Source organism: Corynebacterium gallinarum (assembly GCF_014837045.1).
Lineage (GTDB): Bacteria > Actinomycetota > Actinomycetes > Mycobacteriales > Mycobacteriaceae > Corynebacterium > Corynebacterium gallinarum.
In genome coordinates, this window is sequence record NZ_JACSPR010000006.1 from 173,015 (window position 1) to 227,483 (window position 54,469).

At 61.5% G+C, this 54,469-nt stretch carries 51 protein-coding genes, 3 pseudogenes and 2 CRISPR repeat arrays (1 of these 56 only partly in view); of the genes and pseudogenes, 19 read left to right on the plus strand and 35 right to left on the minus strand.

The window, feature by feature from the left end; translation table 11 throughout:
- Window positions 1-543: direct repeats of the CRISPR family, unit length 36 nt; unit sequence CCTGCCGTCGTTAGTTCGACGGCCTTTCATTGAGGA; it begins 1,814 nt to the left of the window's first position.
- Between the two features lie 202 nt (window positions 544-745).
- Both istA and H9627_RS09830 read left to right on the plus strand, forming a co-directional pair.
- Window positions 746-2,305 carry an IS21 family transposase gene (istA, locus tag H9627_RS09825; RefSeq protein ID WP_191733854.1) on the plus strand — a complete coding sequence of 520 codons (1,560 nt, stop codon included), beginning with the start codon at window positions 746-748 and terminating at the stop codon, window positions 2,303-2,305.
- Window positions 2,302-3,054: an ATP-binding protein gene (locus tag H9627_RS09830; protein WP_191733855.1), complete on the plus strand. Its 753-nt coding sequence runs from the start codon at window positions 2,302-2,304 to the stop codon at window positions 3,052-3,054. The genes istA and H9627_RS09830 overlap by 4 nt, the downstream gene beginning before the upstream one ends.
- A gap of 123 nt (window positions 3,055-3,177) precedes the next feature.
- Window positions 3,178-3,571: a CRISPR direct-repeat array (repeat unit 36 nt; unit sequence CCTGCCGTCGTTAGTTCGACGGCCTTTCATTGAGGA).
- Between the two features lie 159 nt (window positions 3,572-3,730).
- Here H9627_RS09830 and H9627_RS09835 read toward each other — a convergent pair.
- The 12 genes and pseudogenes from H9627_RS09835 to H9627_RS09885 form a co-directional block, all read right to left on the minus strand.
- Window positions 3,731-4,786: a hypothetical protein gene (locus H9627_RS09835; RefSeq protein ID WP_191733856.1), complete on the minus strand. Its 1,056-nt coding sequence runs from the start codon at window positions 4,784-4,786 to the stop codon at window positions 3,731-3,733.
- On the minus strand, window positions 4,783-7,479 hold the full coding sequence (gene cas3g, locus H9627_RS09840; RefSeq protein WP_191733857.1) for a type I-G CRISPR-associated helicase/endonuclease Cas3g: 2,697 nt from the start codon (window positions 7,477-7,479) through the stop codon (window positions 4,783-4,785). Before cas3g ends, H9627_RS09835 begins: the two co-directional genes overlap by 4 nt.
- Window positions 7,472-9,040 (minus strand): type I-G CRISPR-associated protein Csb2, encoded by a 1,569-nt coding sequence (csb2, locus tag H9627_RS09845; protein WP_191733858.1) that lies wholly within the window; start codon window positions 9,038-9,040, stop codon window positions 7,472-7,474. The genes cas3g and csb2 overlap by 8 nt, the downstream gene beginning before the upstream one ends.
- Window positions 9,041-9,042: 2 nt before the next feature.
- Window positions 9,043-10,242, minus strand: coding sequence for a type I-G CRISPR-associated RAMP protein Csb1/Cas7g (gene cas7g, locus H9627_RS09850; RefSeq protein ID WP_225213721.1), 1,200 nt, complete (start codon window positions 10,240-10,242; stop codon window positions 9,043-9,045).
- Window positions 10,243-10,939: 697 nt separating this feature from the next.
- Entirely contained in the window at window positions 10,940-11,947 is a 1,008-nt protein-coding gene (locus tag H9627_RS14215; RefSeq protein WP_225213741.1) for an alpha/beta-hydrolase family protein, read from the minus strand.
- 12 nt (window positions 11,948-11,959) lie between these two features.
- Window positions 11,960-12,691 (minus strand): annotated as a pseudogene (locus H9627_RS14220) (alpha/beta-hydrolase N-terminal domain-containing protein); the annotation flags it as partial.
- A 35-nt stretch (window positions 12,692-12,726) separates the two neighbouring features.
- The gene (locus tag H9627_RS09860; RefSeq protein ID WP_225213722.1) at window positions 12,727-13,347 is read right to left on the minus strand and encodes a signal peptidase I; all 621 of its coding nucleotides are present in this window, start codon (window positions 13,345-13,347) and stop codon (window positions 12,727-12,729) included.
- Between the two features lie 116 nt (window positions 13,348-13,463).
- Window positions 13,464-14,048 (minus strand): alternate-type signal peptide domain-containing protein, encoded by a 585-nt coding sequence (locus H9627_RS09865; protein WP_191733861.1) that lies wholly within the window; start codon window positions 14,046-14,048, stop codon window positions 13,464-13,466.
- A 294-nt stretch (window positions 14,049-14,342) separates the two neighbouring features.
- A complete protein-coding gene (locus H9627_RS09870; protein WP_191733862.1) occupies window positions 14,343-15,056 on the minus strand; it encodes a TSUP family transporter in 714 nt (237 codons plus the stop codon).
- A 249-nt stretch (window positions 15,057-15,305) separates the two neighbouring features.
- Window positions 15,306-15,830 (minus strand): hypothetical protein, encoded by a 525-nt coding sequence (locus tag H9627_RS09875; RefSeq protein WP_191733863.1) that lies wholly within the window; start codon window positions 15,828-15,830, stop codon window positions 15,306-15,308.
- 224 nt (window positions 15,831-16,054) lie between these two features.
- Window positions 16,055-16,750: a hypothetical protein gene (locus H9627_RS09880; protein ID WP_191733864.1), complete on the minus strand. Its 696-nt coding sequence runs from the start codon at window positions 16,748-16,750 to the stop codon at window positions 16,055-16,057.
- A gap of 22 nt (window positions 16,751-16,772) precedes the next feature.
- A complete protein-coding gene (locus H9627_RS09885) occupies window positions 16,773-17,291 on the minus strand; it encodes a magnesium transporter (RefSeq protein ID WP_191733865.1) in 519 nt (172 codons plus the stop codon).
- 139 nt (window positions 17,292-17,430) lie between these two features.
- Between H9627_RS09885 and H9627_RS09890 the strand changes: the two genes are divergently transcribed.
- From H9627_RS09890 to H9627_RS09905, 4 genes are read left to right on the plus strand one after another with little or no spacing between them, the layout of a single operon-like run.
- Window positions 17,431-18,726 (plus strand): magnesium transporter MgtE N-terminal domain-containing protein, encoded by a 1,296-nt coding sequence (locus H9627_RS09890; protein WP_191733866.1) that lies wholly within the window; start codon window positions 17,431-17,433, stop codon window positions 18,724-18,726.
- Window positions 18,719-19,273 (plus strand): DUF1003 domain-containing protein, encoded by a 555-nt coding sequence (locus tag H9627_RS09895; RefSeq protein WP_191733867.1) that lies wholly within the window; start codon window positions 18,719-18,721, stop codon window positions 19,271-19,273. The genes H9627_RS09890 and H9627_RS09895 overlap by 8 nt, the downstream gene beginning before the upstream one ends.
- Window positions 19,274-19,283: 10 nt before the next feature.
- Window positions 19,284-20,042: a DUF6308 family protein gene (locus tag H9627_RS09900; protein WP_191733868.1), complete on the plus strand. Its 759-nt coding sequence runs from the start codon at window positions 19,284-19,286 to the stop codon at window positions 20,040-20,042.
- A 35-nt stretch (window positions 20,043-20,077) separates the two neighbouring features.
- The gene (locus H9627_RS09905) at window positions 20,078-21,202 is read left to right on the plus strand and encodes an Mrp/NBP35 family ATP-binding protein (protein ID WP_191733869.1); all 1,125 of its coding nucleotides are present in this window, start codon (window positions 20,078-20,080) and stop codon (window positions 21,200-21,202) included.
- A gap of 97 nt (window positions 21,203-21,299) precedes the next feature.
- Here H9627_RS09905 and tatB read toward each other — a convergent pair whose 3' ends face one another.
- The 3 genes from tatB to sigE form a co-directional block, all read right to left on the minus strand.
- Window positions 21,300-21,797 carry a Sec-independent protein translocase subunit TatB gene (gene tatB, locus H9627_RS09910; RefSeq protein WP_191733870.1) on the minus strand — a complete coding sequence of 166 codons (498 nt, stop codon included), beginning with the start codon at window positions 21,795-21,797 and terminating at the stop codon, window positions 21,300-21,302.
- Between the two features lie 31 nt (window positions 21,798-21,828).
- Window positions 21,829-22,434, minus strand: a complete 606-nt coding sequence (locus H9627_RS14225; protein WP_225213723.1) for an anti-sigma factor family protein — start codon at window positions 22,432-22,434, stop codon at window positions 21,829-21,831.
- 167 nt (window positions 22,435-22,601) lie between these two features.
- Window positions 22,602-23,243 carry an RNA polymerase sigma factor SigE gene (gene sigE / locus H9627_RS09920; protein ID WP_191733871.1) on the minus strand — a complete coding sequence of 214 codons (642 nt, stop codon included), beginning with the start codon at window positions 23,241-23,243 and terminating at the stop codon, window positions 22,602-22,604.
- 164 nt (window positions 23,244-23,407) lie between these two features.
- Here sigE and H9627_RS09925 point away from each other — a divergent pair, with 164 nt between their 5' ends.
- Window positions 23,408-24,052, plus strand: a complete 645-nt coding sequence (locus H9627_RS09925; protein WP_191733872.1) for an O-methyltransferase — start codon at window positions 23,408-23,410, stop codon at window positions 24,050-24,052.
- 102 nt (window positions 24,053-24,154) lie between these two features.
- Here the strand turns inward: H9627_RS09925 and glgC are convergent, their stop codons facing one another.
- The gene (gene glgC, locus H9627_RS09930; RefSeq protein WP_191733873.1) at window positions 24,155-25,384 is read right to left on the minus strand and encodes a glucose-1-phosphate adenylyltransferase; all 1,230 of its coding nucleotides are present in this window, start codon (window positions 25,382-25,384) and stop codon (window positions 24,155-24,157) included.
- Between the two features lie 225 nt (window positions 25,385-25,609).
- Here glgC and glgA point away from each other — a divergent pair, with 225 nt between their 5' ends.
- Together glgA and H9627_RS09940 are read left to right on the plus strand one after the other, a co-directional pair.
- Window positions 25,610-26,782 carry a glycogen synthase gene (glgA, locus tag H9627_RS09935; protein WP_191733874.1) on the plus strand — a complete coding sequence of 391 codons (1,173 nt, stop codon included), beginning with the start codon at window positions 25,610-25,612 and terminating at the stop codon, window positions 26,780-26,782.
- A gap of 181 nt (window positions 26,783-26,963) precedes the next feature.
- Complete coding sequence (locus H9627_RS09940) at window positions 26,964-28,472, plus strand: GH32 C-terminal domain-containing protein (protein WP_191733875.1); 1,509 nt, start codon at window positions 26,964-26,966, stop codon at window positions 28,470-28,472.
- 91 nt (window positions 28,473-28,563) lie between these two features.
- Here H9627_RS09940 and H9627_RS09945 read toward each other — a convergent pair whose 3' ends face one another.
- The 7 genes from H9627_RS09945 to dapE form a co-directional block, all read right to left on the minus strand.
- Entirely contained in the window at window positions 28,564-29,433 is an 870-nt protein-coding gene (locus tag H9627_RS09945; protein ID WP_191733876.1) for a methyltransferase domain-containing protein, read from the minus strand.
- A gap of 101 nt (window positions 29,434-29,534) precedes the next feature.
- Complete coding sequence (locus H9627_RS09950; RefSeq protein ID WP_003855015.1) at window positions 29,535-29,702, minus strand: DUF3117 domain-containing protein; 168 nt, start codon at window positions 29,700-29,702, stop codon at window positions 29,535-29,537.
- Between the two features lie 59 nt (window positions 29,703-29,761).
- On the minus strand, window positions 29,762-30,139 hold the full coding sequence (locus H9627_RS09955) for a DivIVA domain-containing protein (RefSeq protein WP_191733877.1): 378 nt from the start codon (window positions 30,137-30,139) through the stop codon (window positions 29,762-29,764).
- A complete protein-coding gene (locus H9627_RS09960; protein WP_318247777.1) occupies window positions 30,133-30,873 on the minus strand; it encodes a glucosyl-3-phosphoglycerate synthase in 741 nt (246 codons plus the stop codon). Before H9627_RS09960 ends, H9627_RS09955 begins: the two co-directional genes overlap by 7 nt.
- Window positions 30,870-31,727 (minus strand): dihydropteroate synthase, encoded by an 858-nt coding sequence (folP, locus tag H9627_RS09965; protein ID WP_191733878.1) that lies wholly within the window; start codon window positions 31,725-31,727, stop codon window positions 30,870-30,872. The genes H9627_RS09960 and folP overlap by 4 nt, the downstream gene beginning before the upstream one ends.
- A gap of 19 nt (window positions 31,728-31,746) precedes the next feature.
- Window positions 31,747-32,529, minus strand: coding sequence for an LOG family protein (locus H9627_RS09970; RefSeq protein ID WP_191733879.1), 783 nt, complete (start codon window positions 32,527-32,529; stop codon window positions 31,747-31,749).
- 67 nt (window positions 32,530-32,596) lie between these two features.
- Window positions 32,597-33,754, minus strand: coding sequence for a succinyl-diaminopimelate desuccinylase (gene dapE, locus H9627_RS09975; RefSeq protein WP_191733880.1), 1,158 nt, complete (start codon window positions 33,752-33,754; stop codon window positions 32,597-32,599).
- Between the two features lie 65 nt (window positions 33,755-33,819).
- Between dapE and H9627_RS09980 the strand changes: the two genes are divergently transcribed.
- The 3 genes from H9627_RS09980 (at window position 33,820) to dapD (ending at window position 37,356) form a co-directional block, all read left to right on the plus strand.
- The gene (locus tag H9627_RS09980; protein WP_191733916.1) at window positions 33,820-34,893 is read left to right on the plus strand and encodes a DapH/DapD/GlmU-related protein; all 1,074 of its coding nucleotides are present in this window, start codon (window positions 33,820-33,822) and stop codon (window positions 34,891-34,893) included.
- A gap of 71 nt (window positions 34,894-34,964) precedes the next feature.
- Window positions 34,965-36,425, plus strand: coding sequence for an aromatic amino acid transport protein AroP (gene aroP / locus H9627_RS09985; protein ID WP_263599143.1), 1,461 nt, complete (start codon window positions 34,965-34,967; stop codon window positions 36,423-36,425).
- 16 nt (window positions 36,426-36,441) lie between these two features.
- Window positions 36,442-37,356 carry a 2,3,4,5-tetrahydropyridine-2,6-dicarboxylate N-succinyltransferase gene (gene dapD, locus H9627_RS09990; RefSeq protein ID WP_191733881.1) on the plus strand — a complete coding sequence of 305 codons (915 nt, stop codon included), beginning with the start codon at window positions 36,442-36,444 and terminating at the stop codon, window positions 37,354-37,356.
- A 21-nt stretch (window positions 37,357-37,377) separates the two neighbouring features.
- On the opposite strand, the gene H9627_RS09995 is transcribed toward dapD, so the two are convergent.
- From H9627_RS09995 to typA, 7 genes are all read right to left on the minus strand, one after another.
- Window positions 37,378-37,911 carry a GtrA family protein gene (locus H9627_RS09995; RefSeq protein ID WP_404826206.1) on the minus strand — a complete coding sequence of 178 codons (534 nt, stop codon included), beginning with the start codon at window positions 37,909-37,911 and terminating at the stop codon, window positions 37,378-37,380.
- A 109-nt stretch (window positions 37,912-38,020) separates the two neighbouring features.
- Window positions 38,021-39,133, minus strand: a complete 1,113-nt coding sequence (gene dapC / locus H9627_RS10000) for a succinyldiaminopimelate transaminase (protein WP_191733883.1) — start codon at window positions 39,131-39,133, stop codon at window positions 38,021-38,023.
- A gap of 11 nt (window positions 39,134-39,144) precedes the next feature.
- Window positions 39,145-39,462: a ferredoxin gene (fdxA, locus tag H9627_RS10005; protein WP_191733884.1), complete on the minus strand. Its 318-nt coding sequence runs from the start codon at window positions 39,460-39,462 to the stop codon at window positions 39,145-39,147.
- A 66-nt stretch (window positions 39,463-39,528) separates the two neighbouring features.
- On the minus strand, window positions 39,529-39,939 hold the full coding sequence (locus tag H9627_RS10010) for a hypothetical protein (RefSeq protein ID WP_191733885.1): 411 nt from the start codon (window positions 39,937-39,939) through the stop codon (window positions 39,529-39,531).
- Entirely contained in the window at window positions 39,933-40,835 is a 903-nt protein-coding gene (mshB, locus tag H9627_RS10015) for an N-acetyl-1-D-myo-inositol-2-amino-2-deoxy-alpha-D-glucopyranoside deacetylase (RefSeq protein WP_191733886.1), read from the minus strand. Before mshB ends, H9627_RS10010 begins: the two co-directional genes overlap by 7 nt.
- Window positions 40,819-42,465 carry an ABC transporter family substrate-binding protein gene (locus H9627_RS10020; protein ID WP_191733887.1) on the minus strand — a complete coding sequence of 549 codons (1,647 nt, stop codon included), beginning with the start codon at window positions 42,463-42,465 and terminating at the stop codon, window positions 40,819-40,821. Before H9627_RS10020 ends, mshB begins: the two co-directional genes overlap by 17 nt.
- Window positions 42,466-42,574: 109 nt before the next feature.
- Window positions 42,575-44,488 carry a translational GTPase TypA gene (gene typA, locus H9627_RS10025; RefSeq protein ID WP_191733888.1) on the minus strand — a complete coding sequence of 638 codons (1,914 nt, stop codon included), beginning with the start codon at window positions 44,486-44,488 and terminating at the stop codon, window positions 42,575-42,577.
- Between the two features lie 516 nt (window positions 44,489-45,004).
- Here typA and H9627_RS10030 point away from each other — a divergent pair.
- Both H9627_RS10030 and H9627_RS10035 read left to right on the plus strand, forming a co-directional pair.
- Complete coding sequence (locus H9627_RS10030; protein WP_404826207.1) at window positions 45,005-45,715, plus strand: Rv1157c family protein; 711 nt, start codon at window positions 45,005-45,007, stop codon at window positions 45,713-45,715.
- Window positions 45,716-45,722: 7 nt separating this feature from the next.
- Window positions 45,723-46,262 carry a DUF402 domain-containing protein gene (locus tag H9627_RS10035; RefSeq protein WP_191733890.1) on the plus strand — a complete coding sequence of 180 codons (540 nt, stop codon included), beginning with the start codon at window positions 45,723-45,725 and terminating at the stop codon, window positions 46,260-46,262.
- 452 nt (window positions 46,263-46,714) lie between these two features.
- Here the strand turns inward: H9627_RS10035 and H9627_RS10040 are convergent, their stop codons facing one another.
- On the minus strand, window positions 46,715-47,941 hold the full coding sequence (locus H9627_RS10040) for a YkvI family membrane protein (RefSeq protein ID WP_191733891.1): 1,227 nt from the start codon (window positions 47,939-47,941) through the stop codon (window positions 46,715-46,717).
- 179 nt (window positions 47,942-48,120) lie between these two features.
- On the opposite strand from H9627_RS10040, the gene arsC reads away from it, so the two are divergent.
- The 3 genes from arsC to H9627_RS10055 are packed head-to-tail and all read left to right on the plus strand — an operon-like array spanning window position 48,121 to window position 49,819.
- Window positions 48,121-48,468 carry an arsenate reductase (glutaredoxin) gene (gene arsC / locus H9627_RS10045; protein WP_191733892.1) on the plus strand — a complete coding sequence of 116 codons (348 nt, stop codon included), beginning with the start codon at window positions 48,121-48,123 and terminating at the stop codon, window positions 48,466-48,468.
- A gap of 47 nt (window positions 48,469-48,515) precedes the next feature.
- Entirely contained in the window at window positions 48,516-49,376 is an 861-nt protein-coding gene (locus tag H9627_RS10050) for a S1 family peptidase (RefSeq protein ID WP_191733893.1), read from the plus strand.
- A gap of 47 nt (window positions 49,377-49,423) precedes the next feature.
- Window positions 49,424-49,819 (plus strand): DUF3592 domain-containing protein, encoded by a 396-nt coding sequence (locus H9627_RS10055; protein WP_191733894.1) that lies wholly within the window; start codon window positions 49,424-49,426, stop codon window positions 49,817-49,819.
- Here the strand turns inward: H9627_RS10055 and H9627_RS10060 are convergent.
- The 3 genes from H9627_RS10060 to H9627_RS10070 are packed head-to-tail and all read right to left on the minus strand — an operon-like array spanning window position 49,796 to window position 51,563.
- Entirely contained in the window at window positions 49,796-50,251 is a 456-nt protein-coding gene (locus tag H9627_RS10060; RefSeq protein WP_225213725.1) for an NUDIX hydrolase, read from the minus strand. The genes H9627_RS10055 and H9627_RS10060 overlap by 24 nt on opposite strands.
- Complete coding sequence (locus tag H9627_RS10065) at window positions 50,244-50,615, minus strand: DUF2218 domain-containing protein (RefSeq protein ID WP_191733896.1); 372 nt, start codon at window positions 50,613-50,615, stop codon at window positions 50,244-50,246. The genes H9627_RS10060 and H9627_RS10065 overlap by 8 nt, the downstream gene beginning before the upstream one ends.
- A 27-nt stretch (window positions 50,616-50,642) precedes the next feature.
- Entirely contained in the window at window positions 50,643-51,563 is a 921-nt protein-coding gene (locus tag H9627_RS10070) for a 2-dehydropantoate 2-reductase (RefSeq protein ID WP_191733897.1), read from the minus strand.
- A 93-nt stretch (window positions 51,564-51,656) separates the two neighbouring features.
- Between H9627_RS10070 and H9627_RS10075 the strand changes: the two genes are divergently transcribed.
- On the plus strand, window positions 51,657-52,625 hold the full coding sequence (locus H9627_RS10075; protein ID WP_191733898.1) for a DUF808 domain-containing protein: 969 nt from the start codon (window positions 51,657-51,659) through the stop codon (window positions 52,623-52,625).
- A 181-nt stretch (window positions 52,626-52,806) separates the two neighbouring features.
- Here the strand turns inward: H9627_RS10075 and H9627_RS10080 are convergent.
- Window positions 52,807-53,714, minus strand: a pseudogene (locus H9627_RS10080) (IS982 family transposase).
- Between the two features lie 125 nt (window positions 53,715-53,839).
- Between H9627_RS10080 and H9627_RS10085 the strand changes: the two are divergent.
- Window positions 53,840-54,469, plus strand: a pseudogene (locus H9627_RS10085) (transposase); the annotation flags it as partial.

The window sequence follows — 54,469 nt, forward strand, 5'->3', positions numbered from 1 at the left end:
CCTGCCGTCGTTAGTTCGACGGCCTTTCATTGAGGACCAGCGACGACCGCACTACCGTCAGCACCGAATGTCCTGCCGTCGTTAGTTCGACGGCCTTTCATTGAGGACCGCAGACACAGCCGGATCGCTAGAGGTCATTTCCACCTGCCGTCGTTAGTTCGACGGCCTTTCATTGAGGATTTCCGTTCTCTGAATCTGTGGGGTGGCGCGGTTGTCCTGCCGTCGTTAGTTCGACGGCCTTTCATTGAGGAGACCTCATCGGCCTGGCACGCTGCCACCCGGACTCTGCACCTGCCGTCGTTAGTTCGACGGCCTTTCATTGAGGAATGCCGGCGGCGTAGGTGCGCGGACTGACGCTGCATGTCCTGCCGTCGTTAGTTCGACGGCCTTTCATTGAGGAGCCGAGACACCACAGTCGGCACCCGCATCTTCGCCCCTGCCGTCGTTAGTTCGACGGCCTTTCATTGAGGATCACTGCAGGAGGGTGACTGGTGGGCGAATCTCGGGCCTGCCGTCGTTAGTTCGACGGCCTTTCATTGAGGATACAAGTGCTGTGGGATGCCGCTGACCAAGAGGCGACCTGAATATTCGCGGTTAGAAGAACCGGTGATGGTGTGCTTGAGAACCACTTGCCATTGAGTGCTGTTGGTCTCGGACAGAGCCATTCCTGGTGCCTGAGAGAGCCACTATCTTTAGGCTCCTTTAAGTCATATGAGAGGCATATGACTTAAAGGAGTTACCTCTGATGGTAAATCGAATACCGGCGAAGCGTGTGCTTCGCCTCCGCGCAGAAGGATTGTCACAGCGAACAATCGCCGCGTCACAGCGGATCTCGCGTAACAGCATCACCGCGGTTTATGATGCCGCGGACACACTCGACATTGATTTCGACGACATCGCTGATATGGACGACGCCGATGTTTACGCCCTGCTCTTTCCAGGACGCGGTGAACACCGAAGCATCTTCGTTCAACCAGACTGGAAGCAGGTACATAAGGAACTCGCCAAAGTCGGAGTGACCCTGAAACTCCTCCACGGTGAATACACCGATCAGGTCTCCGCCACGGCCGGAGTACCGATGAGCTACGACCGATTCTGCCGTGGCTATGAACGCCACGTCATGATCACCGGGGTTGATTCCCGGGTCGGACATAAAGCCGCACGCACCGTCGAAGTTGACTGGTCAGGCCCGACAATGAGGCTGCTGGACCCGGTCACCGGTGAAACACGAAAAGTCTATCTCTTTGTCGCCTGCCTGGCGTTTAGCCGTCTGGCGTTCGTCGAACCCACCCTAAATATGGAACAAGCAACCTGGTTGCGTGCGCATGTGTCCATGTTTGAGTTCTTCGGGGGATCAGTCCCGCGGATTGTGTGTGACAACCTGAAAACCGGGGTTATCTCCCATCCCCGGGACGGCGAGATCGTCCTTAATGACGCCTACCGGGAACTGGCTGCCCATTACTCGGCTGCAGTCCTACCGGGCAGGGTCAAAGCACCCAAAGATAAACCCTCTGTGGAAAACACCGTCGGGCATGTCGCCACCGTAGTCATCGCAGCCCTGCGTAACCGCACGTTTGCCAGCCTGGCGGAGTTGAAAGCAGCCATCACCGAGCAGATCACGACGTATAACGCCAACGCCTTCCAGAAACGCCCGGGTAGCCGTGTCAGCGTGTTCCAGGAGGAAGAACAAGCCCTCCTGCGGCCCCTGCCGGTGGTGGCCTACGAGATCAGCACCTGGGCCAGGCGCCGACAGGTGGCACGCAATGGGCACGTGACCTGGGCGAAGAACTACTATTCGGTGCCGTATATCCATGTCGGTGAACACGTGGATCTAAGGATCACCGCCCAACTGGTGGAAATCTGGCAGCATGATCGGCGCCTGGCATCGCATGTGCTCCTGCCGGCGACTGCGGTCAACCAGTACGCCACCCGGGAAGCAGACCTTCCAGAAGGAAAGGCATGGCGGGAATGGGATCGTGAACGCTTAACTGACTGGGCCAGGAGAATCGGGCCGCGCACCGCGCAGGTGGTGGAGCGGATCTTTGAATCGGTACCGGTCGATGACCAGGGCATCAATCCTGCTGTGGCGGTGTTGCGCCTATCGCGGCGTTATTCCCCTGCCCGGTTGGAAACCGCTGCCGGCATCGGATTGGCCAGCGGGATCTACTCACCACGCTACGGCCACCTTCACCCGATCCTGGCCACCAACAGGGATAAGGCCGGCACCACTGAAGTATCAGAGCCTGACCACGAACCTGCTGGTTATGTCCGCGGGGCGTCTTACTATGCAGGAGGAGAGAAATGAGCATCATTGATATTTCCACCAAGGCGAAACTCCGGGAAATGGGGGCCGCGGAACTACTTATGGCCCTGGAAACCCAGGATGATCACCTCACCATGGATCTGCCGTTTACTGAGCGGATCCGCTTGGCAGTCGATGATGCCTACACTGCATTTACCGACACAAAAGTCACCGGGTTGATCAAACGTGCTGGTCTGCGCTACCCGAATGCGGACCTGCGTACCATTGATCTGATCGAGCAACGTGGCTTGGACCGGTCCGTCATCGCGGAACTGGGGACCTGCAGTTTTGTGGGAAACCACCGCAATATTGTGTTGCAGGGGTTCACCGGGTCCGGCAAGTCTTATTTGGCATCAGCGATTGCGAAAGCGGCGTGTCATCACCGGTACCGGGCGCATGTGATTCGGATGCCTGATCTGGCGGAGGCGTGGCGAATGGCTGCGGATCAACCCCAGGGGGCAACGAAGTTCATCCGGAAGTACACGGCATTTACCGTGCTGGTGCTGGATGAATGGCTCTTGGAGAAACCCGATGATCACATCCTGGCGATGTTGTTGGAGTTGATGGAACGCCGGTATGACACCACGTCGACGATCTTTGCTACCCAGTACGCGAAGAAGGATTGGCATGCCCGTCTTGGTGGTGGGGTTCATGCGGATGCGATCATGGATCGGATCGTGCATAACGCCACCTGGATTAATACGGGTGAGGTTAATATGAGGGAACACACCGCGGCCAGAACCCGGGAGTAAGTAGTTGTAGTGCGTGGGGAGCGGTAGTGGTTCTGGTCAACACCACTACTGGCTCCCATTCACACCATCGTCGGGTCTGAAAGGCACGAACGGGTGGCTCCTATAAGAGCGAATATTCAGCGACCTGCCGTCGTTAGTTCGACGGCCTTTCATTGAGGATGACGTGCTGGGCACGATCCCCGAGCTAATCGTGCCTGCCGTCGTTAGTTCGACGGCCTTTCATTGAGGAAGTGGGTTTCCTGCGCCATCGGTCCACGCCGATCCTCCTGCCGTCGTTAGTTCGACGGCCTTTCATTGAGGATGGTCATTGTGGATGGTTACGCTTTTCCACTCCCCGCCTGCCGTCGTTAGTTCGACGACCTTTCATTGAGGACCAGGGTCGGCTGAGCTGATCTATGATAGCCCTGGCCTGCCGTCGTTAGTTCGACGGCCTTTCATTGAGGAACCGACGAGGAACTAGCCCGGATCGAGGCTGAGCACGCCTGCCGTCGTTAGTTCGACGGCCTTTCATTGAGGGATCCACCCCGCCTCAGCCGGCCATGGCCTCAACCTCCCCTGCCGTCGTTAGTTCGATGGTTCTTATTCTAGGTGTCAGTCTTTTCGCCATTGACTTCCAACCAGGTGCGCCGCGGACAGAACACCGTATGAAGAACCAAGCTTATCGGCAATGATTCGGTCATAGGACCACAACCTCCCCCTTCAGTATCTGGCGTTCTGGGGCTGAAGAGCTCCCAGTTTTCAATACCGGGTACTTGGCAAGCGCCACGATGCCTCGTTGTCTGAGCCAAGTTGATGCCGCAAGCCCATCGAGAAGGAGCCTAGAATCTCCCTTCTCCGCTTCAGGTTCCATGAGTTCATGGGATGACACCACATGCAACTCGTGGGAAAGAATGATCGTCTTCAGGCGCGCTAGAGTCACGGGAACTACGGGGATTGGCAAGACTGCATACCTGGTATGCAAGATATCTGAAGGGAATGCTGCTGGTGTAATGCTCAGGGTATGGCTCTGATGACTAAGGGGAAATATGCTGATACCAATGATGGCAGCGAAAGCTAAAGCAACATCTGTCGGACCCGGCGAGGTAAACCCGGTGGAGGTACGAGAGTCAGAAGCGTTCTTTCCCAATGGATCATTCACCTGTGAACCATCCAGGCCAGCCAGAATTTGCTCGGTTGACCAGTCTGAAAGTTCAACACACATCAACGCTAAGCGATCTTTGATGAACTCCTGACCCTTGTTGCGAGTTTTCATTTCCCAGCGGGAAGCACCATGGTCCGGACGGCGGTCTTTGCCCTGGAACCGCCAATACGCAGGTTCACCCAGCCCACCTATCAACTCTAAAGCCGTCAAATCAGCTTCGACGAGGAGTTTATCTAAATGGGACAGCCGGAATCTCTGGTGTCGTTGCCATGTATCCAGGTCGTTGATGACTTTCACCCGGGGGGAAAAAGGCGATCGTTCGACAACAGACTGCCCCTCGGGATAAGGCATGGTTTGCACGACCCAAGAGCCCGGTTGCGTCCATCGTTGAGCTACGAATCGAAGAGCATCAGCAACTTGAGCCGGAGTAACTTCATCAAAATGAAGCTCGGCCTTGGGGAAAGGATCCGACGAGTAGACAATACTCGCCCGATCGCTGATTTCGACTTCAGCAATCTGTGCGATTCCCATAGTTGCGAAATAGGTCAGTGCCGACGTGACATCACCGGCAACAGTCAGTGAACTTTTCATCGTCCCTCCCTGGATACCTGAGCATCAGCAGCTCTTTCAAAGGCTTCGAACATCGCCATTGTGTAGTAGCCGATATCACGATGAGTAGTGGTGATAATCGAATCCCACTTCCCGGTCGTGAAAAGTTCCGCTGCTAAATCTCGAAGTGAATGTTCTGGGTTATCGAGCAAATCATCCCCTACATGGGGAAAATCAGGTCGTCCGTGCCCATGGCTGGTACCGATAATCCTCAAGGGGATCAGAGCATCTGAGCGCGTGGCGAAAAACAGAGCGGATAATTGCTCATGCCTCCAGCTCGAAGGCAATCCACTCTCCGATCGAGCCTTTCGCACTTGGCTGACGGTGCGGGATTCACTCTTGGCGAGCACTTCATCGATACCTGATGCACCAAGCATCCGCTGGAAGCGTGGGTCTCTTTTTCCTTCGTCGTGATGTTCTGCCGCGAGCGTTACTGCGTCGATAAGCTCCGGCTTCAAGTCGAGTAAACTGCACATCTTTCTCGCCCGCAGGCCGACGGCCTGCTGATGATCACTCAGCAGGACCCGCCTCTTTGATGTAGTCCACTCTTGAAGTGCTTCTTCATCAGGAGACGCAACGTCTTTCTTAATGACGAAGAACCATGGAACGACCTCCCGGCCCCCGGTTTCGATGATTGTTGCTGATATTGTAACTTCAACCTCTTCTATACCGTCTGAGTAAAGTTCAGCCACTTCGTCGGAAGTCATTCCGACTAGTTTCTCGAATGCCTGTTGATCCAAGCGTGAGAGGTGTGGATTAAAAACCCGCAGTTCTCCTTTCAGAGGAACCTCGGTGGGAGGTGGATCTTGAGGTTTCATCGTCGCGACGTTTTCGGTGGTAAAAGGCAAACCCCTATCAATGACAAGGATGTCCCCAGGGCGAAGCGTGTCCTCAGTTGTCATTAGGGAGACTTCGTTTTCCCGGAAGAGAAAAACACGCCTCAAGAGTGGGGTCTTTCGGCGGCCCTGCGACTTCAGTTCCATTTTGAACCGATGGGCTGGTGTGACCACTAATTCCTCACTGATCATCTGTAGAATTGAAAGGCTCGCGGGAAATGCTTCCTCGTCACGTGGCGGTAGGGCTTTAAGGAGTTCTAGCGCTGTGGGGTCGTCCTGGGGTAGATTTTCCCGCACCACCACGCCACCCATGGTCACATCCTGCTCAAAGGAATCGCGAAGCCAAAGACCCAGGTCTGGTTCTGCGAATAGTTTCTGCGAAGTTTTGGAGAAGAGGTCCAGGTCTGTTAGTTCCACTCTCTGGAAGAGATCTCTACGTGGGCTTTCCGCAGGGGCAGCAATCTTGTTAATTGTCGCAGGGTTGAGGCTTCCTTCCTCTGCCACTTGATGCAGCCAGTGGAGTGCTGCGGCAAGATCATCACCACGATAGGGTGGATGTTCCGTTTTGATCACGTCAGGTGACGGCGGAGTGAGAATGACAGCCTCGCTCTGTTCGAAATCTCCGAGCCGGTTCAGACGCCCGAGTCGTTGCGCTAGTGCTGCTCCAGGAGCAAGCTCTGTGACCAGCCCACGAAAGTTCGCGTCAATACCCACTTCTAGAGTTTGTGTAGCTACTACGATATCGACCGAATCATCCCCTCTGGGGGTAAGAAGGTCTGGATGCGTTTGTCGTAGTTGTTCAACGTCGTAGGGACGCATTCGACCCACGAGTAACTTAACCGCTAATCCACGCTTCCTCAGAGCCCTTGCGATATTCGTTGCTGTATCAACATGGTTGACCATGCACCCCGTTGTGGCGCCATACGTCGAATGCAGTCGGGTTGCTTCATCGACAGCCGCATTCACCACCATTGAGTTCGCGGGACGTCCATTCCACCCTTGAAGCGGTTTGAGCACTAGTTTCTTATGGGCATTCAACCGCTTTCTCAGAAGCACGTCTGGTCCACTGGGAGAAAGCTCATCAGGAGAAACCCCCACTGTTACTAGTTCCCCGGTTTCTTCTTGGGGTGAAGTAGCCGTCGTTTCCACCACTTGCAAGCTGGGGATCCCCGTAGGCATTTCACGTCGCTGTAGCTTAGCCACCGTTCGGGCGGTGAACAGCAACTGTCGGTTGAGATGGGCCTCATCCAAAATCAATACAGAATCCATCGCCACGAGAGTGGTTTCCCGCGGGCGAGCGAACCTCGAGGAACCATAGCCTCGGAACAGCAGACGCGAGCCCCACATATCTGGAGTCGCCGCAATCACCGCACAAGCTGAAAGATCATCAACGGGTAGAGTCCGGTTGCTTAACTCACCACGAAGGTGTCCAAGCTCAAACGGGCCCGAATCCGGCGCTACCCGGAGTGTCTTCAATGATTCACTGACGCGCCAAAGAAGTTCATCACTCTCAGGCGTCGACGCCTTCAGACGACTGAGAATCATTTCCGCTCTTACAGCCTGACCATCAACAAGAGCACGTCTGTTCACCACGAGGTGCAATCTGCGCGGAATACGGATACCTAAGCCCTGGGCGCAGGCATTCGCAAAAAGATGGATATCCACGACCGAGGACTTTCCGCCTCCGGTAGGCACCACCAATCGATCTGGCCATCTCTGATCTCGTAGAATCAGTTCCAACAATTCGGACTGCCAGGTGAAAGGTGCATGACCTCCATTCAACAATCGGAAGAAGTCTCCAAATTCAGCTGGTTCCACCACTTTTTTCAACTCACACACGACGATCCTCCTTCCATGATTCTGGAACCTCCTCCGTGGGAATATCTAATGGGATAAGCAACCCGCCACCCAGGTGTCGAGACTGTCCAATGGCGATTACAGACGTGGAATCCGATAGATCACCTAGGTCGAACTGCCCGACCCACGGCTGGGTCACAACACTCTGATGTGTCTTATGGGCAAACGAGGCGCTTTTACCAGGAACTATTCTGGAGCCCAAGACCCTGGCGCCGCGTTCCTCCACCTGGTTTCTTACTGAGATATAAAGATCCTGACCTCTGGCTGAATGGTCCAACTCGTCGCGCCAGACGAAACCGAGTGACAGTAAGCCAGAATCTGCAAACGTCCATGTGCGGCCGAACTTGGTTTCACTAACCTGCCGAGTTTCAGGAATGATGGGGCTGGCTGGCTCCCAAAATCGTGTGTAGCCATCGGATTCCAGCTTCCAGAACTCAGCAGCTGAGACCACATTGCCACTAAAACGGATGTTGCGACGACCGATGTTGCGTGACCAGAGGGTGGTGACACCTGGGAGGGCTGTAGCAAGCGCATCAAGTTCCGATTCATCTGCTCCAGCTGGGATCATCAACAGAAGAATGCCGGAATTGAGGCCAAGCTGCGGATCCACCATATCTGTCGCCACGGTAGAGGGGAGATACTGGATTGCTAACCTGTTGGCCGGCCGTCTCACTCCAGGGGCGTACTTCCCTGTGACAAGTCCCGGGGCGCCTGCTCCGATGGACTTAATCAGTGCTCGATGCATGTCCACGCATAGTTCAACTCGATGTTTCTCTGGGATATCGCCCCCCAGAATCTCCAGCACAATTATCTGGGACCATGGCCGGTATGGATACTCTTTAAACGAGTCCTTGTACCTGGCGACAGTGAGGTTATCATTTGCTGCCTGAGCGGGAGTTGGTAGCTCTGAGATCTTGAACTTATCTCGACTAACGGTCGGTGGTTTAACCGGATTGGCGCCGGCGAACTGCTCAATCAGGTGGTCCGTCCGCCCAGGTGCCGGCACTCGTACCGTCCTTCCAGCCCTGTCGAAGGGCGAGGACTCCCTATCGAGATGAAAGGTGGGATTTACTTCAGCACACTCCAAAATCGCTAGGCTGGAGGCCTCCCCGAGATAAGCCACGTCTTCGCAGAGCAGTTCCAGGGTGTCCGCTATCTGTTCGGGGACATGCTTCCAAAAATATCCATAGCTGCCTGACAAGCTCACACCATCGGACACAGCTCGTTCTTCGGTAGGCCGTTTAGGGTTGATCGAGCTTACGCGTCGGTAGATGAAACGCTGCCCATTTGGTGCGACCCACCTCTGTTGAGGAAATTCAATGCCGTCGGGTGGATTATGTTCGAGCCACCGAAGAGCCTCGACTGACTCTCTAGTGGGTTTCATTCCTTCTGGGAACACCTCCGCCGTTGATCCTCGACCGGCGGAATTCACCAAGGCCGCGTGAAGCCTCGCAGGATCTGGAAACCAGTCTGGACGGCCATTTTGTTGGTGGCCGAGATATACCCCCAGAGGAAATCTCGCCTGAATATTGAGGAATCGCATTGTCAGTCCTCGGGGTCTTCTTCGACAGCGCCACTGTAGACCACAGGGTTTCCCTCAACCTTGAGCACCTGGCCATGCCAGTCTGCGGCACCCAGGTCACGTGCGTATGCTATGGCTTTAGCAAGTAGTTCATCCGAGTATTCAACCGTGAGGGCATCGTAGGTATCATAATTGCCGAAGCGGCGGTCCAGCGTGACCACAGGTGCCGCCGCTTCAACCAGGTGGCAGTTCGCCCGGAGGTAAAGCTCCTGCTCAGCGCGCGCAATAGCTGACAACCCCAGGGCTGCGAGTAAGACCCGACCTGCAACCGTAGCCTGCTCGTCAGCACCGAACCGCAATTGGCGGAGGGTGGCAAAGCTTAGGACCCAGGACCGAATGATGGTCCGGCAAGATACACCACCCAGAGATTCCAGCGTCGGAGGAATCCCACCCAATCCCAGAGTTGAAGCCGAAACTAAACCTTTCTTGGCCTGTTTGATCTCATTTTCGATCTTTGCTACAAGTTTAGGGCTGAGCTCATCGCGTTGACCATCCAGGAGTTCCTTCATCTGGGGCCCCGTAAGTTGGACGCTCATTGAGTAGGGATCCACTCTCGCGCCACCACGCTTAGACTGCTGTTCAACTCCTGCTCTCCCCTGATCCGCAAGAACTCCGATGACCTCCCCTGCCAAAGCACTGGGAAGCCGTAGCTGATTTTTTACTCGTGTGGAATCCCAACCACCGAATAGCGCTGCGGCAGGTGCAGTGTTGACGAGTGGCGCGATATTTGCGGGAGAGGAATTCCTCACTGCACGGTATGTCTCGTCTTGCGTAGCGGGCTGCCCATCGATGGTGCCTGCTCGCACATGCCCATCTGCAAATCGGTGCGGGAGTTCAAGATCGGTGAAGGTTAAACCATCGGGATAGGAAACCTCAATTCGGGGAAGTTTGGATATAACCTCGTGACCAGCATTGATATCTCCCTGGAGGGCTGATTCCGCGCGGTTACCTTGTGACTGCTTGCTGTCAAGTAGAGCCACCTCAACAGCCTCCCCGTCGACGTAGCGCCACTCGAAGGCGAAAACCGAATTAGAGCGATCAACAAACTTGGCGGGAGAAACTGAGGCGTGTGCTCCTGCCGCAGGCATCAGAGTTGTAACTGAGGTTAGAACGTTGGCACCGCCGCGGGTACATGCAGCCACTAGATCATCGAACGTGATCATATCAGATCCCTTCATAGTTTTTAGAACACGCGAGCGAACGAGAACTTTTCTGTCCGGAGGACTTCGTATAGTCCAAGTAGTTCCACGGATAAGCGTATCTGCTTTCTGCGAACGGCGAGGGCTTTTGGCATTGAAAATTTGAGCCTTTTTATTCTCTCTCAAGTTAAATGCTCGTAAGCATTGCTTTTTTTCCGTAGGATTAAATGGTCTTCCTCTCGAATTATGCCCGTTGAGGCGGTGTGGCATCGGTGGCATAGAGATTCTCACCCAGGTCAAGTGCTCTCTTCAATGAAAGGCCACACCGCCAGAAACCATCCTAATCCCCGAGTCGTAAAGGATCATCCATCGCCCATCTTGGTTACGTTACAAAATATCGTCGACGGCAACTATGAGGTGCCTGGTATCGGGACATACGTCCCCCTGGTGGATCTGAGCGCCTAGTCGGGGTGATGAAGCGCCTGAGACGACCCGGCGCTGAACGATACGCTCCGCATCCCAGGGCGGTTGTCGACATTTTGCCCCGCGCGTAATACTTGGCCCACTGATGGAACAGCCGAGACGGGAGTGTGCTGATCAGGAGCTTCTCTTGATGAGGGCGTTTGACCTCTTGCTGCCCCCTATGCAGCATTTGTCAATCTCTAGCGACAGACGAAATGGTAGCGACCCACTGGCAGTAGGCGCAATCAAGGGATTGTGGTCACCCCGAGGGCGGGAGCCCGGGTATCCACCTGTCATCACCGCTGATGCGCTGGGCCCGGTCGTAGAGGGGTTTGAGCTCCTCGACATCCTCCACGGTGAAACCGGCGTCGGGTGTCGCGATGGCCGCGAAACCATCCAGCATGGACGCGCCATAATTGTGCCCGTGACCGTCGGGAACGTTCTGGGCCATAGGCAGATCCGCGGAGATCTGCAGGAAGGTGATCACCGGCATCCACCGCATGGCGGGCAGGCGGTCGAAGCCGGGTTCCTCCTCCAACCAGTCCGGTTCCCGGAAGATCAGGGAGGGCGACCACCACACCACCGGATCAGACGGGTGCTGGAGGTAGAGCACACGGGTGGGGCCCCAGGATTCCTCATCCAGGGTCTGGGCGAACGCCTGCACATCGGCCGCCGAATTGGCGAAGCGGATCACCGCCCCACCGGAGTATTCGGGTTGTACCTCAGGGGTGCCGGGGTCACGGCGCTCGGTGAAAGCCGACCACAGGGGGTTGAAATTGGGTGGGCCGGCCAGCAGGATCCCGTCGACGGAATTGACGATGTCCCTGATACCGGAGAAACCCGATTCCACCCCGGTGGATCCCAGCGATTCGCCGTAGAGATACAGCCTTGGGCGGGTGTCCTCCGGCAGGGTGTTCCACCAGTCGATGATCGGGGTGATCAGCTCCCTGCCACCGTTGACCACATCGGTCCCGCCCTGGAGGAAATGCACCGGCGAGGGCAGGTAGGAGTACTGGGCTGCCGCCCAGGCGGCATCACCGTTGTAGAGCAGCTCGAAGGCCTGAACGGCCTGCGGGTTGACCCAGCCGGTGCCGGTGGTGAAGTTGAGGACAATGGCTTCACGGCTGACGGCATCGGTGCGGAGTAGTTCGTCGATAAGCACCCAGGCGCGCTCGGTGTGGGTGGGCGCGGTGTCCAGACCGGCGTAGACGCGGATGGGCTCGCGGGCGGGCCGGCCGGTGAGTTCGGTGAGCTGGTCACGCCCCAGGCCCTGACTGACGAAGCGGGTGCCGTACTGGCCGAGGCTCTCCCACTCGACGGGGGATGCGGGGGATCCGGAACGTTCGGGCGCGGTGGGTGGCTCCACACCGGGTTCGGGTTGTTGGTACTAGGTGTAGAGGGCGCGTTCGGTGCCGCGCACAATGGTGCCGGGGATGACCTGCTCGACGGTGATGAGCAGGATGATTATTGCCAGCGCCCATGCCGTCACCGCCTGGAGGCTCGGTGCCCAGCCGCCCAGGACGGTGCGCGCGAACCAGCGGACCAGCAGTCGTAGGCCCCGCGCGAGGATGATCGCCATGGCCCAGCTGATCACGCCGATCGGAAGAACAAGTAGGAACTCCCACAGCTCATAGGCACGTGCCTCGGTCAGTTCCGCGAGTCCACGTTGCCAGCGCAGTGAGAAGATGACGAGGGTGAGCATCCAGATCAGCAGGACGACGGTGAGGATCAGCTCTGCGCGGGCGCGGTGACGGGTGCTCAGGCTGGGTAGTTTTCCCTGTAGGCGCTCGGCCACCCGGTCCCTGCCCCAGGTGTCCCACAGGGTGAACAGCAACAGGCCCAGGCCGTAGGCGCTCGCGGCGGCCAGACCGCAGATCAGGCCCTGATAGAAGAAGGTACGGGGCAACAGTGATGGGGTCAGCCCCAGGACGAAACCGATCGCGCCGAACACCAGGACCCACGGGTGCGGGCGCCACCGGTTCAGCGTTTCAGTGTTCATGATGCCCACCATTCTAGGGCCTGCTCACCTGGTGAGGGCGGGTGAGATCAGGGTTCTCGTAGCCCGGTGCGGGCGTCGGCGAGTGGCTCCTCCGGGGCTGTCGTGGGATTGGCATCGACTTCCGGATGGGTCTCGAATTTCTTCCGACGGCGGTCCCGGACACCCACGGCCAGGTTCCACAACGCGTAGAGGATGAGGGCGCCGGCCGCCGTGGGCACCACGATGTCCCGTTTCTCCCCGTTGAACCAGTTATTGACCCAGCCCAGCATGGGGATCCGGTACCAGACGGTGCCGTGGATTTGGACATCACGAATCGGGGTGGCATCTGGCACATCGTTGGCATCACCCTGGGTAATGAAGCTGACAGAACCATCCGTGGAAGAGTTCTTCTCAATCACCCTGTGGGTGATCAGCTCCGATTCCCCCGAATGTACCTGGTAGGTGATCACGTCACCGATCCTGATATCGGTCGGCTCTTTCGGCTTGATGACCACCAGATCACCCGGTTCGTAGGTCGGCCGCATCGACCCGGACAGGACAGACAGGGGCATGCCATCGACAGCGGCCGGGACCGCGACCACCAGGGCTGCGACAGCTAACACAAGGATGCTGATGCCTGTGGTGAGTCCTCTCCATACTGCACCCACAATTGAACTTTTCTCATTCATGGGTCATCCTTCCTGGAAAGTGGCGAAGAAAGGCAATGACCACCACTGTCACTGGCGTGGCACTGGTGGTCATTGGTCATCTTCGAGCTACATTATCTCAACTGGTTGAACCAGATCTAGATGGCCGGATTGGCATCGGTCTGAGTGAGGGCCAGGGCCATACCCGAAAGATTCACCTTGCCCAATTGGGAGTCATTGGTAGAGCCTTCGAAGGGGAAGTCGATGGTGACGGTGGCGTTCACAGTACCTGTTGTATTCTCCTCGAACTCGTAGGTAGTGGCATCCACTTTAGTAACACCCCCCGGTAAGGTCTCACCGAGACTGATCTCAGCCTTGTTGAAGAGCTGGGTAGCGAGATTCGAGTCAGCCGACCCCTCGTCGTTATTGACCGGTGTGATCGCTCCAGGGGTTAGCTTGAGCGTTGCCTCGAGATCATCACCCTCAGTCGTGTAGGTGATCGCCTGGGTGAACACCAGGGTGTCACCCGGCACAACCTTAACGGCATCAATATTAGTCCCAACCGGCACAGTGTTGAGAGTCCATGTTCCTGCTTCTCCTTCTTTCAGAGCCAGGTTACCGGCGGCAATCCCCTGATCAGGCTGAGTCACGTTGTCGTTCCACGACATGAACGTTCCGCCGCCACCAACGAGGAGGAGCGCTGCAGCTGCGGCAGCGATGGCACCCTTGGTCATCTTTTGCATTTTGATCGTATTCCTTCCACAACGGGGGTTCGCAGCTGAAAAGTGCTCCGCTGGGAATCCGTTTCGTTGGCCCACCGGGTTCGGTGGGTCCGTGTGTCGGGAAGCCAATTGAGGAGTGCCGTCTCGCAGTGATCCGATGTGCAGTCCGCGTAAGATTTTTATTTCTCCGGGACTTCCCATGTCTAATAATAGCCATGGTGCTTCATCAAAAACAACTGATACAACACTGAAAGATGGTTAGTTTTGTCACCATATGCAAATAACCAATCTATTAACATCCATTTAATAGATGGGCTAGAATATCCCCGCTGCCTGGGTAATCACCATGACCGAGCCAATGAGGGAAATCGTCACTGATCCAAGGAAGATCAACCGTCGGTTCAGATGCCTGTTTACCACGCTTGACAGGAAAAACCCAGCAATCACTGCCGGCGCATACAGCAGCGCCGCCCGCAGATGCATCGACTCGAGCGCGCCAGCACCAGTCAGCAGCGCAATCGAGATGGCACTGCCGATCACGAAACACACCGAGAGCGTCCCCCGCACTCGCTCTGGCGACATGGACCGCATGATCAACGCCAGGGGCGGGCCACCGATCGCGGTGGTGGTCCCCAGGAACCCTCCCGATGCGCCGGCAATGAAGGAATTTTTCCGCCCATGCCCCGGCGACCACCCCACGAGACTGACCAGCGTCCCCAGGATCACCGCAGCAGCCAGGATGATCTTCAACCCCGCCACTGGCATGGCCACCACCGCCCATGTACCCAGCACTGAACCGGGCACCCTCCCGAGCAGTGACCAACCCACCACGGGCCACTCCACCGCTCCCCTGTCGCGGGCCCAGGTCGCCAGGGAGAATCCGAAGGCCAACAGGAGGATCAGACCGGGCAGCAGGTCAGGTCGCATGAGGGCGATGATCGGGGCCGCGAGCATCCCCAGGCCGAAACCGATCGCGCCCTGCGCACACGCGGCCACGAATAACAGCACGCCGATGAATATTGTTTCCACACAGGCAGCGTACCCAGCCCCCGCCTCGAAACTGTCAGACCATTGATATAACGATCAAAGAGGAATCACTCCGGGCCGTTTTCTACATAGATACATGGCACCGTCAGCTGGAGACGATGACGGGTGAGCTAGTGATGCCACTGGAGGTTGATAATCACCGTTCCGATAGCGATGAGATGGTAGACATCGCGGGGCCATGCCCAACCCGGGGGCCCACATGTGCTCTATGGCAGCCCGAAGGTTCCGCCATTATTTGTAGGTGAAGTCCAGATCCACCTCGTCGTCGATTTCCAGGATCAGGTCCCAGAAGAAATCTTCTGTCTGCCGCTCCAGGATCTGACGGTTATCGTCGATGATTTCCCCGACCTTGTTGCTGTCCATGATCTGGGTGACCACCTCACCGGTGTCGATATCCTCGGTGCCGAAGCTGAGCCAACCTCTCTCCTCATGGACTGTATCCATGACCACATCGTCATAACCGATGAACTCGAACTCCGGAATGACGATCTCATACCTGTTGTTGAGTTTGGATCTGATGATCACATCGTCGCCGCTGATACCCAACTTGCTCTTGTAGCGGTATTCGATGAGTTCGCTTTTCCCGCTGCCCCACATCCGGCGATCACCGAACACCTTGCGGTGGTTTTCCACCTCGTGGATACCAGTCGTGGTGGCCGACATGAGCACAATCTCTTTGTCCAATTCCAGCGCGATGATCGCCTGGGTGTCCCTGGTCCGGTCAAAAGGCTCGGGCACCTCCTCCTCCCTGGTCACGAAAAAGATGGCGGCCGAAGCTATCGCAGCTACGAGCACCACCACTGTGAGAAGCTTTGATATCCGCAGCCATGACAACATCACCAGTAACACCGGCCTTCATTTAGATAAACACAGGAAATATTAATGTTTATTGTAATGTCATCACAGGAACTTTTAGCACTTCTCCTGCGCTGCAGAGATATTTCCCACACTCCCTGAATCCATGGTCACCAGGTCAAGTATCAACCCCCCTTGGAGGCAACAAACTTCTCGACCAGCTCACGGGTCCGGCCGAGCTCCTCGGCGTCCGCTATCAGTCCCTGCAGTTCGGAGGTGGTGATGGCGCCGCTGGCCCAGTTGAGGATTTCGCGGTCGGCACGGCTGAAGGTGGGGTTGCGGTAGATGGGAACGATGTTCTGGGGCAACCCGTTGGCGGTGGGACATCCCTGGGCGTTGGAGGGGTCTGCGGTGTCGAGGTGGGAAGGAAGCGACCCGATCAGTGCATCGAAGGTGCGGTCGCGCCATTCACCTGAGTTGATATCGGTCTCCCCCGCCTCGACCGCCGCGAGGTACTCCTCTTCCAGCTCCCCGGCCAGCACGGGGTTGACCACCTCCAGGAGAGCACCGGTGCATCCGACCACCAGGTCGGCGGTACCCTCGTTGAGGGGGCCTAAGGGATCCGCGCTCAGGTTGTCCTCGTGTCGGATCACGGCGAACCGTTCCCGGTTTCCCAGGACGGTCTTGTAGACCTCACTGACCACGTTGTGTCCCAGGTAGTCAGGATCGACAGCGATGTAGAGGTTCTCCTTCTGCTCCGCCACCTGCCGGGGATGTGGTTCGAACCTGTTGGGGTCCACGCTGCCGCAGGCCACCAGCATCCCCGAGCCCAGCACCGCCACGAGACCCAGGACAGTCTTCTTCACACCCGTCGTTCTCATAGCGGGTTACTTTACCCTGCCCCTACTGCTGCGGGTGGCCCAGTTCTCCCATGTTGCGGGCGATCATGTCGCGGGCCTCACGGGCACGGTCGGGACGGCACAGGATGTCATAGCGTCCCGCCACGATCTGGGTGGCGGAGGTGAAATCCCTCTTGCCCCGGGATGCCCAGTACGGCACCGCCGCCAGCACCACACCGAAGACCACACCCATGACCAGGCCTGTGAGCAGGGAGGAGAACCAGAAGTTGGACACCAGGCCCATCACCAGGCCGAAGAACAGTCCCAGCCACGCACCGGAGGCGGCACCACCGGCGAGCACACGCCCCCAGGTCAGTCGACCGGTGACGGTTTCCACCTCCATCAGGTCCACGCCCACGATGGTCAGCTCAGCAACGGGGAATTCATTGTCGGAGAGCATATCCACCGCCCGCTGTGCCTCCTCATAGGTCTGGAAGCTGCCCACGGGCCACCCCTCTGGCCGTTTCTTCAGGCCCAGTTCGGTCCTGTTGGTGCCCCCGGATCCGGTTGCCTGCATCGCCATTGATTCATCACCCTTATCTCACTATCAATCTATTTCCCTATACACAGTGAAAACGGCCCAGCCAGCGCAAAGGTTCCCACCCCTGACCGCATCGCGCCGCGGGGAGGTCGGGGCGTCGTAAAGCGTTAAGCTGTGTGACATGAGAGGAATTACCCGACTGTACGCAGGCCGTCTCGCCGGGATGGTGGTGCGTGGCCCCGACACCGACGTGATCGGGCGTGTGCGCGATGTCGTGGTCACGATCCGCTCCGGCGGCCAGGATTCCCGCGTGCTCGGCCTGGTGGTGGAGCTGGTGAACAACAAGCGGCGCATCTTCCTGCCGATGCTGCGCATCGCGGCGATCGAACCGAAGGACGTCAATCTGATCTCCGGGTCGGTGTCGCTGCGTTCCTTCAAGGCCCGCACGGGTGAGCTGCAGGTTCTGGGTGACATCATCGGCACGAAGGTGCACACGGATGATCCCGAGCTGGAGCAGCTGCACGGTCGCGCCGTGGAGATCGCCGATGTGGAGCTGGAGCAGACCCGCACCCGTGACTGGGTCATCTCCCGGGTTGCGCTGATCGGTGAACGCCCCAAGTTCGGGCGTCGTCCCGCGCTGTACATCGCGCCGTGGAGCCACGTGCACGGCATCACCGCCGGCGGTACCGGGGAGACCAACCAGACCGCCGAGCTTATCGCCGGTTTCGAGGACATGCGTGCGGCCGACGTGGCCAAGCAGCTCTACGGCCTGCCGAAGTCCCAGCGCGACGTGGTCGCCGGGGAGCTTGACGACGAACGACTCGCCGATATTCTCCAGGAGCTCAGCGAAGACCGTCAGGCCGAGCTGATTGAAACCCTCGACATCGAACGCGCCGCCGATGTGCTGGAGGAGATGGACCCCGATGATGCCGCCGACCTCCTCGGTGAGCTGCCCGAGGACAAGGCCGGTGTCCTGCTGGAACTGATGGACCCGGAGGAATCGGCACCGGTGCGCAGGCTCATGAGCTTCAACCCCGACACCGTCGGCGCCCTGATGACCCCCGAGCCGCTCATCATGGATCCCTCCACCACCGTTGCCGAGGCCCTGGCCATGGCACGCAACCCTGATTTTCCGACCTCCCTGGCCTCCCTGGTGTTTGTGGTGCGTCCCCCCACCGCCACACCCACCGGCAAGTACCTGGGGTGTGTGCACCTGCAGAAACTGCTGCGGGAACCCCCCTCCAGCCTGGTCGGCGGCATCCTGGATCCCGACCTGCCCCCGCTGTACGCCAATGATTCCCAGGAGACCGCAGCCCGGTTCTTCGCCACTTATAACCTGGTGTGCGGCCCCGTCCTGGATGAGAACGGACACCTGCTCGGCGCGGTGGCCGTTGATGACCTGCTGGACCACATGCTGCCCGAGGACTGGCGCGATGCCGGTATCCGCCCCGGCGTGAAGGAGGAGACCCTTGGCTGACTACAGCCGCTCGGACCTGGACACCCCCCTGGTCGGCACCAAGCGCAGACGGTTCAAATTCGACGACGACACCATCGGTGCGTACGCGGAGAAAGTCGCCCGTTTCTTCGGCACGGGACAGTACCTGTTCTGGCAGACGATCTTCGTGATCATCTGGATCATGCTCAACATCGGCGGTTTCGCCTGGAACTGGGACCCCTACCCCTTCATCCTGCTCAACCTGGCGTTTTCCACCCAGGCCGCCTACGCCGCGCCTTTGATCCTGCTGGCGCAGAACCGTCAGGAGGACCGCGACAAGTCCACCATCCTGGCCGACCGTCGACGAGCCGAGGAGACCAAGGCCGACACCGAGTTCCTCACCCGAGAACTCGCCGGTGTCCGCCTGGCCGTCGGTGAGATGGTCACCCGTGACTATCTCCGCCACGAGCTGGATGATCTACGTGGTTTCCTCGAGCGTCTGGAGGCCAAGCTCGATGACGCGGTGGCCTCCCGCAATGACGATCCCCATGACCTCAACGCACCGACCCAGGGCGATGTTGTCGACTAGCCTTTAGGACATGACTACTGCTACCCCATGGGCGGATGCCTTTGACCACCTCGGGTGGGATCTGCCACAGATCCTGGAAAATGATCACGCGGAACTGGCGGTGGCCTATCTCCAGGAATACTTCGCCACCGATCCACACGCTGGCCCCATGTACACCGGTTCCTTGTTCGAGAGACTAGGCGGGGGCGGTGATGCAAAGCCCGTCCGCGATGAGATCACCCGCGATGATCTGCTCTCCCTCTCCTTACTGGATGTTCCGGTTCCCGGACTGCAGGTGGCCCAGTTGCTCGAACCGCCGGAGCGCGCCGGGAGCATCGACCTCAAGGGGGTGGTGACCCGCGAGCTCACCGCCTATGAGCTTCCCTATGATCTGAAGCGGATCAGGAAGATTCTTGAATCGATTCCTACCGATGTGGGCCTGAGCTCGAAGAAGGCCACGGAGCACCTCGATGCCGGGAACCTGCTGTGGACAGCTCTGCGACGCCGCGGGTTCGGCCCCTCGCGGGTGAGCAAACTCATCGCCCGCAAACGCCCCAAGCTCTTCCCCATCATCGATTCCGTCATCGAGCGCGAACTGAACACCGACAGCGTGGGGTTCTACGAGAACCTCCACACCGTTCTCCGTGCGGAGGACAAGGCCCTGTCCAGGCACCTCAAGAGCATCCGTGCCGAGGCCGCCCACCAGCCCGGCAACTGCGCCCTCGCGGCCCTGAGCACCATCCGGGTCCTTGATGTCGTGGTGTGGATGGCTGCCCGCAAACGGACTTAGGTCTTGGACGTGGTGCGGACTATGCTATTTAGGTGATGTCTCAAGTAACCGAATCCGCTGTCCGCAGCGCGCTGTCCCGCGTAGAGGATCCAGAGATCGGGAAGCCCATCACGGAGCTCGGAATGGTCAAGTCTGTGGCCATCGATGGCTCCGATGTGCAGGTAGAGGTCTACCTGACCATCGCGGCTTGCCCGATGAAGACCACCATCGTCTCCAACACGGAGGCGGCGGTGAAAGATATTGAGGGCGTGGGCACTGTCCAGGTCACCACTGATGTCATGAGCGATGAACAACGCCGTGAACTCCGGGTGAGCCTGCGTGGCAACACCGCCGACCCGGTCATCCCCTTCGCCCAGCCCGGATCCACCACCCGCGTGTACGCGGTGGCCTCCGGCAAGGGAGGGGTAGGCAAATCCTCCATGACCGTCAACCTTGCCACCGCCCTGGCCGCCAAGGGTCTGTCCGTGGGTATCCTCGACGCCGACATTTACGGCCACTCCGTGCCGGGTATGCTCGGTTCCGACGCCCGGCCCCACCAGGTCGACGACATGATCATGCCCCCGCAGGCTCACGGCGTGAAGATGATCTCCATCGCCCACTTCGTCGAGGGCAACGCACCGGTGGTGTGGCGTGGCCCGATGCTGCACCGTGCCATCCAGCAGTTCCTCTCTGATGTGTTCTGGGGTGACCTGGACATCCTCCTGCTGGATCTCCCCCCGGGAACAGGCGACATCGCCATCACCATCGCCCAGCTGCTCCCGAATGCCGAGCTGCTGATCGTGACCACCCCGCAGGCGGCTGCCGCTGATGTGGCCGAGCGCGCCGGTTCGATCTCCCTGCAGACCAACCAGAAGGTCGCCGGTGTCATCGAGAACATGTCCGCCATGGTGATGCCCGACGGCTCCACCATGGAGGTCTTTGGTTCCGGTGGTGGCGAGAAGATCGCCCAGCGTCTCAGCATGCTCACCGGTGAGGATGTCCCCGTCCTGGGATCGGTGCCGCTGGATCCGTCCCTCCGCGTGGGCGGAGATGTGGGCAACCCCATCGCGATCTCCGAACCGTATTCCCCCACCACCGCGGCGATCAACGCCATCGCCGACGCCCTGGCCAAGCGCAAGGTGTCCATCGTGGGCAAGACCCTCGGGTTGGGCGTTAAATAACACCCGTTAAATAACACCACCCCGGATACGCCAGAAGCCAGCGCCTCCTCACCACGAGGATGCGCTGGCTTCTTTTTAATCTGTGTCCCAGATCGGCCTAGATCAGATCAGTCCAGGCGTAACCGCCACCGGCGGGCGGCGTGCCACCATTATTGTTCTGCCCGGGGGTGTTCGGGGACTGCGTGGGGTCGGTCCGGTCCGCCGGTCGCTCCACCACCTCGGCCCGCTCGGGTGTGGTGCCGGTTTCAGCCACCTGCTGGCGATGGGCCTGACCTGCGGTGTCATCGGCCATGATCTTCTTCGGATCGAAGGAATCCAGGAAGGAATCATCATTGTCAAAAAGGGCACGGGTGATGGCGGTCTTCGGGGACATGCTGCGGATCTGGGCGATCTGGGACAAGGGTTTACGGATCTCGTCGAATTCCTCGCTGAAATCGGTATCCAGATTCTGCTTCGCGTTGTTGATCGCGGTGCGGGCAGCAACAATGGCCGCCTTGAGGTCCTCCATCAGACGGGGAAGCCGTTCAGGTCCGATGACGATGAGACCCACAATGAAAAGCAGGAGGATCTCTCCCCAGCCGACGTTAGAAAACATGCCTCAGACCTTCACTGTTCAACGGTGGGGTTCAACGCCCCTGGGTGCGGCGTACCGCGCGCACCACCGATTCAACTTTAGCCACAAAAGACTCCGGCCGCTGAATCGCGACGTCTTCTGCACCCGGTCCCGGGGCGCATTCATTGGCCAGGCTCATCAGTTTGGCCTTGAGATCAGAGGGGGCGGTGACATTATCATTCCTGCATTCCGTTCGAACGAAATCGACGGTGTCCCGCTGCCGGGTGATCTCCTGACGACATTCAGAGCAGTGCACGAGGTGGAGTCTGGCGCGGTGCATGGCGCCCCTGCTCAGCTCATTATCGATGAACATCGCTGCGGCATCAGAGGACAGATGATCCACTGAAGCGAAGTCCTGGGTCCTGGATTGGAGCTGCTGGGATTTCTCCACCAGCTTGGTCTTGAGGACCTCCCCCAACCGGATCTCCTTGATCACCTCGAGCTGACGCGGAGTGAGCTTGGGCTTGACGGCCTTCGACCTGGCCCCCTGACGCCGTCTGGTTTTGTCAGATCCTTGACCACCCGCATCATCCTGGACACTGCTGGGCCCCGCAGGGCGAGCGGTGCGGGGCTGGCGGAGCTGGGATCGGACGTCCCCCGTGGAGTCAGAATTGAACATCTGTTCCGGAAACCTCCTGTGGCTCGTGGATATCGGACTGGGGCTGTGGCGCGAAACGACTAAAGCTATACATCTCACGCTACCTACTTAATTCAACGTTTGCCGTCTTAATTCAGTTCCCCCCTGAAATGACACCGGTGCAATCAGTCCGAGATGACGGGGAGGATCTAGGTGGTGGGAACCAGGATCGAGACCTCCTCATTGTCCTGAGCTGCCATTTCAAGGCTGGCGCGGAGCTGGGTGCGTCCACGGTGGATGCGGGACCGGACGGTACCCATCTTCACGCCGAGGGTTTCAGCGATCTCGTCATAACTCAGACCCACCACATCACACAGGATGACCGCGACGCGGAAATCAGGACTCAGTTCATCAAGCGCCTCCTGCAGGGCGGGGTCGAGATTGGCCACGGTGTAGGCCTGCTCCGGGGTCATGTCGGTGCCCGGCACCCGCTCATAATCCTCGGGAAGTGCCTCCATCCGGATCTTGCCGCGGTGACGAACCATGTCCAGGAACAGGTTGGTGGTGATCCTGTGGAGCCACCCCTCGAAGGTGCCGGGCTGATAGTTCTTCAGCGACCGAAACACCCTCATAAAGGTTTCCTGGGTAAGATCCTCAGCATCATGCTGGTTGCCCGACAACCGAAATGCGAGACGGTAGACACTATCGGCATGTTCCGCCACCAGTTCGCCCCACGACGGCATTTCTGCCTGACCGGCGTCGAACGCAGCGGTGCCAGAAAGTTCCTCGGTGGGTTCTACCGGGGCGAGATCGATGGCAGCGGGTTCAAGGTCTCGGGGCTTATTGGTCATAGCTTTCATAATGCCGGATCAAACTTGGGAAATCTAGACGTTTGACTGTGTATCCACTGGTAAATATTAAACGGTTAGTTAATTGTTATCGTAGCGCGATAAAAGCAGCGTAATGGCAGCGTGTAGTACCCCCATGATTCAGCCCTGCGCCTAGACTGTACAGCGTGAGTAATGCCTTCGAGTTCCTTCGTAACTATGTCGAATCCACCACGGAGATCGATCCCGCCCTGGCAACCGCCCGTGAGGATGCCGCGGAATTCGGTCTCCCCGTGCCGGATGAGGTGACCGGCCAGTTGATCACCACTCTGGCCGCCGCCACCAATGGCGAGGGATCCACCGGTGCGATCGCCATCACCCCCGCGGCCGGTCTTGTCGGCCTCTACATCCTCCGCGGCCTGGCGAAGGGAACCACCCTCACCTGCATCGATCCCGAGACCGAGCACCAGCGCCACGCGAAATCCATCTTCCGCGAGGCCGGTTACTCCCCCTCCCGTGTCCGTTTCCTGCCCTCGCGTCCCCTCGACGTGATGGGTCGACTGGCCTCCGACAGCTACCAGCTGGTCTTCGGCCAGGTCTCCCCCATGGATCTGCGCGCCTTCATCGATGCCGCCTGGCCACTGCTGCGTCCGGGCGGTGTCCTCATGCTTGCCGACGCTCTCCTCGACGGCACAGTCTCCGATGAGACCCGGAAGGACCGCGACACCGTGGCCGCCCGCGAGGCCGATGAATACGTCCGCGCCCTCGACGCGGCACACGTGGCCCGACTCCCCCTCGGCGCCGGCCTGACGCTGGTCACCAAGAAGGCGTAAACCCCCACCACCTGCGGTGGGGCACCTGGGGTGATCGGGGCGTCGACAAGCATTAAAAAAAGTCGCGCCCCGGAGGGCGCGACTTAAGGTGACCGGGTGTTGCTAGACCACCTGGTTCTTACCCACGGTGACCACACCGCCGGCGCTGACCTTGAAACGCTGGGAATCGCGCTCGTGATCGACGCCGATGAGCTCACCGTCACGCACGACGACGTTCTTGTCCAGGATGGCGTGGCGAACCACAGCACCCTTGCCGATGCGCACACCGGGCATGAGGACCGCGCCCTCCACGGTGGCGCCCTCCTCGACGATCACGTCGGTGGACAGCACGGAGTTGCGCACGGTACCCGCCGAGACGATGGATCCCGGGGCGACCATCGAGGACTGTGCAATACCGCCCTGGACGAACTTCGCCGGCGGCAGGTTGCCCTCCACGGTGGTGTGGATCGGCCATTCCTTGTTGTAAAGGTTGAAGATCGGGTGCACGGAGATCAGATCCATGTGGCACTCGTAGAAGGCATCGATGGTACCGACATCGCGCCAGTAACCCTTGTCGCGCTCGGTGGCACCGGGCACGATATTGCGGGAGAAGTCATATACGTGGGCGTCACCGCGGTCGACGAAATACGGGATGATGTCACCGCCCATGTCATGTTCGGAGTCCTCATTCTCCGAATCATCCTTCAGCGCACGAACCAGCGCCTCGGTGGTGAACACATAATTGCCCATGGAGGCGAAGGTGACATCTGGGTCATCCGGGGTGCCGGGCGGATCCGCCGGCTTCTCCAGGAATTCGGTGATGTTGCCCTCGTCGTCAGATTGGATGCAGCCGAAGGCGGTGGCCTCGTGGCGCGGTACACGGATACCCGCCACGGAAACCGACCTGCCGGACTTAATATGCTCATCGACCATCTGGCTCGGGTCCATGCGATACACATGGTCCGCGCCGAAGACGATGACATAGTCAGGCTTCTCATCGGAGATCAGGTTGAGTGACTGGAGGATGGCATCTGCGGAGCCTGTGAACCACCGCTTGCCCAGGCGCTGCTGCGCCGGAACAGAGGCGATGTACTGGCCGGTCGGGCCAGAAACATTCCAGGAAACGGAGATATGCCTGTCGAGGGAATGCGACTTGTACTGCGTGAGCACGGCTACCTTCAGGTACCCGGCGTTCACGAGGTTTGAAAGTACAAAGTCGATAAGACGGTAGGTTCCGCCGAAGGGAACGGCCGGTTTGGCACGGTCCTCCGTCAACGGAAACAGACGCTTACCCTCGCCACCAGCGAGAACGATTGCTAATACATTTGGTCTACCCTTCACACCCTCAACCATAAAACGAAAAACCTATTTCCGCTTGAAACCAGCGAATAAGTATTTCTTTTGGGGTGGCCCCGGGGTCAGTCGAGAGTGGGTGACCGGCCCCCCCGGACGCTGGGCGGACGCTAGGCGGACAGGTGCACGCGGGAGGTGCCCGCCTCGTATCCGGGTTGCGCCTGGAGGTGCCACCGGGGTGGGAAACCGCTGCACGTGTGGCCCCGGCGGGCTAGTCTCAGAACCATGAAAGTTGGAATGCTGACCAGAGAATATCCGCCGGAGGTCTACGGCGGAGCAGGTGTACACGTAACCGAACTGACCCGGTTCATGAGGGAGATCGCGGAGGTGGATGTCCATTGCATGGGCGCCCCACGTGACGCCGAGGGAGTCTACGTCCACGGCGTGGACCCTGCCCTGGAGAACGCCAACCCGGCCATCAAGACCCTCTCCACGGGTCTGCGCATGGCCGAGGCCGCCAACGACGTTGATGTGGTTCACTCCCACACCTGGTACGCAGGTCTGGGTGGTCATCTCGCCGCCCGTCTGCACGGCATCCCCCATGTGGCGACCGCCCACTCACTGGAACCGGACCGCCCATGGAAGCGTGAACAGCTCGGTGGTGGATACGACGTGTCCTCCTGGTCCGAGAAGAACACCATGGAATACGCAGACGCCGTCATCGCGGTCTCGGCACGCATGAAGGATTCCATCCTCGCCGCCTACCCCCGCATCGAGCCCGACAACGTCCGCGTGGTCCTCAACGGCATCGACACCGAACTGTGGCAGCCCCGCCCCACCTTCGATGACGCGGACGAGTCCGTGTTGCGCAAGCTCGGTGTGGACCCGCAGCGCCCCATCGTGGCGTTCGTCGGTCGCATCACCCGCCAGAAGGGTGTGGAGCACCTGATCAAGGCCGCAGCCCACTTCGATGAGGGCGTGCAGCTGGTGCTGTGTGCAGGTGCGCCGGACACCCCGGAGATCGCGGAACGCACCAAGGCCCTCGTGGAGGCACTGCAGTCCCAGCGCGACGGCATCTTCTGGGTCCAGGAGATGCTGGATAAGAAGGGCATCCAGGAGATCCTCACCGCGGCCGACACCTTCGTCTGCCCCTCCATCTACGAGCCACTGGGCATCGTCAACCTCGAGGCCATGGCCTGCAACACCGCCGTGGTCGCCTCCGATGTGGGCGGTATCCCGGAGGTCGTGGTCGATGGTGAGACCGGCGCCCTGGTCCACTACGACGAGAATGACACCGAGACCTTCGAACGTGACATCGCCGAAGCGGTGAACAAGATGGTCGCGGACCGCGCGGTGGCGAAGAAGTTCGGTATCGCCGGTCGTGAGCGCGCCATCAACGAGTTCTCCTGGGCCACCATCGCCCAGCAGACCGTCGATGTCTATAAATCCCTGATGTAGGAACTCATCTCTCCTCACCCCGCTGCCGGGGTGCCGCACCCCCGGTGACGGCACCCCGGCATTTTTATGCCTGTGCTACCCCCTGTGAGCTGGCATTTCCTCCCAACCAGCGCGCAGATGGCTAACCTCGTTCAGCAGATACGAATCATCAAGAATCAATGTGACTAGCTAGGACTGACGCATGGCTGAGACTTCCCATACCCATCACCGCCCGGAATTGCACCTGACCTCCGAAGCTGGTCTGCTGTTCGCCCCGGCCGGTGTGCTCCTCGATGGTGACACCTGGCATGTTTTCCACCAGTACCGCCCCTCGCCCGATGAGGGACCACGGTGGGCCCACCAGTTCTCCGAGGACACCCCCTTCAGCTGGGACATCAGTGATGATGTTCTCGCCCCCACGGGTGGGGAGACGCAGGTACGTGCCGGCGCTGTTGTCGCCAACAAGGGTGGGGTCGATCTCTACTTCACCTCTGTGACAGCGGACAGTTCCGCGATCCACGTGGCGCGTATCGACGACCTGGACGCCACCATGGAATCAGTCTCCGACGACCCGCTGAGCCTGGATTCCGGCGTGGTGCGGATCGGACGCGTCGTGGGTGACTCCGAGTCCTTCACCCGGTTCCGCTCCCCCTGCGTGGTCCCCGACTGGGAGGACGGCACCAACCGCGAGGAGGGCCACGAGGGGTGGCTGATGCTCGCGGTGGCCGGCCCCATGGAGAAGCCGGTTGTGGTCATCCTCCACTCCCCCGATGGGCGCGACTGGCAGAACTCCGGACGGTTGACCTTCCAGGGGGCCCACGGCCTGCCGGAGGATGCCATCATGGTGAGCCCGCGTCTGATCCGGCTGCGTGATGAGGTGGATGGGGAGATCTACGATATCCTCATCATCACCGTCGAGGAGAACGGGGTGGACTGCTCGGGGTATGTCGTGGGCAAGCTCCACGACGCCGAGTTCACCGTGGTCACCCCGTTCACCCGCATCGACCACGGCCATGACTTCTCCCGGCCGCGCAACACCAACTACACCAGCGGCACCGTGACCGAGGACGAGCGCTACAGCCAGGCCCACATCTTCGGCCTGATGAATGGTGTGGGCCGCCTGGATGACCTGACCTCCCACAAGAGCTGGGAGGACGAGGGTTGGGCCAACTGCCTGTCCGTGCCCCGCGTGGTCACCCTGCAGGATGGCACACTCTTCCAGACCCCACCCGAGGGCCTCATTCCCGCCATCCACGAATCCGAGGCGGCCGCAGGCTGGACCGGACTCTGTGACATCCCCAATGGCAGCTCCGTCTCCATCGAGCTACGTGACCGGGAAGGCAACACCGCGGCCGTGGTCCACCACCGCCACAGTGAACTGGTCATCGACCGGTCCATGAACCCCTGCCACGAGAATGACCCGGTCGCGGTAGCACCACTGTCCGCGGAGGACACCGACTCCGTGTTCATCGTGGTTGATGGCTCCACCGTGGAGGTCTTCGCCGACGGCGGCGAGGTGGCCATGGCCAGCCGTGTCTACTTCGACCAGGGCCCGATCTTCAACTTCGAGGTCACCACCACCGGGGAGGCCAGCATCATCAACGCCGAGGCCCACTACCCCGATGAGTACTCCTCCCAGGGTCTGCCCGATCTGGATGAGCTGACGCAGTTCAATCCCGATGAGGATCCGCATGAGGGACCGGTGCGCTGATAGCAACCGGCAAAACGGCCCGCGGTGGGATCAACTGTTGATCCCCCGCGGGCCGTTTCATGTGTCTCCCGAGGTCAGCGCCGGGGTAGGTCTAGGAAATACGTCCCAGGCGGGTGATGCGGGCGCGGGCGGTGACCTTCATCTGCTCCGGAAGTGCCTCGATACGCGCGGCGAGTGCCTCGGGCTTGAGGTGGCGTGCCGACGGGCTCATGCCGATCTGGGAGGCGATGGACTGCTGGTCCAGCATCATCTCGAATTCCACGGGCTCACTGTCGCCCACCGGCTGGAGATGCCCGGCTGCCTGCTCGATCATGCGCTCGACCTTGCCCTCCTCCACATCGATGATGCCGAGGGGTTCCCGCAGCTCCGCGAGGTGACCGGTGTCAGCTGTCAGGACGATGACCTGACCCTTCGGCTTGAGGATGCGGGCAAACTCCGCGGCATTGCGGGGCGCGAAGATGACGGTGATGGCGTCGACGGATTCCGACTGGATGGGCAGGCGTGCCCAGGCGTCGGCCACCACGGCACCCAGGCGGGGATGGCACCGGGCCAGATGCTTGGCGGCATGCACCGATACATCGATGCCGATGCCGCGGGCCCCGGCCACGCTGTCGAGGGTGTGGGAAAGGTAGTAACCGGTTCCCGCGCCAATCTCACAGATGACGGGGTTCGCATCATCGGCGACATCACCGGCGTCCAACACATCGTGGACGGCATCTGCGATAGCCTCGACGAAGGGGGCGAAGTGCCCACCGGTGAGGAAGGTCTCCCGGGCGCTGATCATCTCGGCATCATCACCGGAGTAGCGCAGACCGGCACCGCCGGCGAGGGTGACATATCCCTGGCGGGCAACATCGTAGGAATGCCCGGATTCGGACACCAGTCGGGTGAAGTCATCCACACCACGCAGGGGGCTGCCGTCAATCGGGTCCGCCAGAACATCAATGATGTGTGAAAGCACTGTCGCATTACTCCTTGAATGGGTGGTTACCACGTCGGGACAATACTACCTGCGTGGCCACCCCGGGGAGTCAACAGGGAGTACCAGGTGGGGGTTGAACTCTACTTGGCGGCCTCCAGGAGAAGCGCACCGAGTTCGGCGGCCTCCTCCTTATTCAGTTCCACAACCAGGCGCCCGCCTCCATCGGAGGGAATCCTCATCACAATCTTGCGGCTCTCTTCGACCGCTTCCATTGGTCCGCTACCGGTCCGTGGCTTCATTGCTGCCATGTTGATTCCAGCTCCTTACAACGATAAAAATCCGCACTGTATGCGGCTAAGTATCCATTTTACCCGTTTTCGGGATTCCCGGTCGGGAAAGTGTCCTCGCGTGGGCGGACCGGTGTGGAATGGAAGCCCTGTTCAACCGCGGTTTTGGAGCCGGTGTCACCGAGCTTGTCCAGTCGGGTGGTGAGTGTGTTGATCTTCCAGTTCAGGTGTGCGACCACGTCATCGACCTGATCCTGGCGGTAACCACGCAGAACGGTCTCGAACACGATGTCATCGATATCGCCCTGCCCCACCACCCGACGGTTGTGCTCGATGATCTCCTCATTGTCCGGCAGCGGCATGGCTTTCTCGCCGCGCCCGAACATCTTGGCAAACAGCCAGCTAAACAGCACGACGAGTGCGGCGAGCACAACGATCATCACGATCCAGGTCAGCATGGCAATGAGTCTAACGGATCACGCTGGTTGATCGGGATGTCACGGCCACTGCGCTGGAGAATGGTTGCGGCCACCACCTCTGCCATGCCCGCGAGCGCGCTGAGGGGTTGGTGGTCATGGCACCGCCGGCCCAGGTCGACCTGCCCGATGGAGCGCACCCCGTGGGTGGTGGCGACGTCGATAAGCAGGCCGGCCTCCACCCCGTACCCGGAGACGAACGGCAGTGCACGCGCCGTGGCCCGCCGGATCGCATATTCGCCCCCGAGTGGTTGGCGGATGTGGGCGAGTTCCGGAAACAGCAGGCGCAGCAGCGGTTTGGCGGTCAGTTCGGTCACGCGCCCTCCCCCGGTTGGCTGGTCACCGAAGGATCGGAGGTAATCGGCCTTGACAAGGTGGATGGCGGGATCGCAGAAGGGTGTCGCCAGCGCGCGGACCATGCCGGGGCGCAGTGAGGTGAGATCGGCGTCGACGAACACGACGATCTCACCGCGTGCCACCTCCACGCCGCGCCACAGGGATTCGCCCTTGCCGGGCCGGGTGGGCACGGTGGGCAGGATCTCCCGCCAGTTGTAGACGGTGGCTCCCGCCCGGCGCGCGTTGACGGCGGTGGCGTCGGTGGAGTCCGCGTCGATGACGATGACCTCGTCGGGGTTGTCCGCCAGTGCGGCCTCCACCACCCCGGCCACCGTCGGGGCCTCATTGAGCGCGGGGATGACCACGCTGATGGAACTCACACCAGACCCCGCACGGTGTTGAGGGGGGCGATGTCACCGGCGATCGCGGCGGTCATGTGCAGCACATCGCGGGTGTCGGCGACCTCGTGGACGCGGAACGCGGCGCACCCCCGGGCCGCCGCCCAGGCCGTTGCGGCCAGCGTTCCGGCAACGCGCTTGTCGACGGGCCGATCCACCGTCTCCCCGATGAAATCCTTGTTACTCAAGGCCATGAGCACCGGCCAGCCGGTGGCCACGATCTCCTCGATGCGGCGCAGCAGCTCCAGTCCGTGGAAGGTGTTCTTGCCGAAATCATGGGTGGGATCGATGAAGATCCGCTCCTCCGGCACCCCGGCGCGCACCGCCTTCTCCGCCAGCAAGGTGGTCTCCCGGATGACGTCGGCGACAATGTCATCGAAGTGGACCCGGTAGGGCCTGGTCCGTGGCATGACACCACCCGTGTGGGAGCAGACATATCCCACGCGGTGTTGGCCCGCGACCTCGAGGAGTTCGGGATCGTGGCCCGCCCAGGTGTCATTGACCAGGGTGGCACCTGCCTGGATGGCCACATCCGCCACGTCTGAGCGCCAGGTGTCCACGGAGATGTGGATGTCGGGGAAACGTCGGTGCACGGCGGCGATGGTGGGTACCACCCGGTCGATCTCCTCCTGTGCGGAGACGAACTCCCCCGGTCCCGCCTTGACCCCACCGATGTCGATGATCCCGGCACCCTGTTCGATGACGGTGGCCACCCGCTCCAGCGCGGCGGTGTCCTCGAAGGTGGCACCCCTGTCATAGAAGGAATCCGGGGTGCGGTTGACGATGGCCATGATCACCGGCAGATCCCCGGTGGCGTAGGCGGAGGGAAAACTCATAGGACTAATGTAGCGCCGACTAGTTGTGGCGGCGTGCCACGTCCAGCCCCGCGTGTGCCTCCACGATGAAGTGGACGGCCTCGTCGACATCATCGGTGACCAGAACGCGGTCGATGTCCTCCTGGGAGATCATGCCATCGGCGACCAGACGGCCCCTGATCCAGTCGAGCAGACCCGCCCAGAATTCGGTGCCGATGAGCACGATCGGGAAGTTGGTCACCTTGCCGGTCTGGACCATGCACAGCACCTCGAAGAGCTCATCCAGGGTGCCGTAACCACCGGGGAGACAGACGAAGGCCTGGGAGTATTTGAGGAACATGGTCTTGCGGGCGAAGAAGTACCTGAAGTTCAGGCCCAGGTCCACATACGGGTTGAGGCGCTGCTCATGGGGCAGTTCGATGCCCAGGCCCACGCTGAGCCCGCCCGCCTCGCAGGCACCCTTGTTGGGGGCTTCCATCAGGCCAGGCCCGCCGCCGGTGACCACCGCGTATTCCGCTGCGGCGAGTTTCTCACCCAGCTCCACCCCCGCCTTGTAGTAGGGGTGCTCCTCCTTGATGCGGGCGGAACCGAAGACGGTGACGGCCTTGGGCATCTCATGGAGGGCATCGAAACCGGCGACGAACTCGCCCTGGATGCGCAGAACACGCCACGGGTCGGCGTGTTTCCAGTCATGGTCGGCCCGCATCTCCAGCAGGCGCTGATCGAAGGTGCTGCCCTCGGGCTGGGTTTCCGGCTTCCTGCGGAGCACGGGCCCGACGAGCAGGCGGTTCTTATCTTCGTCCGGGGTTTTGTGGGGAGCCATGGTATGACCTCCTGATCGGCTTCGTGATGGACTATCCACGATAACCGCTGAACCTCACCTGCGCTGATCAGGAGGTCAGATACGTGTGCAGGATCTCTGCCACCCCGGTGATCTGCTCCACCGGGCACTGTTCATCGCGCTTGTGGGCATAGGAGGGATCCCCGGAACCGAAGTTGAGGGCGGGTACCCCCATCGCGGAGAAGCGGGACACATCGGTCCAGCCGAATTTCGCCCGCACCCGGTCTCGTCCGACCGCCTCCACCAGACCCGCGGTGACCTCCAGGTCAAGGCCCGGGAGGGCACCACCGGCGGCGTCGTCAAGCACCCAGGTGATCCCCGGGGTCTCCTCCAACCCGAGCACGTCGACCACGTGGCGGGCCGCCTGCTCCGCCGTCCGGTTGGGGGCGAAACGGAAGTTGATGTTCATCCAGGCCTCGTCGGGGATGACGTTGTTGGCCACCCCCGCCTCCACCCAGACGATGTTGAGGCCCTCGCGGTAGGTGAGGCCGTCGATGATCACATCCTGGTGCCCGTAGTCCCCGACCCTGGCCATGACGGGGGTGAGTTTGTGGATGGCGTTGTCCCCCAGCCACCCGCGGGCACTGTGGGCGCGGGTGCCGTGGGCGGTGACCCGGATGCGCAGATTGCCCTGGCATCCCGCCTCGATCCAGGCGCCGGTCGGCTCCCCCAGCAGCGCCAGATCCCCCGCCAGCCACTCCGGGTGGTCTCGCTGGATGTGGCCCAGGCCGTTGCGGTGGTATTGGACCTCCTCGCATTCATAGGCGATGAAGGTGAGATCCCGGGTGAGTTGTTCCTGCCCGGTACCCGCCAGACGCGCGAAGGTGTGCAGGTAGACCGCGAGACCGGATTTCATGTCCACGGTGCCACAGCCGTACAAAGTGTCCACGCCGTCGGCATTGGGGGCACGGTGGCCGGGGACGTTGTCGGCGATCGGAACGGTATCCAGATGGCCGGCCAGAATCACCCGTCCGGGCAGGTTGAGGTGGGTGCGCGCCAGGACATTGTTGTTAAAACGCAGTATCTCCACACCGGGCAGATTCAGGTTACGTAGGCTGGCCTCAATGGCATCCGCGATCAGCGTTTCCTGCCCGGAGGGGCTGGGGATGTCCACCAGGTCCGCGGTCAGCGTGACGGGATCGCCGAGCAGATCGAGGGTGGGTAGAGCCGGATCACGTTCGGAGGGTGGCGTCGATACTTGTTCCATGCCATAAGATTACAAATCGACAGCCAATCACAACAGTGTGGAAAGTATGAGTGGTCATGTATTCAATGGTGAACGCAACCAATGCTGCCCCCGGCCAGGCAGACGTCAACGGGGCCGTCGGACGCAGGGGCGCGGTGGGACTCGGCATTGCGAACATCGCCATGGACGGCACCGTCCTGGACACCTGGTACCCCGATCCCGCACTCGTCGACCCCGACACCTGGAGCCAGCCCTATCCCCTGGAGACCGGCACGGTGCGTCTCGGTGCCCGCGAACTGACCCCCAGGATGCTGCAGCTGGTCAAACTCGATGAGGACCGACTGGTGGAGCAGGTTGCCGTGCGCACCATCATCGAGGACCTCGAGGCACCGCCCCGCGACGCCCACGATGTCTACCTGCGCCTGCATCTGCTCTCCCACCGCCTGGTGCGCCCGCATGAGCTGCACATGTCCGAAACCCTGAACATGCTGTCCAACGTGGTGTGGACCAACAAGGGCCCGTGCCTGCCGGACAACTTCGAATGGGTCCGTGCCGCCCTGCGCTCCCGCGGCCTGATCCATGTCTACTGTGTGGACCGTCTGCCCCGCATGGTCGACTATGTGGTGCCCTACGGTGTGCGCATCTCCGAGGCGGAACGTGTGCGCCTGGGTGCATACCTGGCCCCGGGCACCTCGGTGCTGCGTGAGGGATTCGTCTCCTTCAACTCCGGCACCCTGGGTGCGGCGAAGGTGGAGGGGCGCCTGTCCTCCGGCGTGGTCGTCGGGGCACGGTCCGAGATCGGCCTGTCCTCCACCGTGATGTCCCCACGTGATTCCGATGGGCGTCGCCTCTACCTGGGTATCGGCGAGGACTGCACCTTCGGCGTGAGCTCTGGTGTCATCGGTGTCTCCCTCGGTGACAACTGCCATGTGGGCAACAACATCGTCCTGGACTGCGACACCCCCATCTGGTTCCCCGAAGCCGAGGAGGAACGCACCGTCAAGGACATCGAGGGCGAGTCGAACTGGTCGATCAAACGGGAGAAGGGGTTCCACGAGCCGGTGGCCCGCCGCATCCCGCCCCGCACCCGGCCTGGCACCCGTTCTGAGAGCCAGTCTGGCACCCAGCCGGGCAGCACCGACCGCCAGGCCTCCCACTAGCCCATCACCACCCGGTCCCCGGCAGGGCACTCGTTTCGTGAATACGTAAACAGACGTTTACGGTTGAGAGCATGGCAATGAGTGAAGTTCCCGCGGCAGCTCAACCCGGTGCTGCCCCCGGAACATCTGAGACGACATCTGATACGAATCCAAGACGGGAACTGGGCACTGGTCTGCGGACCCGACACCTGACCATGATGGGCCTGGGATCCGCCATCGGAGCCGGGCTCTTCCTGGGCACCGGTGTGGGTATCCGGGCCGCCGGGCCGGCGGTGCTGCTGGCCTATATCGCTGCCGGTGTGATCGTGGTGCTGGTCATGCAGATGCTGGGTGAGATGGCCGCCGCCCGACCGCATTCGGGCAGTTTCTCCAAATACGCCGAGGACGCCTTCGGGCACTGGGCGGGCTTCTCCCTGGGCTGGTTGTACTGGTTCATGCTCATCATGGTCATGGGCGCGGAGATGACCGGTGCCGCGGCGATCATGGGGGCCTGGTTCGGGGTGGATCCCTGGATACCGGCCCTGGTGTGCGTGGTGTTCTTCGCGATTGTGAACCTGGCGGCCGTGCGCGGATTCGGTGAGTTCGAGTACTGGTTCGCCTTCATCAAGGTTGCCGTGATCATCGTGTTCCTCATCGTCGGTGTCGGCCTGATCTTCGGTCTGCTGCCCGGTTCCACCTTCGTGGGCACCAGCAACTTCATCGGGGATCACGGGTTCATGCCCAATGGGCTCTCCGGTGTGGCCGCGGGTCTGCTCGCCGTGGCGTTCGCCTTCGGCGGCATTGAGATCGTCACCATCGCGGCGGCGGAATCCGATCAGCCCCGGCGTGCAATCTCCCTGGCGGTGCGCGCCGTGATCTGGCGTATCTCCCTGTTCTATCTGGGGTCCGTCCTGGTGATCACGTTCCTCATGCCGTATGAATCCATCGACAACGCCGAGACCGCCGCCGAATCGCCCTTCACCCGGATCCTGGACATGGCCAACATCCCGGGTGCCGTGGGTCTGATGGAGGCGGTGATCGTGCTCGCGCTGCTGTCGGCCTTCAATGCGCAGATCTACGCCACCTCCCGTCTGGTGTTCGCGATGTCCCGCAACCAGGATGCCCCGCGGGTCTTCTCGGGGTTGAGCAGGAGTGGGGTGCCCACCGCGGCGGTGCTGTTGTCGATGTTCTTCGCCTTCGTCTCCGTGGCGCTGCAGTATGTCAACCCGGCCGGCCTGCTGGACTTCCTCCTCAATGCCGTGGGTGGCTGTCTGCTGGTGGTGTGGGCGATGATCGCCCTGTCCCAGCTGAAGCTGCGGCCTGAGTTGGAACGCAACGGGGAGATCTCGACCGTGAAGATGTGGGCCCATCCGTGGCTGGGCATCCTCACCCTGGTGCTGCTCGCCGGGCTCGTACTGCTCATGCTCGGTGATGAGGGTTCACGGTCGCAGGTGTTCTCCGTGGTGATTGTCTACGGCTTCCTGGTGGCACTGTCCTTCACCACCACCCGCAGCCCCCTGCGGAAAAAGCAGACTGGACTGATAGACCGATAGAAATTAGTGTGGTGGCATGACTTCAGCTTCCGCAACCGGAATTGCCACCACAACCACCACCGGGGACATCCTCGATGTCTGGTACCCGGCCCCCACCCTGGGCGCGGCCGGGGACCACACCACCGATGCCCTGCTTGATCCCCTCACCGGCGAGGATCCCGACCGCGGAGTCACCCGCACCGTCATCCACACCCGGATTGCTGATCTCGATGCCCCACCCGCCGACACCGCCGATGCGTGGCTGCGGCTGCACCTGCTCTCCCACCGATTGGTCAAGCCCCACGGCATGAATCTGGACGGGATCTTCGGCCTGCTGCACAATGTGGTGTGGACCAACTTCGGCCCGTGCGCCGTGGAGGGCTTCGACCTGACCCGCGCTCGGCTGTCCCGCCGGGGCCCGGTCACGGTGTACTCGGTGGATAAATTCCCCCGCATGGTCGACTACGTCCTGCCCTCGGGTGTGCGCATCGGTGACGCCGACCGTGTCCGCCTCGGCGCCCACCTCGCGGAGGGCACCACCGTCATGCATGAGGGCTTCATCAACTTCAACGCCGGCACACTCGGCCATTCCATGGTGGAGGGACGCATCTCGGCGGGTGTCACCGTCGGCGACGGCACGGATGTGGGCGGGGGTGCCTCCATCATGGGCACGCTCTCCGGGGGCGGCGAACACGTCATCAGCCTCGGGCAGCGCTGCCTGCTGGGCGCAAACTCGGGCTGCGGCATTCCCCTGGGCGATGACTGCATCATCGAGGCCGGGCTCTATATCACCGCCGGCACGAAGGTGCTTATCGACGGCGCGACCGTCAAGGCGCACACCCTCGCGGGGCGCAGCGGCCTGGTCTTCCGACGCAACTCCACCACCGGTGCGGTGGAGGCAGTACCCAACACCAGCGTGGTTGCGCTCAACACCGCACTGCACGCCAACTGACGCACCTCCCCTGGTGGGGTCCTAGTGGGGTGCGACCTCCTGGACGATGACCGTCTTCGGCTTCCGGAACGCCCAGTACTTGTTGACAATGAAGTTGACCGGCATGGAGATCAGGATGGAGATCGTCAGTGCCCAGTAGAACTTGGTGCGCAGGCCGGTGGAGTCATCGAAGATCTCGGAGGACAACGCGATCGGCGAGGTCGGGTTCATCAGCAGCGTGGTGACCACCTGACTGACCACAAAGGCCACCAGGCCGGTGGCCAGGAAGGGGAAGAAACCACGCCACCAGGAGCGCATGTTGATCATCTTGAAGGTCCACATGCGGTTGAGCTGGTAGTTCCAGATGTTGGCCACGAGGAAGGCGATGGTCATGAACACGTGGTACCAGCGGATGTGGAAATCGGTGCCCAGCAGGTTCATGAAGGGATCGTGCTCCGAGATGCCCGCGGTCCATCCGGCGATCTTCTTGGACAGCGCCGCGACAGCGAGGTTGACGATGGTGCCGGAACCACCCACCAGTCCGAATTTGATGAACTGGCGGCTGGTTGCGTGCACGCGTGTGCCCCACCCACTCTTCTCGGAACTCAACGCGCCTCTTCTCTTATCAACACTCTCACATTGAGAAACCAATTCTAGTCCCCCGCCGGGGGGATCAGGAAACCACTCACGCCAGGCGGGCGGCGGCGGCGGCGATGCGCTCGTCGGTCTCCGTCATGGCGACCCGGACATGGCGGGTACCGCGCGGGCCGTAGAAGTCACCCGGGGCCACCAGGATGCCCCGCTCGGCCAACCAGTCCACCGTGTCCCGGCACGGTTCATCCCGGGTGGCCCACAGGTACAGGCCGGCCTCGGAATCATCGATGCGGAACCCCGCACCCAGCAGCGCCTTCATCAGCGTGGCCCGGCGGCGGGCGTAGATCAGCTTCTGCCCGGCCTCCTGATCATCATCGTTCAACGCGGCGATCATCGCCTGCTGGATCGCGTAGGGAACCATGAGGCCGAGGTTCTTGCGTGCCTCGGTCAGCTCCCCCACCAGCGCCGTATCGCCGACGATAAAACCGGCGCGGTAGGACGCCATGTTGGAGGTCTTGGAGAGAGAATGGATGGCCAGGAGATTGGTGTGGTCACCATCGCAGACACGTGGATCCAGGATGGAGACGGGCTCATTGTCATCATCCCAGCCCAGGCCCAGGTAGCACTCATCGGCGGCGATAATCACGTCATTGTCCCGGGCCCACTCCACCACCTTGCGCAGGTGTGGCACACCGAGGACCTTGCCGGTGGGGTTGGAGGGGGAATTGATAAACATCAGGGACGGCACCTCGGGCCCCAGTTTGAGCAGGGAATCCGAGCGCAGTACCCGGGCCCCGGCAGCCACCGCCGAGACCTCATAGGTCGGGTAGGCGACCTCCGGGATGACCACGGTGTGCCCGGCCAGCCCCAGCATGAAGGGCAGCAGGGCGATGGCCTCCTTGGTGCCCACGACGGGGATGACGGAGGCGTCGACAAGCCCGGTCATGTCGTAGCGGCGCTCCAGCGCCGAGCGGATAGCGGACCGCAGTTCGGGCGTGCCGATGGTCTGTGGGTAGCCGGAGAACCCCGCGGCCTCCGACAGTGCGATCTGGATGCCGGGGGCCACCGGATCAACCGGGGTGCCCACCGACAGGTTCACAATGCCATCCGGATGCTCACCCGCCCGCGACTTGGCGGTGGCGAGTGAGTCCCACGGGAAGTCCGGGAGGATGGTGGCTAACGGGGTGCGGGGTGTACGGGTCATGAATGTAAAGATTAGGCCTGTGGGGGCAGTGCCGCGATAAGGGGGTGATCGAAATCCTGGGGGCCGAGCTTGGCCGCACCACCAGGGGATCCGAGGTCATCGAAGAATGCAGCGTTGGCATCGTTGTAGTCAATCCACTCGTCAGGGACATCGTCCTCGTAGAAGATCGCCTCAACAGGGCAGGCCGGCTCGCAGGCACCACAGTCGACACACTCATCGGGGTGGATGTAGAGCATGCGCTTGCCCTCGTAGATGCAGTCGACCGGGCACTCTTCAACGCAGGCACGGTCCAAGACGTCAACGCAGGGCTGTGCGATTGTGTAGGTCATTGGTACTCGAAAACTCCTGGCTTGTAATCAATGGGTGGACACGACAAACCGTGTGGCTTCATTATGCTACGCTCCCCGCGCCAGGGGCCAAATCCCCCCCGCTATACCGGCGACGAGCAGCAACACCGATCGCATGTTGGACCCCAGGAGCTGATCCCCGACCGCCAGGGGCCAGATCAACAGGATGGCAAACCCGAGCAGCCACGTGAACAGGGGGATCGCCGCCACCGGTTTATTGTCGGTCCACAGCAGAGATGACCTGGTCAGAACCATATTGAAGAAGAAGGCGATGACGATGGTGTAGGGAAACGCCATCGCCGCCCCACCGGGCAGGGTGATCCAGGTGCCGAGGTAGACCACCTCGAGCAGCAGGGAGATCAGGGAGCCGAGGCTGAGCCAGAAAATGCCCCCGATCACCTCGCCCCGGGACAGACCGCGGTGAATGAAACTCCGATTACGTTCCACGGGAACTACCACTGGAGTCCGTCGGCCGGACCCTGGGCATCAGCCGGGAGGGCGGTGCCCGCACCCAGCTGGAAATGCTCACGGCGCATGACCGGCTGGGCAATGAGATTACTCAGGGCGAAGACCACCGGCGCAGCTGCGCGGTCGGTGACCTCGGCGAAGGCCGCATGCGGATTGGTCTCACTCACGCTGCCATCGGCGATCCACAGCTGGGTGGCGTGGGCCCGCATGGACTCCACCTTCGCGTGATAGTCGCGGTCATCCAGTTCGAGTGCGAAGTCCACGCGGTCCTGGCAGGCGAGCTCCTCATCGCCTGCCGAACGCCAACCTGTTGGCACGGCACTGATGGCGGCCAGCCCGGCCTTGAGGTCGGCGCGTCCCGTCACCGCCCACAGGATGCGCTGGATGCCCTCCACGCGCCCGGCAGCGCCGTGGGTGATCTCATGGGCCCGGATGTGGTCCGGGTGCCCATACCCGCCGTCGGGGCCGTAGGTGATCACCAGGTGGGGGCGCAGCGCGGTGAAGATCCCCACCAGCTTGTCCTCGGCCTCCTCACCGGAACGGACGAAGGAGCGGGGATGGTCATTGGCCGGGTCGCCGACCATGCCGGAATCCCGCCACCGCCCCGCACCGCCGAGGAAACATCCCGACACCCCGAGGATCCGGAGTGAGGAGAGCAGTTCATGGATGCGGAAACCACCGAGCTGATCGGCGTCACCGTTGACCAGCTGCTGCCACGTCTCACCGATCACCTCACCCTGCTCGCCGAGCGTGCAGGTGACCACGTTGACATCGGCGCCCCGGGTGGCCAGGTGGTGGAGCACCCCGCCGGTGGTGATCGCCTCATCATCGGGGTGTGCGTGCACCACCACCACCCGCAGTCCAGACAGGTCATTGTTCAATGTCATTCTTCCTCCAGTTCGCTGCGCTCGCGATGCCACCCGGCCAGGCCGAGGGATCCCCCGTCGGTCCCACGATACCCGGGGCACGGGCCTCCACACGGGTCTCGGTCACGATCGGCAGATGCAGGGCCTGCTCCTCGTTGAGGCTCCTCCCCCACTCCGGGTCGAAGGTGATCTCCCCGGCCACCAGCTGCTCCAGGTAGGCCTCGGTCTGCTCATCACACCAACCGCTCAGGGAGAGCTCACAGCCGTAGGTATCCGCCAGGGTCAGGGGGTCCTGCGCCTCCCTGCTGCGCAGGATCACACCGTCATACTCGCCGGTGGCCAGACCACCGCCCACACCGCCGCCCAGCATGGAGGCGATGTCCGTGGACACCGTCACCGCGCTGATTCCAGCGGCAGCGAGCTGATCGACCAGCACCCTGCCGGCCGCCACGGCCTGATCATCGGCGGGGTCGATGGCAAAACGCAGTGGGGAGATCGCCGTGAGCTCCTGCAGTTCCTCCTGGGCCACGGTCTCCCCGTCCACCCGGTAGTCGGTTTCCGGGGCGACGCTGAGCGTGGCGGAGCGGCCGGTGGCCAGCCTGGCGGTCAGGGGGACGTCGACAAGCTCCAGCACCCCCGCACGGCGCGCGGGCGTGGCCAGGGCCGGGGACGCGGTGTTGAGCACCACCCGCAGCGCACGGTCGGTGTCCAAGGTGCGCACCTCCACGCCGGGGACGAGCCGGAAGGTGTCCACGAGGGTCTCGGTGGGGCGCAGGTTCATGAACACGCTCTGGCCGGTGCGGAGGAATTCCCCGGCACGGGAGGTCGACCGGGCGTCGTGGAAGCTCAGCAACTCGATCGCGGCGGGATTCTCGCCCCAGAAGCGGTCATTGCGGGCGAGTGTGACCATGCCGCGCTGCCGGTCGATGGACCGCACCATATACCGACCCGCGGCCGCCGGGATCGCGTCGAAGAGCCCGGTGCGGAAACCATCGGACAGGCCCTGGATCAGGTGGCTGGGCAGGAGGTTGTTGAACAGCTGCTGCCAGTTGTCCACCGGGGCGGAGAAATCAACCTCCACGACCTTGCCGCCACCGGAGGTGCGGATCGCGGTGACCGCCTCATACCCCGCACGGTTGAAGGTACCGGGGGTCTCCACGATGGAGCGGTGCAGATACGCAAAATCCGAACCGGTGATCGGGGTGCCGTCGCTCCACTGCGCCTCCTGCCGGAGGGTGTACCGGATGGTCTGGGCGATCGCCGGTGAGGGGGGCTCCACCGTGGCAACGTCCTCCAGCAGATCCGTGTTCATGAGGTTGCCCACAAACGTGCTCGGCAGCACCAGCGCGGCGATGTCCTGGACGAGGGTGGAGTCATCGGCCAGCAGATGGGGGTTGAAACCGTTGCGCAGCGGGTCGATGCCGATGTTGACCTGAGATCTGCCGGTGGTGATCGGGTCATCGCCGGTGCCGGCGGCGGGTGGTTCGGTGGTGTCCGTGGTGGTCTCGGCCGGGGTTTCGGTGCTCTCCTGCGTGGTGGGTGGCGCATCCTCCACGGGTGCCGGGCCGGGGCTGGCCTGACAGGCCACCAGCGACCCGGCCAGCAGGATCGACCAGGCTGACAGGGCAACACGACGCGGGCTCTTATTCACGGTGTTTCATCCTACTGTGCACACCGGGACAGACAGAACAGGCCCGCTGAGTGGTGCTCAGCGGGCCTGTTTCTGGAAAACTACGTGCAGTCTGTCGTGCAGGAGGAACCTACTTGTTCAGGCTCTTCGCGCGGGAACGTGCACGGTTACGCTCGGTGGCGTTGAGGATGACCTTGCGCACGCGCAGGACCTCCGGGGTGACCTCGACGCACTCGTCGGTGCCACAGAACTCCAGTGCCTCATCCAGGGAGAGGTTGTGGGCCTTGGCCAGGGTGACGGTGGTGTCGGCGGAAGCTGCACGCATGTTGGTGAGCTTCTTCTCCTTGGTGGGGTTGATGTCCATGTCCTCTTCGCGGTTGTTGGAACCAACCACGACACCCTCATAGGTCTCGGTGCCCGGCTCGACGAAGAAGCTGCCACGGTCGGCCAGCTGGGTCAGCGCGAACGCGGTGATCTTGCCCGGACGGTCGGCGACCAGGGAGCCCTGTGCACGGCCCTTGATCTCACCGGCCCAGACATCCAGGCCATCCGAGTAGGAGTTGGCGATACCGGTGCCGCGGGTCTCAGTCATGAACTGGGTGCGGAAACCGATGAGGCCACGGGCGGGAACACGGAACTCCATGCGGATCCAGTCGGAACCCGGGGTGGTGGTCATCGTCTGCATGAGGCCCTTGCGGTTGGCCAGCAGCTGGGTGATGTTGCCCTGGTACTCGGAGGGGACGTCAATGACGATGATCTCGTACGGCTCGTGCAGCTTGCCGTCGATGGTCTGGGTGACCACCTGTGGCTTGCCCACGGTCAGCTCGAAGCCCTCGCGGCGCATGGTCTCAACGAGGATGGACAGTGCCATCTCGCCACGGCCCTGAACCTCCCAGGTGTCGGGGCGCTCGGTCGGCTTGACCTTGAGGGAGACGTTACCGATCAGTTCCTGATCCAGGCGGGCCTTGATCACGCGGGCGGTCAGCTTGTCGCCGCCGCCACGGCCGGCCATCGGGGAGGTGTTGACACCGATGGTCATGGACAGTGCCGGCTCATCAACGGTGATGCGGGGCAGGGCGACCGGGTTATTCAGATCGGCGAGGGTATCGCCGATCATGATGTCCTCGATGCCGGAGATGGCGGCGATGTCACCGGCGACAACCTCCTGTGCAGGGACACGGGAGAAACCGACGGTGGCCAGCAGCTCAGCGATCTTGGCGGTCTTGGTGTGCTGGTTGCCCTCTTCGTCATAGTGGATCCAGGCAACCTGCTGGCCCTTCTTCAGGGAACCGGCGTGGATGCGGACCAGGCCGATGCGGCCGAGGAAGGACGAGGAGTCCAGGTTGGTCACGTGAGCCTGCAGAGGCGCGTCGATGTTGGCCTCAGGGGCCGGGATGACCTCAAGCAGGGTGTCGAACAGTGGCTGCAGGTCCGCGGAATCCGGGACGTTGCCGTTGCCGGGGTTCTCGGTGGAGGCCTTGCCCTCACGGCCGGAGGTGTACAGAACCGGGAGGTCGAGCAGCTGCTCGGCGGCTGCTGCGGCTTCCTCGTCCTCGATGCCGGCGGCCAGCTCGAGGAGGAGATCCTGGGCTTCCTCGACGACCTCGTCGATGCGGGCGTCGGGGCGGTCGGTCTTGTTGACGGCGATGATCACCGGCATCTTGGCGGCCAGGGCCTTGGACAGCACGAAGCGGGTCTGGGGCAGCGGGCCCTCGGAGGCGTCGACGAGCAGGACGACACCGTCAACCATGGACAGTGCGCGCTCGACCTCGCCGCCGAAGTCGGCGTGGCCCGGGGTGTCAATGACGTTGATGACCAGGTCATTGCCGTCCTTGCCGGCGCCCTTACGGCGGATGGCGGTGTTCTTGGCCAGGATGGTGATGCCCTTTTCGCGTTCCAGATCACCGGAATCCATCACACGGTCAGCAACTTCGCCGTGATCGCCGAACACGCCGGACTGTTCGAGCATGGCATTAACGAGTGTGGTCTTTCCGTGGTCAACGTGCGCGACGATCGCGACGTTACGAAACTCTGGATGGGTCACTGGGGGCATTCTCCTGCCGGATAAAGATATGGAGGACTCGGGAACAGGTCCCGCGTCCCTTGTTATAGAACGCTAGCAGTCTACTCGCAACCCCCCGTACGTGCACAAGTCCGGATTTACGGGGGAGCCGGATCACGCAGCCACCCGTCTGGCATGCGGTTGAGCAGATGCTTTTCGACGAAAAACCACCCCGGCCCCTCTTTGTAACGAATCGGCATCACGCACCGACACAGTAGATAACGAGGCGGTGGAGACGCACACCACGCGTTTTCACACCACGCCCCGGGATCCACAGACAGCCTCCGGGTTACCCGTGGAATATATGAATCGTATTGACAGTGATCCTTCTGCGATTATTGTGACAGAAGAGGCAGGTGTGACTGATGTTGTTGAAATCGGTGGTGTGCTCCTGCTTCTCCGGTAACACAATCCAGGGTTTCCCCGTCGTCGAAAGGCAAGTACAGCATCGTGGCACACGTGACCAAGCGTTTTGCACCAGGTAAAGGCATCAAGCGACTGACCTCCCTGGCGGTGGCCGGCACCCTTGTCGCGTCATCACTCGCGGGAGCCCCCGCAGCCACGGCCAACCCGGCCGAGGATCTGTACAACCTCTCCAACGACATCGCCGTCAACCTCTCCAGCACACTCCCCGTCGATCACCTGGGCCGGCCCACCGAGGCAGCCAGGCAGCAGATCATGGACGCGGTCAACCAGCCGTGGGTACCGCAGGAGATCCGGAACATCGTCACCCAGGCCCTGGGTTTCGTCTCCGGTGAAGGTGGCGAAGGCGGCGTGGACATCCCCGAGAACGCACCTGACATCGCCCAGTTCGCCTGGCCCACCCGGGCAGAGAACTGCATCGGTGGCACCTCGGCATCGGTGGGCAGCGCCTTCGCTGTTCCCGGACCGGCGGCACTCCCCCTGCCCGGCGTTGCGGCCGGGCAGTCCGCGTTCGTGTTCACCGCACTGGGCACCGGGCCGCTCGCAGAGCAGCAGAACACCCACATGCAGGTCCAGTGGGCGAACCTGAGCAACCTCACGCATGGAACCACTGTCCTGGGCAACACCGGCATCAACCCGGATGGTCCCTCCACGATTTCAGGTGTCGCCAACACCGGCCGCGGCCTCATCGTCGCCGTGCTCAGTGGTGGCCTCACCACGACCACCGACAACGGCGGGGCGAACTGCGTGTTCGCACCCACCGCGGTCGTATTCGATGTGAGATAGGAAAACCATGACTGATCTTCACCCCGTCAAGCAGGAGACCTTCGACACCTCCGGACGCGTCAACACCGACCCGAAGGGGTTCCTCCGTGAGGTTGACACCTTCACGGTGACCGACTTCGGCCTCTACATGGCACGTGGGGCCGATCACCCGAGATTCGGGTACCTGGAGAGCTGGTTGCTGCCCGAACTGGGCCTGCGCGCCAACATCTTCCACTTCCGCGAGGGGGTGGACGAGCGCCAGGACTACTACATCGACATCGCCGAGATCAACGTCGAGGACGGCGTGTGGACCGCACGTGATCTCTACGTGGACCTGATCTCCGTGTGCGGTGAACCCATCACCGTCCGGGACATCGATGAGCTCGCCGCCGCCACCTCAGCCGGTCTGATCTCCGCGGAGGACGCGGAACGCGCCATCGACGCCACCCTCAACGCCGTGGAGGGCATCACCCGCCACGGGGATGACCCGATGCAGTGGCTGCGCTCCCGGGGCATTGAACTGACCTGGGCCGATGCCAGCCAGGTGCGGCTCGTCCCCGCCCAGTAACACCGGCGTCTTCTCCGGGCTGGTCGGATGCGCTCACCGCACGTCGATAGCAGGCGTGCACAGTTGGAGCGCCCACAGCCGAGGCACTGGGCGCCTCCATCCACATCAAAAAACCCGCATCTGCACCTGATACGGTGCCGACACGGGCGATTGAGGGCTGCTCTTTCGAGCAGCGCAGGCCTAGAACAGGCCGATGGTGTGGGAGAGGTTGCTGGACGCTGAGGAACCAGCGTGCAGACCGTAGCCGAGGAAAGTGTTGATGAAGAAGATGATCTGCTCAACGATGTTCATTGTTGACCGTCCTTAAGAATATTGTTTCAAACCGACAATCTGTCGACTTACTTCCGGGTTATGCACCCACTGCGCTATGCAGGTTAAAGCGCTATACAAGACTTCTAACGCTTTCACTGCCCCAAACGTTAACAAAAGGCATCATCTGGTGCTGGCAGGACCTAACTTGCAGGCCCTGTTCCCGAGCCACCCACGGCGGAACGGATCTGCTGTTCATCCAGGTTGGAGTCGGAGATCTCCCGGTCCAGGGCGGCGGTCTCCTCGCTGCTCAGACTTCCGGTGTGGCCGATCTGCAGGAGATCAACGATCCGCATGCGTCGCTCGGATTCGCGGTAGATGCGCACCCGCGCGCGGACCCACGCCACCAGCATCACCGCGATCAGCAGCAGACCCATGTAGCCGAGCACCGGGTACACATACCCCACCAGCTCGCGGAAACCGACGAAGCTGAGCACGAAGCCCACGAGCACCGCCGCCGCGTAGACCGGTCGGAACCGGCCTGGCCTGGTGGCGGTCAGGCGTCGTCCCAGGGCGTAGAACATGCCCAGTGCGGTGTTGAAGATCATTCCGTAGATCACCACGGCCATCACCTGGCCCAGGGCCGGGTTGAGTTCATTGATGATGCTCAGCATCGGCACGTCATCACCGCCGATGGTCTCCACCGTCAGGAACAGGGTGACGGCACTGACGATGAGCAGGACACCGTAGATCAGGCCACCGAGCAACCCACCACGTCCCGCCACGCGGGGATTGAACATGTTCCCACCGATCACCACCGCCATGGAGACCGCGACCATGAGGTTGAAGGAGGTGTAGTTCACCCCGGCCACAAACCAGTTCGGCAGCGTGGTGGACACCTCCTCCGAGGCACGGTTGAGCTGGTCGATGCTGGAGAAATCGCCGGAGATGATCGTGTACACCGACGCGATGGTGATGAACACGAGGATGAACGGGGTGATCGCCCCGATCACGGTGGTCACCTTGTCCACATCCAGCATGCCGGCGGCCAGCACGAGCACCACCATGATGAATGCACCCACCCCGAGTGGCAGGCCCCACTGCTGGTTGAGGTTCGCCCCGGCCCCGGCGAACATCACCACACCTGTGGAGAACAGGGTCAGCACCACACCGAGGTCGAGGAGTCGGGAGAATACCGGGTGACTGACACGGCGGAACACCTCACCGTGCTCCCCGGCGCGGAAGTAGCTGCCCAGCTGCAGGATGATCACGGCCATCACGGTCATCACCACCGCGGAGATCACCGCGCCCCAGAGACCGTTGATCCCGAAGGCGACGAAGTACTGCATCACCTCCTGCCCGGAGGCGAACCCCGCCCCGATGATGATGCCCACGAACGCCAGGGCCACCTTTATCATTTGTCCGATCATCTTCCGACCATCTCCCGGTTGTCTCCCGCTGCTGATTCCGGCTGGTTTCCCGCCGCCCGATAAGTATGACGTACACCTTAGACCGGTTCGGGTGTGGCGTGGACCATGACCCCACCCGATCCATGCATACCCCCGCATATTCCGGTCCGCCTCCTGCGGAGGACGGTAGGCTGACGGGCATGGATGTCACGATCTACCACAACCCCCGTTGTTCCACCTCCCGGAAGACACTGGAGTATCTGCGTGAGGATGGCCTCAACCCCACCATCATCCAGTACCTCAAGGACACCCCCACGAAGGAGGAACTGCGGGCACTCTTTGACCAGATGGGTATCCCGGTCCACCGCGGAATCCGCACCAAGGAGGCGGAGTACACGGAACTGGGATTATCCGAGGACACCCCTGAGGAGGAGCTCCTGGAGGCGGTGGTCGCCCACCCCCGGCTTCTGGAACGACCCATCGTGGTCACCGGGAAAGGTGCACGGATCGCACGACCATCGATTAATCTGATTGATGAGATTCTGTAACTTCCCCACTCAACTTTCCCCACTCGATCCGCGTTAGGCTCAGGAGCATGACAGTCATCAGAAGAATGAGAAAGGCCGCGATGTCAGCGGCCATGGTGGCTGCTGTCATGTTCGCGGGTGTGTCTCTCACCGCCTCCCCCGCGGAGGCGATCACCGGTGGTTATCCCGTCCAGGCTGATATCCGCGGTGCCTCCCTGGTTCATCTGCAGATCGGCACCGCGGGATGCTCCGGTGTGCTGATCACACCGGAATGGGTGCTCACCGCACGCCACTGCATTCCGGAGACAGCGGAGCCCGGTACCGCCATCGTCGGCCCCTCACTGATGACAGGTCACAAACGGGGCATCGTCGAGGTGCGTCGCCACACCTCCGTGGATCTCGCGGTCATTCGACTCTCCTCCCCTGTCCCCGCCCCCACAGCAGGCCTGTCCGGGGCGCACCAGCACCCGGGCAATCCCGCCACGGTGACCGGCTGGGGTGGGTGGAACATCAACCCCTACCCCGTGGCACAACAGGCGGACACCACGATTGACCGTCGGGTCATCAACCTCCCCGGCCCCTTCCCCAGCATGGCCCTGCTCGAGGCCCCCATCCGCAACGGTCGTCTCCTGCCCGGTGATTCCGGTGGCGCCCTGTGGGTCAATGGAGAGGTTGCGGGCATCCTCAGCATGTCCACTTCCACCCACACTCCATCGCAGGATGGAACGCTGGGCTGGTACATCCCCGTCGCGGAGCACCTGGACTGGATCGCGTACCACACCGCCGCCCCCGTACCCCGGGTGTCGGGTCAGAGTGCGGCACTGGTGGATGCACGTCAGTACCCGCCACTGATTCCGGTCGCCCAGACCATCTCCCTCCCCATCCTCCACGAGACTGCAAGTTCCCCGCTGGCGATTGGAAGCCACTGACATCGGAACGCCACCATGCCAGCTGTTGCCCATGAGGTGAGAACACCATGATCCCGTTTCTGCTGGTCATCGTCCTTGTGGTGGGTGTGGTGTGCCTGGTGGTGGCAGTCCGCTCCACCTTGAGGGAACGGTCGTTCCACCGGTATGCCGAACTGCATGACGCGGTGATCACCGGGCACCGGGAAAATGAGGAGGGTCGCTATCTGACCCTGTACCGCATCGATCTCGACGGCCGCGAGGTCCACGGCGTGTTCCCGTCCTCCAGTCCCAGACCGGTCATCCGGGTTGGTGACACACTTCCCCTCTATGTCCGCCCGGAGGATCCCACGCGGGTGATGCCGGCGGTGTCACAGACCCAGACCACAGTGCGTTTCTTCAACTACCTCATCGGCACCCTCATGGTGGTCACGGCCGTGCCGCTACTGATTCTCGTGCTGTTCTGAGTGCTGTTCCGGGTGCCCGTCTGATGCCCGCAGGTGGGGGAAGACCACATCCCGGCTCAACGGTGCGATCTCCGGGGCCCGGGAGGTGACGGGTACCCAGATGGCCTCGACGATCTCGTCGTGGACCGTGGGCAGATCGGTCAGCGGATCCGGCCAGACGTAGACGTCACACCGCACGGTGAAACCGGGTTCATTGGCAGCCGGGGCTCGGAACAGGCCGAGGTGGTGCAGGCGATCGGCATCGAGACCCAGGTGCAGCTCCTCGGCGATCTCGCGGACCACAGCCTCCCTGGGGGTCTCACCCGATTCGATCTTGCCGCCCGGCATCATGAACGATGAGGTGCCAACCTTGCGGACACCGAGTACATCGCCAGCCCTGTTGCGGAACACGGCGGCGACGATGCGCAGGGTACGACCCGGCGCGCTAGTCAAGGGATTCAAACACCTTGCCATCCGAGCCGTCGCCACGCCGGAAGACCACCCGCAGGTTGTCCTTGGCACCGAAACGCACCAGGTGGGAACCGATGACGGTTTCGAACCGGTCCGCCAGTTCCCCGGGGGCCTCGATGTGCAGGAGGAGAACCCCGTCACCGGCCACCAGATCGCAGCTGGCGCACCCGTCGAAGGCGAAACGCTCATCCGTGGCATCCGTCCCCTGCCCCTTGAGAATGATGGAACCACGACCGGAGTCCGCATCCCAGGTGGTGGTGAGCTTCTCACTGAGGTGACTCGTCAGCTGTTTGCCGTAACGGCCGGGACGGTCCGTGGACACACGTGCTGTGGAGGTAACGATCATGAGCAAAGTGTATCGCGCATGTCTGATTTACCTATTCGGCCCCCTATTTCGGAGGGCGGTGAAGATGAGGTCATGCAGCCGCACATCCACCCCGTGCCGTTTGCCCGCGCGGACGATGGCGCCGACCTGTGCATCCAGTTCACTGTCGCCACCGGCGGCGATGTCGCGCTGCATCGAGCTTGTCGACGCCTCCGGCATCCGGTCCGCGAACATCATGGTGCGTTCCACCGCATCCCGGGGCAGGGCGACACCATCGGCGCGTGCCACATCCGCCACCTCCCGCATGAGGGCCTCCAGGGTGGAACGGTAATCCGTGCGCAACACCCCCAGGGGCTTGTCGACGAAAGCACCTAAACCCCCGAAGGTGGTCACAAACATTGCCTTCTCCCACACATCGACCCAGATGTCGGGGTGCGCCCGCCCCTCGATCCCCGCGGTGTTCAGCGCGGCGCAGAACTCCGCCGCCAGCTGGCGCACCGGATCGGGGGCCGACCGGTCCCAGGTGCCGAAGGTGTAGGACAGGGGGCCACCACGGTATTCCACCGAGGCGGGACCGGTGTGGATGAAAAACCCACGCACCACACCGGGCCAGACCCTGGCCGACCCCACGATTCCGGCAGCCTGGTGGGGCGCCTCCACGGCGTTCTGGGTGGTGGCGACGATGGCGGTGCGGGGCAGGCCGTCGAAAAGCTCCTGCGGCGGGGTGCCACCGCCCAGCGCCTTGGTGGCCACCAGCACCACATCCGCGCGCTCCACCTCGTGGAGGGAGCCGACCACCGGTACCGCCACCTCACGGGCCCCGCGCGCGTCGGTGACACGCACACCCCGTTCCCGCACCGCCCGGAGTGTCTCACCCCGGGCGACCAGGGTGACCCGTGCGCCCGACTCATACAGGCGTGCCCCGAAGTATCCGCCCACTGCCCCAGCACCGATAATCGTGATGTCCATGAGGTACATTCTGCCTCACATGGTCTACCGTCGGTGACAGGAATACACTTGTGAAATTCCAACTCCCCCAATCAGTTGAGGACGGTAAAGGTTATGGCAGGTGGACTTGCAGCACTGCTCGACGATGTGGCCGCTATCGCCAGGGCCGCCGCCGCGAGCGTCGACGATGTGGCCGGCCTGGCCGGTAAGACCAGCATGAAGGCCGCCGGCGTGGTGGTGGATGACGCAGCCGTCACCCCGCAGTATGTGGACGGGGTCAAACCCGCCCGGGAGCTGCCCATGATCTGGCGGATCGCCAAGGGTTCCCTGGTAAACAAGATCATCATCATCCTCCCGATCGCCCTGTTGCTGTCCTCCTTCGCACCGTGGGCACTCACACCCATCCTCATGCTCGGTGGCACCTACCTGTGTTTCGAGGGCGCGGAGAAGATCTGGCACTCGATCCACACCAGAATGCACCATGAGGAGAAACCCCTGGTGCCGAAGTCCCAGGCCGGCCCGAAATCCGAGGACGCACTGGTCAAGGGTGCGATCACCACCGACCTGATCCTGTCTGCGGAGATCATGGTCATCTCCCTCAATGAGATCACCGATGAAACCATCTGGATGCAGGCCGTCACCCTGTTTGTCGTGGGTGTCGGCATCACGGTTCTGGTCTATGGTGTGGTGGCCCTGCTGGTCAAAATGGATGACATGGGGCTGGCCGTGGCCACCCGTGAGGGTGCCTCCGCGGGTGCGGTGCGCTTCGGTCGTGGTCTGGTCAAGGCGATGCCCATCATCCTGCAGATCATCAGCGTCATCGGTGTCTTCGCCATGCTGTGGGTGGGTGGACACATCATGGTGGTGGGTCTGGACGAGCTCGGCTGGCACCTGCCCTATGCGCTGGTCCACGGCCTCGAGGAGTTCGGCGCTGGTCTGGGTGGTGGTTTCACCGGCTGGCTCGGCAACACCGTGGGGTCACTCATCTTCGGTGCGGTGTGGGGCGGGCTCGTCGTCGTCATCGTGACCATGGTGGGCAAGGCGATCAACCGTTCCCGAGGCCAGCAGGAGGTCTCCGCCTAAGGCCCCCTGCCCCTGGGGTGTGCTCACGGAAAATCGCACCCCTCAGCCCCGATTTATTCATCCCTGATGGTTTACTCTTCGACCTCCCACGGAATTATATTCTCGGCTAATAATGGGAAAGACCAGCTGTTTTCCATTACTGATAAAAATAGTCTGATACTAGATGATTGATTCCTGGGTTTTAGTGGTCATACGCGATCAACGACCGCAGGACGGGTTGGCCGGTGGTGTGGTTATGCCAGATCGCTGCGGTTAACGCCAGCAGGCGTTTAACGACCTGGCAGACCAACCCACCGGGAGTGCGGCTGCCGTGTTGTTCAAGATCCAGCTGGCTTTTCATCGTGTTGAACACCGACTCAATGGTTTGCCGCAACGGTTTCAGAAACTGCCTGCCTGGCCTGGGTTTTTCCCCTTTCCGGGCCGGTCGGATCAACTCGACACCACCAGTTGTCAGCTCGTCTTCCAGCCAGGCACCGTTGTAGCCTTTGTCCGCCATAATCACCTGCCCATGCGGCACCTCCACCGGAACTGTCTCCAGTATCGCCAACAGGGTGGCGCGTTCATCCGCCTTCGCCCCGGTCAACGCGTAGCCGACCGGTAACCCATGCACGGTACTGATCAGGTGGAGTCGGCAGCCCCAAAAAACCTCGAGTGCGAGGCACAGCAACCATACTCGGCGTAGCCGGCCAGGTCGGATCGTTTCACGGTTTCCCGGGACCGGCCACATTCCACCGGAGTGGAGTCCACGACCCAGACATCATCATCGAGCAGGCAGGTCGAGGTGGCCAGGTGTGTCATGATGTGCTGCATCACGGTGGTGAGTTTCCGGAGTCGTTTGTTGTAGCCGGATTGCTGTGGAATGTAGGGAAAGATGCTGGTTAAACGTGTTCTGGCGTGGCGGATGAAGCGGCGCTGGGAGGTGTATCCCTGGAGGGATTCCATCACTGCCAGAGTGATGATCTCGGCGTCGGTGATCTGTGGTTGGATCCCGATTTTCGAGCGTGGCGGGAGGAGCTGGGGATGGGCGTTGAGGTAGTCATCGCAGGTAGCGTAGAGTGCTGTTGCGAGAGTGTCTATGTTGTTTTCCACAAATTCAATCATGGGCACTCTCGCCCTTTTTAGCGGTAGCCACGCACCGGGGACCCCTTGGACTCAGAGGATGTCAGATGGTTTGTGTGTGAGGGAATCCCCACACATTAAGGAGATGAACCAGAATGACTACCGTGGCACGACGAAACCCAGAAGATTCCGCACGGATCAAAGCAATCGAAGAGAAACTGCTCGCCAACCCTGAAATGGCGAAGCTGATCGATGAGCTCGGCACCTCCACCACCGATGCCAACGACCTCGTGAGAGGCCTGTTGCAGGCATCGATCAATCGTGGTTTGAACGCGGAAATGGATGTCCACCTCGGCTATGAGCACGGTGACCGGGATGGGAAAACAGCCGCTGGCCAGGGAAATCACCGCAACGGGTACTACCCCAAGCGGGTCGATTCGAATTACGGGCCCGTCGAGGTTGCTGTCCCCAGAGACCGCAACGGCTCTTTCTTGCCCACGATGGTACCCAAAGGCTCCCGCCGGCTCACCGACGTCGACGACATGATCATCAGCCTCTATGCAGGTGGCATGACCGTACGCGATATCCTTTCATCACATGATCACCTCCATGGGTGTCGATATTTCCCATGAGACGATCTCCGCGATCACCGATGCTGTTTTGGATGAGGTGATGATCTGGCAAAACCGCCAGTTGGATGACTTCTACCCGGTGATCTTCCTCGATGCACTACGCATCAAAGTCCGTGACGGGGGCCGGGTGGTCAACAAATCCGCCCTCACCTG

Coding starts and splice junctions, on each gene's coding strand:
- istA (WP_191733854.1), top strand. CDS start 746: ATGGTAAATCGAATACCGGCGAAGCGTGTGCTTCGCCTCCGCGCAGAA.
- sigE (WP_191733871.1), bottom strand. CDS start 23,243: ATGACCAATAAGCCCCGAGACCTTGAACCCGCTGCCATCGATCTCGCC.
- aroP (WP_263599143.1), top strand. CDS start 34,965: ATGGCAATGAGTGAAGTTCCCGCGGCAGCTCAACCCGGTGCTGCCCCC.
- H9627_RS10075 (WP_191733898.1), top strand. CDS start 51,657: ATGGCAGGTGGACTTGCAGCACTGCTCGACGATGTGGCCGCTATCGCC.
- arsC (WP_191733892.1), top strand. CDS start 48,121: ATGGATGTCACGATCTACCACAACCCCCGTTGTTCCACCTCCCGGAAG.
- H9627_RS09950 (WP_003855015.1), bottom strand. CDS start 29,702: ATGGCAGCAATGAAGCCACGGACCGGTAGCGGACCAATGGAAGCGGTC.
- H9627_RS10070 (WP_191733897.1), bottom strand. CDS start 51,563: ATGGACATCACGATTATCGGTGCTGGGGCAGTGGGCGGATACTTCGGG.
- H9627_RS09980 (WP_191733916.1), top strand. CDS start 33,820: ATGGTGAACGCAACCAATGCTGCCCCCGGCCAGGCAGACGTCAACGGG.
- fdxA (WP_191733884.1), bottom strand. CDS start 39,462: ATGACCTACACAATCGCACAGCCCTGCGTTGACGTCTTGGACCGTGCC.
- dapC (WP_191733883.1), bottom strand. CDS start 39,133: ATGACCCGTACACCCCGCACCCCGTTAGCCACCATCCTCCCGGACTTC.
- cas7g (WP_225213721.1), bottom strand. CDS start 10,242: ATGATCACGTTCGATGATCTAGTGGCTGCATGTACCCGCGGCGGTGCC.
- H9627_RS09865 (WP_191733861.1), bottom strand. CDS start 14,048: ATGCAAAAGATGACCAAGGGTGCCATCGCTGCCGCAGCTGCAGCGCTC.
- tatB (WP_191733870.1), bottom strand. CDS start 21,797: ATGTTTTCTAACGTCGGCTGGGGAGAGATCCTCCTGCTTTTCATTGTG.
- H9627_RS10050 (WP_191733893.1), top strand. CDS start 48,516: ATGACAGTCATCAGAAGAATGAGAAAGGCCGCGATGTCAGCGGCCATG.
- glgA (WP_191733874.1), top strand. CDS start 25,610: ATGAAAGTTGGAATGCTGACCAGAGAATATCCGCCGGAGGTCTACGGC.
- dapD (WP_191733881.1), top strand. CDS start 36,442: ATGACTTCAGCTTCCGCAACCGGAATTGCCACCACAACCACCACCGGG.
- H9627_RS10035 (WP_191733890.1), top strand. CDS start 45,723: ATGACTGATCTTCACCCCGTCAAGCAGGAGACCTTCGACACCTCCGGA.
- H9627_RS14225 (WP_225213723.1), bottom strand. CDS start 22,434: ATGTTCAATTCTGACTCCACGGGGGACGTCCGATCCCAGCTCCGCCAG.
- H9627_RS10055 (WP_191733894.1), top strand. CDS start 49,424: ATGATCCCGTTTCTGCTGGTCATCGTCCTTGTGGTGGGTGTGGTGTGC.
- H9627_RS09970 (WP_191733879.1), bottom strand. CDS start 32,529: ATGGCTCCCCACAAAACCCCGGACGAAGATAAGAACCGCCTGCTCGTC.
- H9627_RS09885 (WP_191733865.1), bottom strand. CDS start 17,291: ATGGCGATGCAGGCAACCGGATCCGGGGGCACCAACAGGACCGAACTG.
- H9627_RS09860 (WP_225213722.1), bottom strand. CDS start 13,347: ATGAATGAGAAAAGTTCAATTGTGGGTGCAGTATGGAGAGGACTCACC.
- H9627_RS09905 (WP_191733869.1), top strand. CDS start 20,078: ATGTCTCAAGTAACCGAATCCGCTGTCCGCAGCGCGCTGTCCCGCGTA.
- H9627_RS09835 (WP_191733856.1), bottom strand. CDS start 4,786: ATGAAAAGTTCACTGACTGTTGCCGGTGATGTCACGTCGGCACTGACC.
- H9627_RS09955 (WP_191733877.1), bottom strand. CDS start 30,139: ATGCTGACCTGGATCGTGATGATCGTTGTGCTCGCCGCACTCGTCGTG.
- mshB (WP_191733886.1), bottom strand. CDS start 40,835: ATGACATTGAACAATGACCTGTCTGGACTGCGGGTGGTGGTGGTGCAC.
- dapE (WP_191733880.1), bottom strand. CDS start 33,754: ATGGAACAAGTATCGACGCCACCCTCCGAACGTGATCCGGCTCTACCC.
- H9627_RS09900 (WP_191733868.1), top strand. CDS start 19,284: ATGACTACTGCTACCCCATGGGCGGATGCCTTTGACCACCTCGGGTGG.
- H9627_RS10065 (WP_191733896.1), bottom strand. CDS start 50,615: ATGATCGTTACCTCCACAGCACGTGTGTCCACGGACCGTCCCGGCCGT.
- H9627_RS09940 (WP_191733875.1), top strand. CDS start 26,964: ATGGCTGAGACTTCCCATACCCATCACCGCCCGGAATTGCACCTGACC.
- folP (WP_191733878.1), bottom strand. CDS start 31,727: ATGAGTTTTCCCTCCGCCTACGCCACCGGGGATCTGCCGGTGATCATG.
- glgC (WP_191733873.1), bottom strand. CDS start 25,384: ATGGTTGAGGGTGTGAAGGGTAGACCAAATGTATTAGCAATCGTTCTC.
- H9627_RS09880 (WP_191733864.1), bottom strand. CDS start 16,750: ATGAGAACGACGGGTGTGAAGAAGACTGTCCTGGGTCTCGTGGCGGTG.
- H9627_RS10040 (WP_191733891.1), bottom strand. CDS start 47,941: ATGATCGGACAAATGATAAAGGTGGCCCTGGCGTTCGTGGGCATCATC.
- H9627_RS09890 (WP_191733866.1), top strand. CDS start 17,431: ATGAGAGGAATTACCCGACTGTACGCAGGCCGTCTCGCCGGGATGGTG.
- csb2 (WP_191733858.1), bottom strand. CDS start 9,040: ATGCGATTCCTCAATATTCAGGCGAGATTTCCTCTGGGGGTATATCTC.
- H9627_RS09830 (WP_191733855.1), top strand. CDS start 2,302: ATGAGCATCATTGATATTTCCACCAAGGCGAAACTCCGGGAAATGGGG.